The 48,962-nt window shown below is 63.1% G+C and carries 49 protein-coding genes (1 of these 49 running past the window's edge); 13 read left to right on the top strand and 36 right to left on the bottom strand.

What is annotated here, in order from left to right; genetic code table 11:
* Positions 1-468: 468 nt before the first annotated feature.
* The 9 genes from NKH49_RS14770 to infC all read right to left on the bottom strand — a co-directional run bounded on the left by NKH49_RS14770 (position 469) and on the right by infC (position 8,198).
* Positions 469-1,071, bottom strand: a complete 603-nt coding sequence (locus tag NKH49_RS14770) for a nucleotidyltransferase family protein (RefSeq protein WP_352616763.1) — start codon at positions 1,069-1,071, stop codon at positions 469-471.
* A 108-nt stretch (positions 1,072-1,179) separates the two neighbouring features.
* A complete protein-coding gene (locus NKH49_RS14765) occupies positions 1,180-1,482 on the bottom strand; it encodes a hypothetical protein (RefSeq protein WP_352616765.1) in 303 nt (100 codons plus the stop codon).
* Between the two features lie 99 nt (positions 1,483-1,581).
* Complete coding sequence (locus NKH49_RS14760; protein ID WP_352501133.1) at positions 1,582-2,166, bottom strand: prolyl hydroxylase family protein; 585 nt, start codon at positions 2,164-2,166, stop codon at positions 1,582-1,584.
* Positions 2,167-2,178: 12 nt separating this feature from the next.
* Positions 2,179-4,587 carry a phenylalanine--tRNA ligase subunit beta gene (gene pheT / locus NKH49_RS14755; protein WP_352616771.1) on the bottom strand — a complete coding sequence of 803 codons (2,409 nt, stop codon included), beginning with the start codon at positions 4,585-4,587 and terminating at the stop codon, positions 2,179-2,181.
* Between the two features lie 106 nt (positions 4,588-4,693).
* Positions 4,694-5,779 (bottom strand): phenylalanine--tRNA ligase subunit alpha, encoded by a 1,086-nt coding sequence (gene pheS / locus NKH49_RS14750; protein ID WP_352451635.1) that lies wholly within the window; start codon positions 5,777-5,779, stop codon positions 4,694-4,696.
* A gap of 96 nt (positions 5,780-5,875) precedes the next feature.
* Positions 5,876-6,277 (bottom strand): 50S ribosomal protein L20, encoded by a 402-nt coding sequence (gene rplT, locus NKH49_RS14745; protein WP_006201247.1) that lies wholly within the window; start codon positions 6,275-6,277, stop codon positions 5,876-5,878.
* A gap of 147 nt (positions 6,278-6,424) precedes the next feature.
* Positions 6,425-6,628, bottom strand: a complete 204-nt coding sequence (gene rpmI / locus NKH49_RS14740) for a 50S ribosomal protein L35 (protein ID WP_006201248.1) — start codon at positions 6,626-6,628, stop codon at positions 6,425-6,427.
* Positions 6,629-6,819: 191 nt separating this feature from the next.
* Entirely contained in the window at positions 6,820-7,461 is a 642-nt protein-coding gene (locus NKH49_RS14735) for a methyltransferase family protein (protein WP_352451636.1), read from the bottom strand.
* 200 nt (positions 7,462-7,661) lie between these two features.
* On the bottom strand, positions 7,662-8,198 hold the full coding sequence (gene infC, locus NKH49_RS14730; RefSeq protein WP_023677573.1) for a translation initiation factor IF-3: 537 nt from the start codon (positions 8,196-8,198) through the stop codon (positions 7,662-7,664).
* Positions 8,199-8,413: 215 nt separating this feature from the next.
* Here infC and NKH49_RS14725 point away from each other — a divergent pair, with 215 nt between their 5' ends.
* The 4 genes from NKH49_RS14725 (at position 8,414) to NKH49_RS14710 (ending at position 11,790) form a co-directional block, all read left to right on the top strand.
* A complete protein-coding gene (locus tag NKH49_RS14725; RefSeq protein ID WP_352616776.1) occupies positions 8,414-9,181 on the top strand; it encodes an alpha/beta hydrolase in 768 nt (255 codons plus the stop codon).
* A 4-nt stretch (positions 9,182-9,185) separates the two neighbouring features.
* Positions 9,186-10,328: a benzoate/H(+) symporter BenE family transporter gene (locus tag NKH49_RS14720; protein WP_352451638.1), complete on the top strand. Its 1,143-nt coding sequence runs from the start codon at positions 9,186-9,188 to the stop codon at positions 10,326-10,328.
* A 117-nt stretch (positions 10,329-10,445) separates the two neighbouring features.
* Positions 10,446-10,934 carry a DUF2852 domain-containing protein gene (locus NKH49_RS14715; protein ID WP_352616779.1) on the top strand — a complete coding sequence of 163 codons (489 nt, stop codon included), beginning with the start codon at positions 10,446-10,448 and terminating at the stop codon, positions 10,932-10,934.
* A gap of 97 nt (positions 10,935-11,031) precedes the next feature.
* A complete protein-coding gene (locus tag NKH49_RS14710; protein ID WP_352451640.1) occupies positions 11,032-11,790 on the top strand; it encodes a M48 family metallopeptidase in 759 nt (252 codons plus the stop codon).
* A gap of 73 nt (positions 11,791-11,863) precedes the next feature.
* Here NKH49_RS14710 and NKH49_RS14705 read toward each other — a convergent pair whose 3' ends face one another.
* The gene (locus NKH49_RS14705) at positions 11,864-12,082 is read right to left on the bottom strand and encodes a hypothetical protein (RefSeq protein WP_254815955.1); all 219 of its coding nucleotides are present in this window, start codon (positions 12,080-12,082) and stop codon (positions 11,864-11,866) included.
* A 167-nt stretch (positions 12,083-12,249) separates the two neighbouring features.
* Here NKH49_RS14705 and NKH49_RS14700 point away from each other — a divergent pair, with 167 nt between their 5' ends.
* The 6 genes from NKH49_RS14700 to NKH49_RS14675 all read left to right on the top strand — a co-directional run bounded on the left by NKH49_RS14700 (position 12,250) and on the right by NKH49_RS14675 (position 17,919).
* Positions 12,250-12,909, top strand: a complete 660-nt coding sequence (locus tag NKH49_RS14700; RefSeq protein WP_352616834.1) for a phosphoribosylanthranilate isomerase — start codon at positions 12,250-12,252, stop codon at positions 12,907-12,909.
* 33 nt (positions 12,910-12,942) lie between these two features.
* Entirely contained in the window at positions 12,943-14,193 is a 1,251-nt protein-coding gene (trpB, locus tag NKH49_RS14695) for a tryptophan synthase subunit beta (RefSeq protein ID WP_352505958.1), read from the top strand.
* A 2-nt stretch (positions 14,194-14,195) separates the two neighbouring features.
* The gene (trpA, locus tag NKH49_RS14690) at positions 14,196-15,035 is read left to right on the top strand and encodes a tryptophan synthase subunit alpha (protein WP_023677563.1); all 840 of its coding nucleotides are present in this window, start codon (positions 14,196-14,198) and stop codon (positions 15,033-15,035) included.
* Between the two features lie 95 nt (positions 15,036-15,130).
* Complete coding sequence (gene accD / locus NKH49_RS14685; protein ID WP_352616782.1) at positions 15,131-16,057, top strand: acetyl-CoA carboxylase, carboxyltransferase subunit beta; 927 nt, start codon at positions 15,131-15,133, stop codon at positions 16,055-16,057.
* 55 nt (positions 16,058-16,112) lie between these two features.
* The gene (locus NKH49_RS14680; protein WP_352616785.1) at positions 16,113-17,438 is read left to right on the top strand and encodes a bifunctional folylpolyglutamate synthase/dihydrofolate synthase; all 1,326 of its coding nucleotides are present in this window, start codon (positions 16,113-16,115) and stop codon (positions 17,436-17,438) included.
* Between the two features lie 61 nt (positions 17,439-17,499).
* On the top strand, positions 17,500-17,919 hold the full coding sequence (locus NKH49_RS14675; protein WP_352616788.1) for a VOC family protein: 420 nt from the start codon (positions 17,500-17,502) through the stop codon (positions 17,917-17,919).
* Positions 17,920-17,967: 48 nt separating this feature from the next.
* Here the strand turns inward: NKH49_RS14675 and NKH49_RS14670 are convergent, their stop codons facing one another.
* The 14 genes from NKH49_RS14670 to NKH49_RS14605 all read right to left on the bottom strand — a co-directional run bounded on the left by NKH49_RS14670 (position 17,968) and on the right by NKH49_RS14605 (position 36,143).
* Entirely contained in the window at positions 17,968-18,249 is a 282-nt protein-coding gene (locus NKH49_RS14670; protein ID WP_023718287.1) for a cupin domain-containing protein, read from the bottom strand.
* Positions 18,250-18,377: 128 nt separating this feature from the next.
* On the bottom strand, positions 18,378-18,701 hold the full coding sequence (gene trxA, locus NKH49_RS14665; RefSeq protein ID WP_023677558.1) for a thioredoxin: 324 nt from the start codon (positions 18,699-18,701) through the stop codon (positions 18,378-18,380).
* 73 nt (positions 18,702-18,774) lie between these two features.
* A complete protein-coding gene (gene addA, locus NKH49_RS14660; RefSeq protein WP_352926391.1) occupies positions 18,775-22,287 on the bottom strand; it encodes a double-strand break repair helicase AddA in 3,513 nt (1,170 codons plus the stop codon).
* Complete coding sequence (gene addB / locus NKH49_RS14655; RefSeq protein ID WP_352926388.1) at positions 22,284-25,421, bottom strand: double-strand break repair protein AddB; 3,138 nt, start codon at positions 25,419-25,421, stop codon at positions 22,284-22,286. Before addB ends, addA begins: the two co-directional genes overlap by 4 nt.
* The gene (locus NKH49_RS14650) at positions 25,418-26,161 is read right to left on the bottom strand and encodes a nucleotidyltransferase family protein (RefSeq protein WP_352616837.1); all 744 of its coding nucleotides are present in this window, start codon (positions 26,159-26,161) and stop codon (positions 25,418-25,420) included. The genes addB and NKH49_RS14650 overlap by 4 nt, the downstream gene beginning before the upstream one ends.
* A gap of 56 nt (positions 26,162-26,217) precedes the next feature.
* Positions 26,218-27,729, bottom strand: coding sequence for a tRNA (adenosine(37)-N6)-threonylcarbamoyltransferase complex ATPase subunit type 1 TsaE (tsaE, locus tag NKH49_RS14645; RefSeq protein ID WP_352616796.1), 1,512 nt, complete (start codon positions 27,727-27,729; stop codon positions 26,218-26,220).
* A gap of 6 nt (positions 27,730-27,735) precedes the next feature.
* Complete coding sequence (locus NKH49_RS14640; protein ID WP_352616799.1) at positions 27,736-30,297, bottom strand: sensor histidine kinase; 2,562 nt, start codon at positions 30,295-30,297, stop codon at positions 27,736-27,738.
* A gap of 188 nt (positions 30,298-30,485) precedes the next feature.
* On the bottom strand, positions 30,486-31,886 hold the full coding sequence (gene ahcY / locus NKH49_RS14635) for an adenosylhomocysteinase (RefSeq protein WP_023677552.1): 1,401 nt from the start codon (positions 31,884-31,886) through the stop codon (positions 30,486-30,488).
* 122 nt (positions 31,887-32,008) lie between these two features.
* Positions 32,009-32,344 (bottom strand): hypothetical protein, encoded by a 336-nt coding sequence (locus tag NKH49_RS14630; protein ID WP_352616802.1) that lies wholly within the window; start codon positions 32,342-32,344, stop codon positions 32,009-32,011.
* The gene (locus NKH49_RS14625; protein WP_352926383.1) at positions 32,298-32,594 is read right to left on the bottom strand and encodes an HPr family phosphocarrier protein; all 297 of its coding nucleotides are present in this window, start codon (positions 32,592-32,594) and stop codon (positions 32,298-32,300) included. The genes NKH49_RS14630 and NKH49_RS14625 overlap by 47 nt, the downstream gene beginning before the upstream one ends.
* Positions 32,591-32,992, bottom strand: coding sequence for a PTS sugar transporter subunit IIA (locus tag NKH49_RS14620; protein WP_023677550.1), 402 nt, complete (start codon positions 32,990-32,992; stop codon positions 32,591-32,593). The genes NKH49_RS14625 and NKH49_RS14620 overlap by 4 nt, the downstream gene beginning before the upstream one ends.
* A 164-nt stretch (positions 32,993-33,156) precedes the next feature.
* Positions 33,157-33,603, bottom strand: a complete 447-nt coding sequence (locus NKH49_RS14615) for an HPr kinase/phosphorylase (protein WP_352616805.1) — start codon at positions 33,601-33,603, stop codon at positions 33,157-33,159.
* A gap of 31 nt (positions 33,604-33,634) precedes the next feature.
* Positions 33,635-35,419 carry a sensor histidine kinase gene (locus NKH49_RS14610; RefSeq protein ID WP_023677548.1) on the bottom strand — a complete coding sequence of 595 codons (1,785 nt, stop codon included), beginning with the start codon at positions 35,417-35,419 and terminating at the stop codon, positions 33,635-33,637.
* 22 nt (positions 35,420-35,441) lie between these two features.
* The gene (locus NKH49_RS14605) at positions 35,442-36,143 is read right to left on the bottom strand and encodes a response regulator transcription factor (protein WP_352926380.1); all 702 of its coding nucleotides are present in this window, start codon (positions 36,141-36,143) and stop codon (positions 35,442-35,444) included.
* 342 nt (positions 36,144-36,485) lie between these two features.
* Here NKH49_RS14605 and NKH49_RS14600 point away from each other — a divergent pair, with 342 nt between their 5' ends.
* From NKH49_RS14600 to NKH49_RS14590, 3 genes are all read left to right on the top strand, one after another.
* A complete protein-coding gene (locus NKH49_RS14600) occupies positions 36,486-38,096 on the top strand; it encodes a phosphoenolpyruvate carboxykinase (protein WP_352616808.1) in 1,611 nt (536 codons plus the stop codon).
* A gap of 79 nt (positions 38,097-38,175) precedes the next feature.
* Positions 38,176-38,613, top strand: a complete 438-nt coding sequence (gene arfB, locus NKH49_RS14595; protein WP_352616811.1) for an alternative ribosome rescue aminoacyl-tRNA hydrolase ArfB — start codon at positions 38,176-38,178, stop codon at positions 38,611-38,613.
* Between the two features lie 131 nt (positions 38,614-38,744).
* The gene (locus NKH49_RS14590) at positions 38,745-39,362 is read left to right on the top strand and encodes an alpha-ketoglutarate-dependent dioxygenase AlkB family protein (RefSeq protein WP_352454809.1); all 618 of its coding nucleotides are present in this window, start codon (positions 38,745-38,747) and stop codon (positions 39,360-39,362) included.
* Here NKH49_RS14590 and NKH49_RS14585 read toward each other — a convergent pair.
* The 12 genes from NKH49_RS14585 to hisH all read right to left on the bottom strand — a co-directional run.
* Positions 39,325-40,938 (bottom strand): hypothetical protein, encoded by a 1,614-nt coding sequence (locus NKH49_RS14585; protein ID WP_352926375.1) that lies wholly within the window; start codon positions 40,936-40,938, stop codon positions 39,325-39,327. The genes NKH49_RS14590 and NKH49_RS14585 overlap by 38 nt on opposite strands.
* 91 nt (positions 40,939-41,029) lie before the next feature.
* The gene (locus NKH49_RS14580; protein ID WP_352616817.1) at positions 41,030-42,604 is read right to left on the bottom strand and encodes a hypothetical protein; all 1,575 of its coding nucleotides are present in this window, start codon (positions 42,602-42,604) and stop codon (positions 41,030-41,032) included.
* Positions 42,594-42,989 (bottom strand): GtrA family protein, encoded by a 396-nt coding sequence (locus NKH49_RS14575; RefSeq protein ID WP_352616820.1) that lies wholly within the window; start codon positions 42,987-42,989, stop codon positions 42,594-42,596. The genes NKH49_RS14580 and NKH49_RS14575 overlap by 11 nt, the downstream gene beginning before the upstream one ends.
* Positions 42,990-42,996: 7 nt before the next feature.
* A complete protein-coding gene (locus NKH49_RS14570; protein WP_352616823.1) occupies positions 42,997-43,767 on the bottom strand; it encodes a class I SAM-dependent methyltransferase in 771 nt (256 codons plus the stop codon).
* On the bottom strand, positions 43,767-44,774 hold the full coding sequence (locus NKH49_RS14565; RefSeq protein WP_352454814.1) for a glycosyltransferase family 2 protein: 1,008 nt from the start codon (positions 44,772-44,774) through the stop codon (positions 43,767-43,769). The genes NKH49_RS14570 and NKH49_RS14565 overlap by 1 nt, the downstream gene beginning before the upstream one ends.
* A gap of 77 nt (positions 44,775-44,851) precedes the next feature.
* Positions 44,852-45,811, bottom strand: a complete 960-nt coding sequence (gene coaA, locus NKH49_RS14560; protein ID WP_352451662.1) for a type I pantothenate kinase — start codon at positions 45,809-45,811, stop codon at positions 44,852-44,854.
* Between the two features lie 18 nt (positions 45,812-45,829).
* Complete coding sequence (locus NKH49_RS14555) at positions 45,830-46,156, bottom strand: phosphoribosyl-ATP diphosphatase (protein WP_254815934.1); 327 nt, start codon at positions 46,154-46,156, stop codon at positions 45,830-45,832.
* Positions 46,157-46,192: 36 nt separating this feature from the next.
* On the bottom strand, positions 46,193-46,987 hold the full coding sequence (gene hisF / locus NKH49_RS14550) for an imidazole glycerol phosphate synthase subunit HisF (RefSeq protein WP_023677537.1): 795 nt from the start codon (positions 46,985-46,987) through the stop codon (positions 46,193-46,195).
* Positions 46,984-47,820 (bottom strand): arginase family protein, encoded by an 837-nt coding sequence (locus NKH49_RS14545; RefSeq protein ID WP_352472579.1) that lies wholly within the window; start codon positions 47,818-47,820, stop codon positions 46,984-46,986. The genes hisF and NKH49_RS14545 overlap by 4 nt, the downstream gene beginning before the upstream one ends.
* A complete protein-coding gene (gene hisA / locus NKH49_RS14540) occupies positions 47,817-48,566 on the bottom strand; it encodes a 1-(5-phosphoribosyl)-5-[(5-phosphoribosylamino)methylideneamino]imidazole-4-carboxamide isomerase (protein WP_352472580.1) in 750 nt (249 codons plus the stop codon). Before hisA ends, NKH49_RS14545 begins: the two co-directional genes overlap by 4 nt.
* 2 nt (positions 48,567-48,568) lie before the next feature.
* Entirely contained in the window at positions 48,569-48,859 is a 291-nt protein-coding gene (locus NKH49_RS14535) for a DUF1330 domain-containing protein (RefSeq protein ID WP_352472581.1), read from the bottom strand.
* Between the two features lie 3 nt (positions 48,860-48,862).
* Positions 48,863-48,962, bottom strand: partial view of an imidazole glycerol phosphate synthase subunit HisH gene (gene hisH, locus NKH49_RS14530; protein ID WP_023677533.1) — the 3' end only. Its footprint extends 551 nt past the window's final position; the window shows 100 of its 651 coding nt (coding positions 552-651); the start codon falls outside the window, past its right edge — the gene reads right to left on this strand; its stop codon occupies positions 48,863-48,865.

Genomic DNA, 48,962 nt, shown 5'->3' with positions numbered 1-48,962 from the left:
GGTTCGGGCATTGGCGGTGGAGATCCACGAGAACTGGCTCGAGGCGACCCGCTATCTCAACATGGATCATCTGCGCGAGCACAAGAAGGAGAGCCTGAGGGCCCTGGCCGCCTGAGCACCGTCATGTGTCCGCCGCTCCGCTAAACACGGGGGCTGCGCGGCGGACACGCCGACGTCACCGCGATGCCACGCCATTTTGCAGAACTTGACGCACACAACTCGAAACGGGGCGTTTCGGCACCCCTTTTTGACTAGTACGGTGCGATGCAAAGCGTTGTGAGACCTCGGCGCGAGGCATCCCCTCTGTCCTGCCGGACATCTCCCCTCAAGCGGGGAGATTGGCAGTTCCCGCGCCCTGCCCGCCCTTCCGGCGCCGGTGATTGGCGAAAGCCGAGGCGACATCCGATCTCCCCCCTTGAGGGGGAGATGCCCGGCAGGGCAGAGGGGGGTGCCTCGCCCCGACATTTCCTACCAAGGCACGACACTGATCTCCGGCCAGTTCTCCCTGGCACGCGCGCCCTTTGCCTCGTGCGTCTGGCGACTGTCCAGTACCCGGTTCGGCGTGATGCGAAACGAGAAGATGTCATCCAGGCCAAACGGCGCAACGAGATCAAGTCGCCCGTCCGTATCGAAGCGGACACCGACCGCATGGGTCTTCGAGGCGAAGAAGCGAACCGAGTCGCTGGAACTGGAATAACATGGACAGGACCGTCCGAACTTGGACGGATACCATAGATGCACCCGCGCCTGGTTGCGAATCTCGACCGGTAGGGGCAGATCGGCAAAGACCGGCGCGGCGCGGGCGATCACACTGTCCTCGGCTTCATAGGACAGATCGCTCTCATCGAAATAGAACAGGTCGACATCCCGGATGCCGTACCCCGAGGGCTTTCCGGCCAGATGATTCCAGACGCTGTTGTAAAGCGCGCCGGACACGACCAGCCAGTCCGGCAGGCCCAGCACCCGTACCCGCGACAGCGTCTCGGCAATCAGCGGATCGGCCGAGACGATATCGAGAAAGGCTGCACGCTGTTTCTCGAAAGACAGCCCGCAATAGCGCAAATGGTCCATCGCCCTTTGGACGGCGATTCGTCACCTGCCGGCAACCCCTCTAGATCATCAACGCGCCATGCGTTGTGCAATTATCGGAAAGGGCGTCGTGACGCCCATTTCTGCAGGCTAGTTTCCCTCCCGTCCAAGGCTCATTGTTCGGTCGGTCTCGGACCAGAAGACTGGCTCCTCGATTGACGGCCATTCTTCGCCATACACAAAGCCTTCGATCGCATCTAGCTTTCCTTCAATCCCATCGAAGAACAGCACCATGCCGCAAAGAAGCTGGTCAGGTCCAACGCACGCTACCCGAAGCGAACTGAACACTCGACTCTCAAAGCGCAATTCCGGGGGAACCGATGAGGGAGTGACTCTGGTCATGAATCCTACAGGATCGCGGCTGCGTTCTTTGACTTTCAGCGCACGCATCATGTCAGGAGAAACGCCGGCGGAACGGCAGAACTCTCCTTGACGAAAAACACTTCCAGCGGGGTCAGGTGCATTTAGCTCAGCGGCAGAACGGACAGCGTTTCATTGGCGCTTGTACATCACGTCCGTTCGGATGACGTACTTGCGCCCCGACAGCACCTCGTCGCCGCGATGCTCGATCGGATGGTAGAACGCCAGTGCCATTCCTTTCTTCGGCTTCACCAGAAGACTGCTACCGGCATAGCCCGGCATCTCGCCGCGAAACGAGGTTCCTCCCCCTTCAAATCCATCTGAAAGATAAATCATGAACGTGAACTGACTGCGCTCCAAGGCGTGGCGCTCGAAATAGCCGTCATGGTGCCAATCGAACTTCTGGCCCGGCCCATAGCGATAGAAACGGAAACGCTCATTCAGCCCGGTCAAGCGCCAGTCGCCGAGACCACGATAGAGCAGAGGCCGCGCCCGTGCGAAGAGCAAATCCGCAAGGTCCTCGTCATCGAAGACAACCCGGTCGTTATTGCGAAGCTCCTTCAGGACGGTGGCGCCGCCGGAGCTGTTCACCTTGGCCGCCTCGAAACCGCGCCGTTCACTGTCAGCGATCAGATCGGCGCATTCCTGGTCATCCAAGAACCCGTCGATCGTCCCGATATGCGTTGCCAGCCAGTTGATGGAGAGCTTGTGGTCCATCAGAGCATCCCCTTACATCCGCAGCACGCCGCCGGTCTGCTTGCCGACATTATCGACGATGCGCTTGGACAGCGCCTCGAAATCCTCATCGGTCAGCGTCTTTTCGACCGGCTGGATCGACACTTCAATGGCGATCGATTTTTTCGCCGCGCCGAGCGCTGCACCCTCGAAAACATCGAACACCGAGACGCCGGAAATCAGCTTCCGGTCGGCGGCAAGGGCGGCGCGAACGAGTGTGCCGGCTTCGACCGCCTTGTCGACGACGAAGGCGAAATCGCGCTTGACCGCCTGGAAGGCGGACAGATCAAGCCTTGGCTTTGTTCGCGTCGGCTTGGCCTTCGGCTCGGGCACGGTATCGATGAACACTTCGAAGCCGCAAAGCGGGCCGGAGACGTCAAGCCCCTCCAGCGTCTTCGGGTGGAACTCGCCAAACGTGCCAAGGATTACCTTCGGCCCGAGCTTGATCGTGCCGGAGCGGCCGGGGTGATACCAGGCCGGGCCGCTGGCCTCGATCTGCAGCCGCTCGACCGGCGCGCCGCAGGCTTCGAGTGCTGCGATCGCGTCGGCCTTGGCATCGAAGACGCCGACGGCGCCGGCATTGCCGGCCCAATGGCGGCCGGAGCCCTCGAGCTTGGCGGTGCCGCGCCGCACGCCGGCGGCAACACGCCGCTGCTGGTCGGCGCCGTCGCCCTCATAGGTGCCCGACACTTCGAACAGCGCGACATCGCCGATGCCCCTGTCGGCATTGCGTTGCGCTGCCGCGATCAGCCCCGGCAGCAGCGACGGCCGCATGTCCGACATATCGGTGGCGATCGGGTTGGCAAGCTTCAGCGCCTGCTGGCCGCCGCCGAACAATTCGGCGTGTTTTGCCGGAATGAACGACCAGGTGACGGCCTCCATCATGCCGCGCACGGCAAGTGCCCGCTTGGCGGCGCGGGTGCGGATCTGCAGCACAGTCAGGATCCTGGCGTTGACCGCATCGTGCGAACCGAGCGGCTGCGGCGCGATGTTGTCGACGCCGTGGATGCGCATGACCTCCTCGACCAGGTCGGCCTTGCCGTCGACATCCGGCCGCCAGGACGGGACCGCCACATTGACGACATCGCCCGTGCCCTCCGGCCTGAAGCCGAGGCGGGCAAGAATGTCGAGGCTTGTCGAGCGCGGCACTTCGATGCCGGTCAGCCGCTTCACTTCCGACAATGGGAACGAGACGATCTTCGGCTGATGGCCGGCATAGCCGACGACTTCGGTTTGCGCCGGCGTACCGCCGCAGAAATCGAGCACCAGCTTCGTCGCCAGCTCCACACCGGGAATCATCATTTCCGGGTCGACGCCACGCTCGAAGCGGTAGCGTGCGTCGGTGATGATGCCGAGCGTGCGGCCGGTGCGGGCGGTGGTGATCGGGTCCCAAAGCGCCGACTCGATCAGCACGTCGGTGGTGTTGTCGTCGCAGCCGGAATGCTCGCCGCCCATGATGCCGGCAATCGATTCGATGCCGTCCTGGTCGGCGATCACGCACATCTCCGGCGTCAGCGTGTATTCGCGGCCGTCGAGCGACAGCACCTTTTCGCCATCACGCGCCCGGCGCACGGCGAGATTGCCGGTGACCTTCGCAGCGTCGAAGACATGCAGCGGCCGGCCGCGGTCGAAGGTGACGTAATTGGTGATATCGACGAGCGCGCTGATCGGCCTCAAGCCGATGGCGAGAAGCCTTTGCTGCAGCCATTTCGGCGACGATCCGTTCTTGACGCCGCGCACCAGGCGCAGCGCAAAGCCGGGACAGAGCTCCGGCGCTTCGATCGTCACCTTGACCGGCGTCTCGCCCTTGCCGGGGATCGGCTCTATCGGGGCGCTCTTCAGCGTGCCGAGCCCGCTCGCCGCCAGATCGCGGGCGATGCCATGGACACTGGTCGCATCCGGCCGGTTCGGCGTCAGATTGATCTCGATCAGCGGGTCGTCGAGATGGGCATAGGCGGCGAAGCTGGTACCGACCGGCGCATCGGCCGGAAGGTCGATGATGCCGTCATGCTCCTCGGACAATTCGAGCTCGCGCTCGGAGCACATCATGCCGTGGCTTTCAACGCCGCGGATCTTGCCGACGGTCAGCGTCACGTCGATGCCGGGAATATAGGTGCCCGGTGCTGCAAAGGCGCCGATCAGGCCCGCGCGGGCGTTCGGCGCTCCACACACGACCTGCACCGGCGGCTTGCCGTCGCCGGTGTCGACGGTCAGCACGCGAAGCCGGTCGGCGTCGGGATGCTGGACCGCCGTCACCACCTTGGCGATGACGAAGGGAGCCAGGCTCGCCCGGTCGTCGACATGCTCGACCTCGAGGCCGATCGAGGTGAGACGCTCGACGATTTCCGCCAGCGAGGCGTCTGTCTCGAGATGATCCTTGAGCCAGGAGAGGGTGAGTTTCATGACTGTGTTCCGTCTGGTCTGGGCACGTTGCACTTGAAGCTATGCGGCCGCGCGTCGGACATGTGCAGGAAGGCGAGCTGCCCGCGGATTTGCTGCGGCCCGGTCGTCACGCGCTCAAGCCCCCGAACAGCGTCGGCATGTCGAGCGGCCTAAAACCGTAATGCGACAGCCAGCGCACATCGGCGTCGAAGAAGGCGCGCAGATCCGGCATGCCGTATTTCAGCATGGCGATACGGTCGATGCCCATGCCCCAGGCGAAGCCCTGGTATTCGTCGGGATCGAGCCCACCGTAACGGAGCACATTGGGGTGGACCATGCCGCAGCCGAGGATCTCCATCCAGTCCGAGCCCTCGCCGAAGCGCACCTCGCCGGGCCGCGAACGGTCGCACTGGATGTCGACCTCGAGGCTGGGCTCGGTAAACGGGAAGAAAGACGGCCGGAAGCGCATCTTGACGCTCGGCACCTCGAAGAAGGCTTTGCAGAACTCCTCCAGCACCCATTTCATGTTGGCGACGTTGGCTGATTTGTCGATCACCAGCCCCTCGACCTGATGGAACATCGGTGAGTGGGTGGCATCGGAATCCTGCCGGTACGTCTTGCCGGGGATGACGATGCGGATCGGCGGCTTCTGCATCTCCATGGTGCGGATCTGCACCGGCGAGGTGTGGGTGCGCAAAAGCTTGCGCTCGCCCTGCTCGTCCGGCTGGAAGAAGAACGTGTCGTGCATCTCGCGCGCCGGATGGCCTTCCGGGAAGTTCAGCGAGGTAAAATTGTAATAGTCGGTCTCGATGTCCGGACCTTCGGCGATGGCAAAGCCGAGATCGCCGAAAATCGCCGCGATCTCGTCGATAACCTGGCTGATCGGATGGATGCGGCCGCGCTCGGCCGGCGATTGCCTGACCGGCAAGCTGACGTCGACCTTCTCGGCGGCAAGCCGTGCCGTGATCGCCACATCTTTCAGCTCGGCGCGGCGCGCCGAAAGTGCCTCGGTGACGCGGTTCTTGAGGCCGTTGATTGCCGGGCCTTTGACCTGTCGCTCCTCGGCGCTCATCGAGCCGAGCGTCTTCAGCATCTCGGAAACCGAGCCCTTCTTGCCAAGGGCAGAGACACGCACCGCCTCGATCGCCTGCTCGTCGGCGGCCGAGGCGATCTCGGCCATCAGGGAATTTTCGAGAGTTTCCATGTCACTCATGTTCCATATCCGATTGGAAGCAAAGAAAAACCCGCGCCAGCCCTGCCAGCGCGGGTTTCCCAAATCAAGTGTCGAATAGCTTGGAAAGCGCTGGTCTTAAGCGACAGCGCTTTCAAAAGCATTCGGCGTGGTATTCTTCAGGTATTCGAGCGCGACCTTGGCCTTGGCCACGAGTGCGGCGAAGGCCTGCGGCTCGTGGATGGCCATGTCCGACAGGATCTTGCGATCGATCTCGATCCCGGCCTTGTTGAGACCGTCGATGAAACGGCCATAGGTCAGGCCATGCTCATGCGTCGCCGCATTGATGCGCTGGATCCACAGCGCGCGGAACGAACGCTTGCGATTCTTGCGGTCGCGATAGGCGTACTGCAGCGACTTTTCCACCGCCTGCTTGGCGATGCGAATGGTGTTCTTGCGGCGGCCGTAAAAACCCTTGGCGGCTTTCAGGACCTTCTTGTGCTTGGCGTGCGAGGTGACGCCTCTCTTTACGCGTGCCATGTCATGATCTCCTTAAAAGCAATTCCAGGAAAAGTGCCTGGCGGTTTTCCGTTCGGAATTGCGTAAAATAAATGCGTGTCCAGACCGAATGCTCTTATTTTGGCGCATGATGTTTCCAAAAAGTCTGCAACTTTTTGGCATCATGCCCTAGAGGCCGTTCGGCAGAAAATTCTTGATGACCTTCTTGCCATCCGGTTCAGCCAGAACCATCGTGCCGCGGGCATTTCGAATGAACTTGTTGGACCGCTTGATCATGCCGTGACGCTTGCCGGCCGCAGCCGACAGAACTTTACCCGTACCTGTGATCTTGAACCGCTTCTTGGCGGCCGATTTGGTCTTCATCTTGGGCATTTTGCTACTCCGTTTATATGCGCACCAATGCGCTTTTTGTTCGCTTCAGGCCGACCAAAGCCCGAAAAGCAAATGAAACCGCCACGGCATGCCCTGCCGGGCGGTTTTTTGGGAACGGCGGTCCTATACGTCAAAGCGGGGGCGCGCGCAACACCCCGTGCCCAGCAACACTGTACTCAGCAACACCGTACTCAGGGGAAACGGAACAGCACCGGCAATATGCCGGACTGCTGGGCGCCGTCGATCAGTTCGAAAGCCGGCAAGGCAACCAGGAAGACCAGACCGTCGAGCAGCGTGGTTCGCAGCAGGCGCGGCTTGAAGCCGCCGGTGTCGCCTTCCTGATACAGCGACAGTTTCGGGAAGAAGCGCGGCACTTTCAACAGGTAGGCCTGGTATGGCGCGCCAAGAACCTGCCTGAGGAATTTCTCCTCGCGCAGGATAACGATGTAAAATGCACCCGCGCAGAGCGCTCCAAAGCCGATCGTGGCGGTGATGGAGCCGATCTGTGCGCCGACACCGGCGGCAGCTAAAGTAGAGAAGACATAGAGCGGGTTGCGGGTGATCGAATAGGGTCCGCCGGTCACCACTTCGGAGGATTTGCGTCCACCAATATAGAGCGTCGACCACAAGCGTCCGACAACGCCGAGAAAGATCAGCAGGACGCCGACCATTTCGATCGTTTCATGCACAGGCGTATCGGGCGGAAAAACCGACTGCCCGAACAAAAGCATCGCGAAAAGGACGACGACGACGACGGCAAGCACCATCCTGCGCGTGTGCTGGTAGCTGCCCAGCCCATATTTGGCTTCCGAATGCTTGACGTCATTGACCATGTCGGGAATCCGATCGTCGAGGGAACCAGAGCGTCTTTGCTCTCGCCGGCGATCGCAGCGTCTGGCCAAGAAACAGGCGCCCCGCCGATCGCCGGGACGCCTTGCAACATGATTCAGGCGGATTTAATGCACGTCGCCCAAAAGTGCGCTGCGGTTTTGCGACAACGACATGCACAAACAGAACTAAAGCGCAACGCGCTTTAGCGGGGCGCCAGCACCATCATCATCTGGCGGCCTTCGAGCTTCGGTTCGGCTTCGACCTTGGCGATGGGCGCCACTTCCTCGCGAACCTTGTTCAGAAGCTGCATGCCGAGTTCCATATGCGCCATCTCGCGACCGCGGAAGCGCAATGTCAGCTTGACCTTGTCGCCTTCCTCGAAAAAGCGCCGGACGGCCTTCATCTTGGTCTCGTAGTCGTGGCTGTCGATGTTCGGGCGCATCTTGATCTCCTTGATCTCGATGACCTTCTGGTTCTTGCGCGCCTCGGCCGCCTTCTTCTGGTTGGCGTATTTCAGCTTGCCGAGATCGAGGATCTTTACGACGGGCGGCACTGCGTTGGGCGATATCTCGACCAGATCGAGCCCAGCCTCTTCGGCGAGCAGCAATGCGTCGTTGATGGAGACATCGCCGCGGTTCTGGCCTTCGGCGTCGATTAGCTGGACCCGGGGAACCCGGATGTCACGGTTGGAGCGCGGGCCTTCCTTGGTGGGCGCCGCTGCTTTGAAAGGTCTGCGAATGGTCGTGGTCTCCTTGAGCCGTTTCGTTAAGGGGTTCTTCAGTTCAGAATTGCGAACGCGCAATGTGGTGAGCGCGCGGTCGGAGTCAATAGCACAGCATTTTCAGGAAATCACCTGCTCGATGGAATGCTCCTCTGCACCAAGCGAAGAAAGTGGCGGAGCACTTTTCGTTGAATGCCTTGCTGTGCCAAAAGACCGGCGTGAGGGAATACACCATGAGCACCACCCCGATCTTCCTGGACGTCGACGGGACGAGCATCGCCGTCAGGCATGCGGCAGGTGCCGAGCCCGGCATTGTCTGGCTTGGCGGCTACAAATCCGACATGCTGGGCACCAAGGCCGAAACCTTGTCGGAATGGGCGCTCGGGGAAGGCCGCGCCTTCCTGCGCCACGATTATTCCGGCCACGGCGAATCGGGCGGCGCCTTTGCCGACGGCACCATCTCGAAATGGCTGGGCGAGAGCCTGGCGGTTTTCCGCCGTTTCACCCAGGGCAGGCAAATCCTGGTCGGTTCGTCGATGGGCGCCTGGATCGCGCTGCGCATGGTGCAGGAGTTGCGCAAGGCGGGCGAGAACAGCGTCGCCGGCCTTGTGCTGCTGGCGCCGGCGCCCGATTTCACATTCGAACTGGTGGAGCCGGTGCTGACCGGAGCGCAAAAGCGCGACCTCAGGAAAAAGGGCTTTTTCGAGGAGCCGTCGGACTATTCCGCCGAGCCTTACATCTACACGCGCGCGCTGATCGAGGACGGCCGCAACAACCGGGTGATGACCGGGCCGATCGACACGCACTGTTCGGTCCACATCCTGCAAGGCCTTGCCGATCCCGACGTGCCGTCGAGCCATGCGTTGAAGCTGGTCAGCCTGCTGCCGGCCGACGACGTCACGCTGTCGCTCATCCCCGACGGCGACCACCGCCTGTCGCGGCCTCAAGATCTCGACATGCTGGTGCGGGCGGTGGACGCGATGGTGCGGCAGGCGGGATAGAGACATGCGCATTTCCATTCCGGTGTCCGCCTTCGTGGCGGCGATCGTCGGCTTCGGCGGTACGCTGGCCATCGTCATTGCCGCCGCCAAGGCGGTCGGCGCAACGCAGGTCGAGACCGCAAGCTGGGTGACGGCGCTTTGCCTGGCGATGGCGATCGAGAGCCTGTGGCTGTCCTGGCGTACGAAAATGCCGGTCATCACCGCCTGGTCGACGCCAGGCTTGGCGCTGATCGCCGCGTCGACCGGCTTTTCGATGGGTGAGGCGGTTGGTGCCTTCGTCGTCACCGCGGTCCTGCTGATCACCACAGGCCTGTTCGGGCCCTTGACCAAGCTGATCGCCAGAATACCGGCGTCCGTCGCGTCCGGAATGCTGGCCGGCATCGTCGTCACCTTCGCCATCAATGCGGTGAAAACCGTTCCCGTCGACCCCTGGCTGATCCTGCCGCTGGTTGCGGCGTTCTTCGTCATCCGCCTGTTCAACCCGGCCCTGTCGGTGCTGCTGGTGCTGATCGGCGGCGGTCTCGCCGCCTTCCTCACCGGCCGGGTCGGCGGTCTGCCGGCACCGGAACTCTCGAGCTTGACGCTGGTGATGCCGCAGTTCACCGCCACTGCGATCATCGGCCTCGCCTTGCCGCTCTACCTCGTCACCATGGCCTCGCAGAACCTGTCCGGCCTCGCCGTGCTGAGGGCAGCCGGCTATCATCCCGAACCCGGGCCGCTGATCGGCGTCACCGGCCTGTTTTCGCTGCTGACGGCGCCGTTCGGCGCCTCGACCACCAATCTGGCGGCAATCTCGGCGGCGATCTGCACCGGGCCCGACGTGCATGCCGATCCGGCCGAGCGCTGGAAGACCGGGCCGTTCTATGCGTTGGCCTATCTCGTCTTTGCCCTGTTCGGCGCCTCGCTGGTGGCGATCTTCGCCGTATTGCCGCAGAGCCTGATCGCGCTGGTCGCCGGCCTGGCGCTGATGGCGCCGCTCGCCAATGCACTGTCGATCGCCTTGAAAGACGAGGACGAGCGAATGGCCGCCACCGTCACCTTCGCCGTCACCGCATCGGGGCTGACGCTGTTCGGCGTCGGTGCGGCGTTCTGGGGCCTGATCGCCGGATTGGTCGTGCTTTTCCTTGAAATGCTCAAAAAGCGATAATCATTTCAGCCGCTTGTCCGGTTTTGGCGGTTGCTGTCTTGAATCGCCGTTTTCTTCATCCCATTTCGATTCCACGCAGCCGGATTTGGCTGTCTCCAACTGAAGGATTGGGAGAAAATGAACACATCTGCATTGATCCGTCCGGCCTGGACGCCGGCAACCATCGCGTTGATGGTAATCGGGTTCATGGTGTTCTGGCCGCTCGGCTTCGCCATGCTCGCCTACATCATCTGGGGCGATCGGCTCGAGGGCTTCAAGCGCGACGTCAACCGCGCCACCGACGGCATCTTCGCCGGCTGCCGCCGCGGCTCCGACAGGGCCGCGCGCTGGGGCCATGGCTCCGCACGCACCGGCAACGTCGCTTTCGACGACTGGCGCGAAAAGGAACTCGAGCGGCTTGCCGAGGAACGCCGCAAGCTCGACGAGATGCTGAGCGAGTTCGATGAATATGCCCGCGAATTGCGCCGCGCCAAGGACCAGGAAGAGTTCGATCGCTTCATGGCCAACCGCAACAAGTCGACGTCGCCCACGACAGGTGGGTCAACTGGCTCGACGACGAATAACAAACGCGGCGGCAACTCCACGCCAGGCCTGCTCGACGAGTAAGGTCCCGTGCCCAGATAGATAATCCAACGGCGTCGCGTCAGCGGCGCCGTTTCTTTTTTGTTCTAGTCGTTTCCCTCGAATCACGTATCGTCCCGGAATGTCCTTCGGCTTCTTCCGCACCCCGACGAAACCCAAGCCCACGCCCGTCGTGGAGCGCGAGCATTGCGTTGCCGGCCGCACGCTGCCGCTCAAGATCGTCGAGAACGACCGGGCGCGGCGCCTGACGCTGCGCATCGATTCCGGCGGCCGTGGTCTGCGCATCACCGTGCCGCCGGGGCTGCGCCGCGGCGAGGTGGAAAAATTTCTCGACCGCCATCAGGACTGGCTGGAGCAAAGGCTGGCCAAAGTGCCCAACCGGCCGCAGGTGCGGCCCGGCATCAAGGTGCCGGTGCGCGGCGTGCCGCATCGCATCGTCCATGAACCGTCGAAACGCGGCACCGTCACGCTGTCGCGCGACGAGCGCGGGCCGCTGATGATCGTGCATGGCGAACGCGTGCATCTGCCGCGCCGCATCGCCGATTTCCTCAAGCGCGAAGCCAAGCGCGAGATCGAAGCGCTGGTGACCAAGCACAGTGCTGCGGTCGGCAAGCGCGCCAAGGCGATCCGCTTCAAGGATACGTCGAGCCGCTGGGGATCGTGCACGTCGGACGGCAATCTGTCGTTTTCCTGGCGCATCATGATGGCGCCGCGGCCGGTGATAAACTACCTCGTCGCGCATGAGGTGGCGCATCTCAAGGAGATGAACCACGGCCCGAAATTCTGGAAACTATGCGAGCAGCTTTGCCCGGATACCGAGCGCTGCAAGGACTGGCTCAAGCGCAATGGCGGCGCGCTGCAGGCGATCGCGTTCGAGTAGGATGCTTGTAGGGGCACGAAATGGAAACTGTAGCGATCCTTCGCGCCGGCCTCAATAGATTCTGCACTGCCGATCAATCGTCATTCGCCGCGTTCAACTCCTCCGGCCGCAACCCCTCATCGACATGGCGCGGCCAGGGCAAGAAATCCTTCTCGAAGGTCTCGTTGCTGAAATAAGCCAGCGCCCGGTGCGCCTCGGCGCCATTGAAGGCTGCCTTGTCCATCAAATGAGCGATGACCTCATGGGCCTGCGCCAACTTTTGCCTGAGTTCCGCGACGGTCTTTTCCGGCATGATCTTTGTTCTCCCGCCTTTGTGCCTGAGCAAGGTAGCGCGTTGCGCTCTTATATTAGCAAGGTAGCGCGTTCCGCGCTTACATTAGCAAGGTAGCGCGTTCCGCGCTGGCGGCAAACAGGATGCTTTTTCTCGACTCTTTGGCCGTTTCGTGCCAATCCCGCGCCATGGCGCTCGACATCAAGATATGCGGGTTGAAGACCGACAAGGCACTGGCTGCGGCATTGGCCGGCGGCGCCAGCCATGTCGGCTTCATTTTCTTTGCCAAAAGCCCGCGCTATGTCGAGCCGGCGGAAGCCGGCCGCCTGCGCGAAGCAGCGCGCGGCAAGGCCAAGGCGGTTGCCGTGACGGTCGACGCCAGCGATGCGTTCCTGGATGACATCGTCGAAAAGATGCAGCCCGATATGCTGCAGCTTCACGGCGCCGAGCCTCCCGAGCGGGTGGCCGAGGTGAAGGCCCGCTACGGCTTGCCGGTGATGAAGGCGCTGCCGGTCAGCGAGGCCGCCGATCTCGGGCGAGTCAAGCCCTTCATCGGCATTGCCGACCGCTTCCTGTTCGATGCCAAGCCGCCTAAGGGTTCGGAATTGCCGGGCGGCAACGGTCTTGCCTTCGACTGGCGCATTCTGGCTGGCCTTGACGCCGGCGTCGATTACATGCTTTCCGGAGGGCTCAATGCCGGCAATATCGGCGACGCCTTTCGGCTGGCGAACCCGCCCGGAATAGATGTTTCCTCGGGCGTGGAGAGCGCGCCGGGCGTCAAGGAACCGGCGCTGATCGAACAATTTTTCCGCGCCGTCGGGGCAGCACGCGACAACCGCGCCGCCTGACCACGCTTCAAACCACAGACCAGGAGATCGGCGATGGACAAGCCGGCGATACCGAATTCCTTCCGCACCGGCCCCGACGAGCAGGGCATGTTCGGCATTTTTGGCGGTCGTTTCGTTGCCGAAACGCTGATGCCGCTGATCCTTGAGCTGGAGCGGCACTGGAACGAGGTCAAGAACGACCCGGATTTCAAGGCCGAACTGACCGATCTCTCGACGCATTACGCCGGGCGGCCGTCGAAGCTCTATTTCGCCGAAGGCCTGACCAGGCATCTTCGTGAGGTGTCCTCGGCGAAGGGCCTAGGCGGCGGCGCAAAGGTCTATTTCAAGCGCGAGGACCTGAACCACACCGGCTCGCACAAGATCAACAACTGCCTCGGCCAGATCCTGCTCGCCAAGCGCATGGGCAAGACGAGGATCATCGCAGAGACCGGTGCCGGCCAGCATGGCGTCGCTTCCGCTACGGTGGCGGCGCGTTTCGGCCTTCCTTGTATCGTCTATATGGGTGCAACCGACGTCGCCCGGCAAAGCCCCAACGTCTTTCGCATGAAGCTTCTGGGCGCCGAGGTGCGGCCGGTGACGGCCGGCCACGGGACGCTGAAGGACGCCATGAACGAGGCCCTGCGTGACTGGGTGACCAACGTCGAGGATACCTATTACCTGATCGGCACCGCCGCCGGCCCGCACCCCTATCCGGAGCTGGTGCGCGACTTCCAGTCGGTGATCGGCACCGAGGCGCGCGCCCAGATCCTCGAGCAGGAAGGCCGGCTGCCGGACACCATCATCGCTTGTGTCGGCGGCGGTTCCAACGCTATCGGCCTGTTCCATCCCTTCCTCGACGACAGTGAGGTGCGCATCATCGGCGTCGAAGCCGGCGGCCGCGGGCTCGACGGCATCGAGCATTGCGCCTCGATGAGTGCCGGCGCGCCCGGCGTGCTGCATGGCAACCGTACCTACCTCCTGCAGAACGCCGACGGCCAGATCATGGACGGTCACTCGATCTCGGCCGGCCTCGACTATCCGGGCGTCGGTCCCGAGCACTCATGGCTGCGCGATTCCGGCCGCGTCGACTATGTGCCGATCCTCGACAGCGAGGCGCTGGAGGCGTTCCAGTTGACGACACGCGTCGAGGGCATCATTCCGGCGCTTGAATCGGCCCATGCCATCGCACAGGCGGTGAAGATCGTGCCTGACATGGACAAGGACCAGATCGTCATCGTCAACCTGTCCGGCCGCGGCGACAAGGACGTGCATACGGTGGCCAATATGCTGGGCATGGAGATCTGATCATGGCCACCCGTATCGACCGCCGCATGGCAAAGCTGAAGGCCGAGGGGCGACCGGCACTCGTCACCTATTTCATGGGCGGCGATCCGGACTACGACACGTCCCTGTCGATCATGAAGGCGCTGCCCGGCGCCGGCAGCGACATCATCGAGTTAGGCATGCCGTTTTCCGATCCAATGGCCGACGGCCCGGCGATCCAGGCGGCCGGCCTGCGGGCGCTGAAGGGCGGCCAGACTTTGGTCAAGACGCTGAAGATGGCCTCGGAATTCCGCGCCGGCGACAGTGAAACGCCGATCGTCTTGATGGGCTATTACAATCCGATCTACATCTACGGCGTCGAGCGCTTCCTGAGCGACGCGCTGGCCAGCGGCATCGACGGGCTGATCGTCGTCGACCTGCCGCCTGAGATGGACGAGGAGCTTTGCATCCCGGCACTCAAGGCCGGCATCAATTTCATCCGGCTGGCGACGCCGACCACCGACGACAAGCGCCTGCCCAAGGTGCTGCAGAACACGTCAGGTTTCGTCTACTACGTCTCGATGACCGGCATTACCGGTTCGGCGCTGGCCGACACCGGCAAGGTGGCGGCAGCGGTCAAGCGCATCAAGAGCCATACCGACCTGCCGGTCTGCGTCGGCTTCGGCGTCAAGACCGCCGAGCAGGCGCGCACCATCGGCGCGTCGGCCGACGGTGTCGTTGTCGGCACCGCGATTGTCAATGCCGTCGCCAACGTGCTGGGGCCGAAGGGCGAAAAGACCGCCGATCCGGCCGAGGCCGTCGCCACGCTGGTCAGCGGGCTTTCGCAAGGGGTTCGCGCGGCTCGCCTTGCTGCCGCCGAATAATCTTGATCTTCTGGTTGGCCATGATCTCCCGCGAAAACCGATTTCCACTTTTCGGGATCATGGTCTAACTCTTCGTAAGGACAGGAGCCGAAGCGATGAACTGGATCACCAATTACGTCCGCCCGAAGATCAATTCGATGCTCGGCCGCCGCACCGACATGCCGGAAAACCTGTGGATCAAGGATCCCGAGACCGGCGAAATGGTGTTCCATAAGGATCTGGAGCAGAACCAGTTCGTCATCCCGTCCTCCGGTCACCATATGAAGATATCAGCTAAGGAACGGCTGAAATTCTTCCTCGACGACGGCAAATACGAGACGCTGGAAAACCCCAAGGTCGTTCAGGATCCGCTCAAGTTCCGCGACGAGAAGCGCTACGTAGACCGGCTTAGGGATGCCAAGGCCAAGACCGGTATGGAAGACGCCATCATCAATGCGCTGGGCACGGTCGAGGGCGTGCCGGTGGTGGCGACGGTGCAGGATTTTGCCTTCATGGGCGGCTCGCTCGGCATGGCGGCAGGTGACGCCATCGTGCATGGTTTCGAGGTCGCCTTGCAGCGCAAGCGGCCGCTGATCCTGTTTGCGGCCTCCGGCGGCGCCCGTATGCAGGAAGGCATCCTGTCGCTGATGCAGTTGCCACGGACCACGGTCGGCGTCGACAGGCTGAAGGAGGCCGGCCTGCCCTACATCGTCGTCCTGACCAACCCGACGACCGGCGGCGTCACCGCCTCCTATGCCATGCTGGGCGACGTGCATATTGCCGAGCCCGGCGCCCTGATCGGCTTTGCCGGCCCGCGCGTCATCGAGCAGACCATCCGCGAAAAGCTGCCTGACGGCTTCCAGCGCGCCGAATATCTGATGGAACACGGCATGGTCGACATGGTGGTGTCACGGCTGGAGATGCGCCAGACCATTGCACGGCTGCTGAGAATGCTGCTCAAGCTGCCGGAGGAGCAAAAATCTCAGGAACCGGAAATCTTGCCGCCGTCGGTGATTCCGGCCGAAGCCCGGCCGCACGCCTGACGCATTCGCCACGAACTGCGATTGCGCGCCGTCCGCGGCGCGCCTAGGATTCGCCATGACCACGCTTGCCGCCGACCGCGAAATCGAAAGCCTGATGGCGCTTCACCCGAAGGGCTTCGACCTTTCGCTCGACCGCATTTCGCGGCTGCTCGAGCGGCTCGGCAATCCGCAGGACCAGCTGCCGCCGGTCATCCACATCGCCGGCACCAACGGCAAGGGCTCCTGTGCTGCTTTTTCACGGGCGCTGCTCGAAGCCGCCGGCTACCGCGTCCACGTCCACACCTCGCCACATCTGGTGAACTGGCACGAGCGCTACCGGCTGGCCGCAGATGGCGGCGGCAGGCTGGTGGACGACAAGGTCTTCGCCGAAGCCATCGCCTGCGTCGCCAAAGCCAATCAAGGCCAGAAGATCACCGTCTTCGAAATCCTCACCGCGGTCACCTTCCTGCTGTTTTCCGAACATCCGGCCGATGCCGTCATCCTCGAGGTTGGCCTTGGCGGCCGCTTCGACGCCACCAATGTCATCGCCGAGCCGGCCGTGTCGGTGATCATGCCGGTGTCGCTCGACCACGAAGCCTATCTCGGCGACCGCGTCGAGCTGATCGCCGCCGAAAAGGCCGGCATCATCAAGCGCGGATGCCCGGTCGTCATCGGCGCGCAGGAAAGTGAGACGGCCCAGCAGGTGCTCATCGAAACCGCCGAGCGGCTCGACTGCCCCGCCTTCGTCTATGGCCAGGATTTCCTTGCCTATGAGGAAAACGGGCGCATGGTCTATCAGGACGAAGACGGATTGATGGACCTGCCGCCGCCGCGCCTGCCGGGGCGCCATCAATTCGCCAATGCGGCGGCGGCGATCGCGGCGGTCAAGGCGGCGGGCTTCGAGATCAGCCACCGCGCTGCCGAGAAGGCGATGGCGAATGTTGCCTGGCCGGGCCGCATGCAAAAGCTGCCGCAAGGACGGCTGAGCGAACTGGCGCCGAAGGGCGCCGACATCTGGCTCGACGGCGGCCACAATCCCGGCGCTGGCGTGGTCGTCGCCGAGGCGCTGGCCGAGCAGGAGGAAAAGAACCCGCGTCCGCTGTTCCTGATCTCGGGTATGATCAACACCAAGGACCAGAGCGGCTATTTCCGCGCCTTCAAAGGGCTGGTCCGGCATGTCTACACCGTGCCGGTGAGCCTGAGCGACGCGGGCGTGCCGAACGACGAGCTGGCGACCCGCGCCATCGGGGCCGGCCTGTCGGCCGAACCGGTCAGTTCCGTCGCCAATGCGCTGATGCTGCTGCGCGACACGTGGAACGGACCGCCGCCGCGCATCCTGATCGGCGGGTCACTTTACCTGGCCGGCGCGGTGTTGGCCGAAAACGGCACGCCGCCGGTTTGAGGCGTGCTTCAGCCGGGCCACGGTGACGCCAAACTTGTCAGACCACCGCGAGGAGCCAATCATGATCAAGGTAAAGCAGGTCGCACACGTTTGCATTTTCGCGAATGACCTGGAGATGACGCGAAGCTTCTATCGGGACGTCCTCGGCATGGACACCCAGTTCAATTTCCTGCGCGACGGGAAGATTTTCGGCTTCTACCTCAATTGCGGCAGCCGTAGCCATGTCGAGGTGTTCCAGAAAGACGGCGCCAGCTATGGTGACTTGAACCAGATCAACCACTTCTGCCTCGAAGTAGACAATATCGACGCCGCGATCGCCCATCTGAGGTCAAAGGGGGTTGATGTCACTTCCAAGAAACGCGCGTGCGATGACACCTACCAGGCTTGGATCCGCGACCCCAACGGCGTGAGGATAGAACTGTTCGAATACACTGAGAAAAGCGCACAATTCGTCGGCGGCGATCGTATCGCGGATTGGTGATCGCGCCTCGCCGCGACAATTGTAGCGGCGCAGCCGATGGTTGGTGGACTACTTCAGCTCGACCTCGATGAAGGCGAATTCGCCATCGTTTGCGCTGATGACGTCATGTTCGACGCCCTCGTTGCGGAAATACGGCGCGCCCTTCTTCATCTCGGCAAAGGATTCGCCATCCTTGGTCAGGAGCTTCACCTTGCCGTCGGTCAACGGCACGATCACATAGTCGTGGCCATGGCGGTGCCAGCCGGTGTTGTCGCCCGGGGCGAAGCGGTATTCGGTGACGATGACGCGCTCATTGTCGATGAAGACGGTGGCCTTGGCGGATCCGGTCATATCGCTTCTCCTGCTTTAAGCCAGACAAGAGCATGAGACGGCAATTGGCGAGTGCCAGATCTGCGGATCGGTGACGCCACAATAAAGCCCGGCGCGAGGCCGGGCTTTTCTGCAAAATTTTGATCGGATCAGGCGAGACTGCCGTTGATCCAGTGCGACAATGCCGTTTTCGGCGCAGCACCGACCTTCATGTCGGCGACTTCGCCGCCCTTGAAGATCATCAGCGTCGGGATCGAGCGCACGCCGAACTGCGCGGCCAGCTCAGGATTCTCGTCTATGTTGAGCTTGGCGATCTTTATCTTGCTGCCGAGTTCGATGGCGATGTCCTCGAGCGCCGGGGCGATCATCTTGCACGGGCCGCACCATTCCGCCCAGAAATCGACCACGACTGGCTCCTTGGCGTTGAGCACGTCGGCCTGGAAATTGCTCTTGTCGACCTTGACGGTGGCCATGCTGAGATCCTTTCGATTTATTCGTCGCACCAAATGTGGTGGTGATCGCGTCCGTCTTCAAGCAAGTGTTGTGTCACGCTCCCGTGAGTCTAGCAAGCGCGTCGTCCATGACCGCTGCCGGCAACTCGATCAGCCGCGGCGCCTCGGTGAACAGCAGCGCCGCCGAGACCTCGCGTCCCGGATAGAGCGGCTGAAGCAGCGCGCGATAAATTGCGAGCTGCAGAACATAGGCTTGCGGCACTTCGGCGAGCGTAGCTGGCGCTGGCCGATTGGTCTTGTAGTCGACGATCGAAACCTTGTCCGGCGTTACTGCCAACCGGTCGATCTTGCCGGAAATCGAGCGCAGTTTGCCCCTTACCTCCAGGCTGCCCATGATGGCGACTTCGGCGCGCGAGTTTGGCGCAAACAACGGCGCGAAGCGGCTGTCGGCAAGAATTCTGAAAACGCCAGCCAGGGCCTTGTCGCGCTCGTCGTCGGGCCATGCCGCGCCGGCTCTTGCCAGATAGCGTTCGGCGGCATCCCGGCGTGTTCCCTCGGCGATGCCGGGCAGCATCTGCAGCAATTTGTGCAGCGCCAGCCCGCGCACGACGGCCAAGCCGGGTTCGGCGTCGGCATCCAGTACCGGCGAACGCGTGTCGGCCACCGCTTGCCGCGCCTCGTCGATCAGCACCGAGGCGCCGGACGGCGAGAGCGGCCGCGGCAATTCCTCGAAGGGCGGCAGAGACTGGAACAGGGTTTCAGGCAGTGGTGCAAAGCGTTCCGCCTGTCGTGCCTCATTCACTGCCGCCAGTGGCATGGGCGGCAGTTTCGTCACCTGGAAACGATGCACGGTCTCGCCAGTGGCGGGATGCCGGCGTTCTTCGCTCTCCGCGGCACCGACCAGTGCGCGGCTGACGATCGAATGCCAGGTACCGGTATTCGGCGCCCGTTTGCCATGGTAGCCGCAGACGATCAGCCGATCCTCGGCGCGGGTCATGCCGACATAGAGCAGCCGGCGGTATTCGTCGTCGGCGAGCTCGCGGGCGCGGGCCGATGCGGCGCGTGAAAACCCATTGGCGACATCGCTGGCCGAACGCCAGAGATAGCCCTTGCCCTCCCAGCAGTCGCCCGAGCCTTCGAACGGCATCAATCTCGGCAGATGCTGGTCGCTGAACGGCGCGGAGCCACCATCGACAAGGAATACCACCGGCGCTTCCAGGCCTTTGGCGGCATGCACGGTCATGACGCGAACCTCGTCGCGGGTCTGGTCCATTTCGCGCTTGATCTCGGGCCCGGCGTTTTCCAACGTCGACAGGAAGGATTCCAGTCCCGGCAGGCCGGTCCGCTCCTCGGCCAGGCAGAAATTCAGGAATTCGTCGAGGACGTCGCCGGCCTCCGGCCCGAGCCGCGCGATCATCTTCTTGCGCAGGCCGTCGCGGGCGAGAGCTGCAGCATAGAATTCGAACACCGGCTTGAATGCGGCCTCGTTCGACCATGTGCCGAGCCGGCTGACGACGGCGGCCAACGCCTCGCTTTCGCCGGCATGCCGGCGCAGCGAGGCGATCAGCGAGACGCTCGACGGCCTCTCCGCAGCAAGCGCGAAAAGCTGCTCTTCCGAGACATCGAAGATCGGGCTGCGCAGCACGGCGGCCAGCGACAGATCGTCCTCGGGCTGGATGAGAAAGTGACCGAGTGCGATCAGGTCCTTCACCGCGATATGGCCAGGCAGGCTGAGCCGGTCGGCGCCGGCCACCGGGATGTCGCGGCGCTTCAACGCCCGTGTCAGCGCATGGACGAAGCGGTCGCGCTTGCGCACCAGCACCAGCACGTCGCCGGGCCGGAGTTTCTTGCCACGCCCTTCGATGACCTCGCCGCCGCCGATCCAGCCGGCAATGGTCGCTGCAACGTTTTCGGCAACGCGCACCGCCGGTGCGTGGGCGTGATCCACCGCTTGCGTCCAGTCGTCCGGTTCGTCGACGATGTCGGCGCCGAGCGAGGGCCAGACGTCGACATAGCCCGGCGCATCGTTGCGGATCGCCTTGTGGTCGAGCGGATCGGGATCGTGGCTGATGCCGCGCCGCACGTTCGGGTCAGCAAAGACACGATCCACCGCCGCAAGCACGTCGTCGGTCGAGCGAAACGACCAGGTTAGCTTGAGATCGGCGAAGGCGGCGGCGGCGGATCTGACTTTGCCGGCAAACAAAAGCCGGCTGTCGGCAAAGGAGTCCGGGGCGGCGCCCTGGAAGGAATAGATCGACTGCTTTTCGTCGCCGACAGCAAAGATGGTGCGGTGGACGGCGTCGCGTGCGCCGAGCCCGGCAAAGAACTCCTCCGCCAGCCGCTTGACTACCTCCCACTGGTCGGGACTGGTGTCCTGCGCCTCGTCGAGGAGGATGTGGTCGATGCCCTGGTCGAGCTTGTACTGCACCCATGGGCCGGCGTCGGGCCGCGCCAGTAGATGGACCGTGCGGGTGATCAGGTCGTTGAAGTCGAGGAAGCCGCGCGCGCGCTTCAATTGCTCGTAGCGGGCGATCAGCCAGTCGGCGATGGTCAGCGCCGCACGCGTGCCTTCCAGCATCCTGAACAAGGCCAGCCGGTCGGAGATTTCAAGAATGGCGTCGACCGCCGCCAGATATCGTTCAGCAAGATCGGGCAACCGGTCCAGCAATGCCCTCTTAAACGTCTTTGCCGGATCGTAAGGCCCGCCGTCGGCCCTCAGGAAAGCCTTGGAGAGCAAATTCAGGCGACGTACCGGATCCTCCTCGGCAAAGGCAAGGCGGGCGTATGGCAGCAGATTGTTCAGCACGATGCGCGCATCGGCGGCCTCGGCTGCCCGTGAAAAGGTGACGAGATAATCCGGCAGGAAGCCGGGCAGCGGCCAGACCGAGGCGGCTATACCTTCGGCCGTCTGGCCGGCGCGGAAATGGAACTCGTCGAACAGCGCCTGAAAACCATCGCCGCCGGCCGCGGCGATGAACGCACGCAAACCATCGCGCTTGCGCACGATCTCGGCCAGCAGTGCGTCGAGCCCATGCTCGCCGCCGCGCTCCAGCACGGTGGCGAAGGCCTCGGACAATGCCGCATCGCCTGCAACGCCGCCCGAAATCATGTCGCGGCGGGCGGCGGCAAACAGCGAAGCCTCCATTTGCGGATCGAGCATTTCGAAATGCGCAGGGATATTGGCTTCCAGCGGGAACTGATGCAGCACCGATTCGCAGAAGGCGTGGATGGTCTGGATCTTCAGCCCGCCCGGTGTTTCCAGCGCCCCGGCAAACAACCGCCGCGCCCGGCGCATGGTTTCGCGGTCGGGCTGGCGGCCGTCCAGCGCCTCTATCCGTGTCGAGAGCTCGGCATCGCCCAGGGCCGTCCATTGCGACAGCGTCGAAAACACCCGGTTCGACATGTTGGCGGCGGCGGCACGCGTATAGGTCAGGCACAGGATCTTGGACGGATCGGTGCCGCGCAGCAACAGCCGGATAACGCGCTGGGCGAGTACATGGGTCTTGCCCGATCCGGCATTGGCCGACACCCAGGCGGAATTGCGCGGGTCGGACGCGCTTGCCTGGCTCGCGGCAGTGTCGCTTGGAATGGGGTAGGCCTTTTTCATGCCTCCCCTCCCTCGTCATCGGCGTCGCCGCCGGCGGACCATTCGAGCACGCGGGCGAGATGGTCGTAGTCGCCGTCGGTCTCGCCCTCGCGGAACGGCAGCGCCCGCGACAGATAGCCGGTCGCCGGGTCGGCGTAGTGGATCAGCAGTTTTTCCAGCCGCGCCCACGCTTCTTCGGCGAGATCGGCGGCGGTTCGCGGCTTGCGGTTGTATTCGAGGATGGATTCCTCGAACACTTCGCCATTCGGCCTCAGCCGCACGAAGGCCAGTTGCGACGGCTCGCATGCGCCAAGCTCCTTGAAAGCGCCGCGCCTGAGCAGCGCGCCCTCGAGTGCCAGTTGCGGCGCGAGCAGCGTGTGCGCCTGTGCTTTGGATGGCGAGGAGCCGGTCTTGTAATCGAGGATGTCGGCCATGCCGCCGGCCAGCAGATCGATGCGATCGGCATAGCCGGACAGCGTCACACCGGATCGGCCCACACCGGTCTTTTCGGCGCGTTCCTCGGCGTGCCGCCGTGCCACGGCTGCGGCCCGGCCGCGCTCCCATTCGATGATGCCGGCGGCAAGCTTTTCGAAGCGTGGCCACCACACCGCCTCGACATCGGCCGGCAGCGCCGCCTCGGCAAAGCAGGAGCGGCCTGCGGCGATGAGCCCGTCCAGCGCCTCGCGCGCGCGGGGGTCGGCCACCCTCGCCGAGAAGAGGTGCAGAATGGCGTGAAACAGCGTGCCACGCTCGGCAGCGCCCGGATCGCGAATGACCGGATCGAGCGGCATCAGGCCGAGTATCCTTCTGGCATAGACCGCATAGGGATCGCGGCGCAGCGTTTCGATCTCGGTGACCGAGAAGTGGTGCGGCCGCGCGGCGAGCGGCGGTTTCGGCTGCGGCCGCGGCGCAAAGTCCTGCTTTTCGCCGGCATCGAGCACACGCGCCCAGGCAAGCAGTTCGTCGCCGCGCCGGCGAAGTGCAGCAGCGTGGTCCTCGCCGACGAATGTAAGGATGCGCTGCAGCCAGCGCGAAGGTACCGACGGTGCATCGCCGGAGCGGCCGGAGCGAGCCAGCACCACTTTTTTGGCGCCCATGGCCATCTGGAAATCATGGGCGGCAAGGCCGATGCGCCGCTCGGGCGGTTCAAGATCGATGCCGGTCTTCATCAGCCGCGACATGAAGCGGTCGCTCTCCGGCTTGCGCGGCCACACGCCTTCGTTGAGCCCGCCGACGACCAGCGTGTCGACATCCTGAAGCCGCGCTTCCAGCACACCCCAGATGGCGATGTTCCTGTCGGTGCCCTGCGCCGGCTTGACCGTCTCGGGCGCGATCAGCGCCTCCATCACGTCAGGCCATTCGTCAGCGGCGAAGGAGAACGACACCGAGGCCGCGACCAGCTCGCGCAAGAGCTCGGCGAGCTTTTCGCCGGCATCGCCCGCATAGAGTTCGCTCGGGCTGCCGTCAGCGGCGCGGCCGAGACTTTCGAGCGCAACGACGCTGGCGCGCACAAGGGTGGCAAGATCGGCATTCTCGTCGCCGCGAAAAGCAACCAGCGGCGCCAGCGCGGCCGTTAGCCGGATCAGCAGGTCGCGCGCCTGTTCGATGCGCCTGACCGAAAGCCGCGGCCACCAGAAGGGTGGGCGGCGATTGCCGCTGCCGTCGAATTCGAGGAGCCGGGTGTCGAAGAGCTGCGGCAGCGACGCCACGTCCGGACGCCCTGTGCCACCGCGCAGCGCCACAAGTTCGACGATTTCGGCCGCATGGCGCACGCTTGCCCGCTCCAGGCCGAGGCCAAGCAGGGGATGCTTGAGCAGCGACAGCAGGGCGACGGGGTCGCCCGGGCGGAAGGCTGCCTGAAGCGCCAACCTGAGCAGGCTGGCGGCTGGTGTGTTGATCAGCGGCGTGCCGCCGGAATCGTCGGCGGCAACGCCGCAGCGCAGCAGCTCGACTGAGACGCGCCGCCCCAGAGCGCGGTCGCCGGTGCCGAGTGCGGCGCGCTGGCCGGGCCGTTCGACAGCCTGTTTGAGCGCGACGGCGATCGCCACGGCTTCGTCGCGTTCGCTGGCGGCTTCGAGAAGCGTCACCTCGGCGAAGGCCTCGGCAATATCGCCGGCCCTAAAGCGGGCGCGCGTCTCGGCCCAGAGCTCGGTGGTCTCCGCCGGGCGCAGCGCTTCGCCGACAAGTGCGGCGCGCAGCGCAAGCGGTCGCGGCGCAACAGCAATCTCCTCGACATCGGCGCGCGGCACGCCGATCTTGCCGATCAACTTTGCCAGGCCGTATTGCGGGTGGCCAAGCACGGCTGGCCGCGCGCCCGGTGTGGTGATCGCGGCAAAGGATGGCTCGTCCAATGCCCGGTCGAGCCCGGGCAGCACAACGGCGCCATTGGGCAGACCGGCGATCACGGCAAGCAGCTCGGCCGTGGCGGGAATGGAGCCGGTGGAACCGGCGGCGATCACCGGTCCGGCTGGCGGATTACGCTTCAGCCGCGCCGCCTCCAGCCTTATCAGGGCATTACGATGCGCGGCCGGATTGGAACGATGGTGTTCCTCGAGCAGGTTCGGCCAGTTCTCCGTCACGATGGTCAGGAAGTCGAGTGTCACCTGCCACCAGCCTGCAAGATTGCCGGTTACAAGGTCGGCGAGCCTTGCCCAATCCGTGCCTTCGGTGTCGATCTCATCCATCAGGCGTGCAAGGTCGCGCGCCAGCCAGATGGCGTCGGCGGCGGAGGCCGGTATGACGATCTCCTCGTCGAACAATGCCGCGACATGTGCCGGCAGGCGGCGTTTCCACGCCCGCACCAGCGGCGCAAGCAGCAGAAGACGCTCGACCGCGGCGATCGGCGGCGCAAGGTCGATGGCGGCCGAACCTCCTGCCTCGAAGGCGGCTTCATCCTCATCGAACTCACCAAGCGGGCGGATGACCGGCAGGATCGCCGAGCGGCTTCCCGAGCGCGAGAGAGCATCGACGAAGACGCCGCGAAGCGCCCGCGCCGCACGGCGCGTCGGCACATAGATGGTGAGATCGGCCAGCGCCAGCGGATCGCCGTCATAGGCGAAGCCGGGAACCAAGCGCCCCGCAAGCAGCGCCTCGGCCAGCGTCGGCAGGAACGGCGCTCCGGGCGGGATCGAGAAAACGCGGCGGGAGCCGCTCATTTCGACTCGGTAAGAGCGCCGGGTGCCTCACCGACAGCATTGGGCGTGCCGGCAAGCGCGGCGGCGACCGCTGCTTCCGCCCGCGGGATCGCGTCAGGTGTGCCGACAGTAATCCAGTGACCCTGCATTTTCATGCCGAACAGGCGGCCGGCGGCGATTGCCGCATCGAAATAGGCGTTGAGCGACAGCGGGCCGGCTGGCGCATCCTTGAAGATGCGCGGATGGACGATTGCGGCGCCGGCATAGATCAGGCCAGCCGGATCGTTGTTCGCACGCCGCAAGGCGCCGTCCGGCGCCATCAGGAAATCGGTGCCGCCGCTATGTCCGGTTGCCGACTGGAGATCCGCAAGCATCAGCAGAATGTCCATTGTCGCGCCCTCCCATGCAAGGGCAAGTCGCCTGAGATTGGAAACGCCGCTGTCGATCCAGAAGGTGTCGGCGTTGAGCACATAGAAGGGCGCCCCTAACCTGGGCAATGCCTTGAGGATACCACCGGCGGAGTCAAGCAAGCCCCTACTCTCATCCGAGATGACGATTCTCGGCGCACTGCGGCGGGCTACATGGTCCACGATCTGTTGCGGGAGGTAATGGACGTTGACGACGGCCTTGGCGACGCCGGCTCCGGCTAGGCAGTCCAGCCCCCAGTCGAGCAATGTCTTGCCGGCGACCTTGACCAGCGGCTTCGGCATGGTGTCGGTGATCGGCCGCATGCGCTTGCCGAGCCCGGCGGCGAGCACCATGGCGGTCGTCGGCATCGGCTGCTCATCCGCCGCCTTCAGGCCCAAATCCTTAGCCGTCAAATCGAGCGTTCCTCCAGGAAGCCGTGGGCGATGTAGAAATCCTGCAGCCCGGCCAGCGCCGGATGCGCCAGTGCCCGGCGAAGATAGTCGCGGATGCGCGGCAGATGCTTCAGATAATAAGGCTTGCCGTCGCGTTTTTCGAGCCGCATGAAGATGCCGAGGATCTTGGAATTGCGCTGTGCGGCCATAATTGCATAGGTTTCGCGGAATTCGCTCTCATCGAAGGCACCGGCAGCACGTCGCGCGGCGATGTAGGCGGCGAGCGTGTGCTTTTCGATTTCAGGTGAGATGGTGACGCGCGCGTCCATGGCGAGCGAGGCGACGTCGTAGGCTGACGGACCGATCAGCGCATCCTGGACATCGACGACGCCGAGACGGTCGTGACCGAAACGGTCAGCGCGCCAGATCAGGTTGGGCGAATGAAAGTCGCGCAGCATCAGCGTGTATTCGCGCCCCTCGAGCCGATCGAGCACCGCACTCCATTCGCTGCGATAACCGGCGCGCAACGCCTCGCTTGGCGAAGCGCCTGATATCGCCGGGACATACCAGTCGACCAGCAATTCGGCCTCGATCATCATGGCGTCGCGGTCGAAAGGCGGCACCTCGTGGAAGACGCCGGGGCCGGCCTGCATGCGGGCCGGCCATGTTTTGCCGTGCATCATGGCAAGCAGTTCGGCCGCCGCCGCATAACGCGCGGCCACCGGCTGGCCGTGCTTGTCGAGGAAGCCTTGGGAACCGAGATGCTCCAGCAGAAGAAAACCCTGGTCGAGATCCTGGGCATGAATTTCCGGGACGCTGACGCCGCCGGCCCGCAAGGCCCGGTCGATGGCGACGAACGCCGAAACGGATTGCGCGGTGTGAGCGATCTCGGCATAGGGTTTGCCGTCGCGGACTGGCGGTCCGAGCACCAGCCTTGGCGAGTTCATCAGCACGCGCGGCGGAAATCCGGCGAGCGTGACGATCTCGTAGGAGCGAGCCGAGGCATCACCGATGAAATATCGTCGCTGCGCTTCGCCCCAGCCGGCCTGCCCGAGAAAATCGCGCATTGCCAGCGATCGCGCCGCGCGCTCGAAGGCGGCGCCCTCTCCCGATAGTCTCGCCAGTCGGCCGTCGCCCTGCTGGAGAAGTTCGACCAGCACCGAGGTTTTCGGCAGATATGCCTCTGCCCGCTCCGGCCATTCGACCAGCGCGGCGCCTTGCGTCAGCGCCTCGTCGAAGCCCAGTTCGTCCAGCTCGGATGCCGTGCCCAAGCGGTAGAGATCGAAATGATGGACCGGCACATGCGTGTCGTAGCTCTGGACCAGCGTGAAGGTCGGGCTCGGCACGTCGAGCCCGGCATCGTCGGCCAGTGCCCTGATCAGCGCCCGTGCCAAGGTCGATTTGCCGGCGCCGAGATCGCCCTTGAGGGCGAGCACGTCGCCAATGCGCAACGACATGGCGAGATCCTCGCCGAACCTTGCCGTCGCAGCCTCGTCTGCGAGAAAACGCTCCAGCACCAATACCGCCATCGAACGCTACTCGGCCGCCGCGCGGATGCCGGACGGCGTGTCGGGAAAGGCGCAAACAACCGTGGTGCCCTTATCCCTGCCGGTCTCGATGCGGACGCTGCCGCCATGCAGTTCGACAAAGCTCTTGACGATCGACAGGCCAAGCCCGGCGCCACGGCGGCGGCCACCATTGGTGCGCGGCTCGAAGCGCCGGAACACTGAGTCAAGCAGGTCCGGCGGCATGCCGGGGCCGTCATCGTGAACGGAAAATTCCACGCCGTCGGCAAGTTGGCGGCAGGCGAGCGTTATGGTGCTCGCCTCCGGTGCGTAATTGGCGGCATTGCTGAGCAGATTGTAGAGGATCTGGCGGACGCGGGTCTCGTCGCCGTGGAAGGTTTTCGGCGCGGCCGCCGCGTCGATCCTGAGCTTGATCGCATGTTCCTCCAGCCGGTCGGCGACCAGTTCGGCGGCAGCCGTAATGGTTCGATCGATGTGAACTTCGGAAATGTCGAGTTCCATGATGCCGGCATCCACCGTCGCCAGGTCGAGGATGTCGTTGACGATGGTGAGCAGGACCGAGGAGGACGAGCCGACATGCCCGATATATTCGCGTTGCTTCTGGTTCAGCGGACCAGTCGACGGCAGTGAAAGAAGCTCGGTAAAGCCGATGATGTTGGTGAGTGGCGAGCGAAGCTCATAGGAGACGTGCTGCACGAATTCGTTCTTGATCTGGTCGGACTTTTGCAGCGCCTCATTCTTGTCCTTCAGCGCCCGCTCGACATTGACGCTGTCAGTAACGTCGACGAAGGTCATCATCACCTGGCCGTTGGGCAAAGGGATGACGGCGTAGCGCAAAACGGTGCCGTTGTTCAATTCGGTTTGGCCGTGGCGGTCGCGGCGCTCGTCGTCGAAGCCGGTGATGGCGGCAACGAACCCGCCCCACGGACTGTCGACGGCACGGCGGTCGCAAAGGTCGCGGATCGTCGAGACATGGACGTTGGGTTTTGAGGCATCGGCATCCAGCCCCCACAATGCCGCGAACGCCGGGTTCGACAGTCTCAGCCTGCCGTCGGGGCCGAACACAGCGACGCCTTCGGCGAGGTTGTCGAGCGTCTCGCCCTGGACCCGGACGGCGGTCTGGTAGCGGCTTTCAAGGTCCATCTTCTCGGTCAGGTTCTCGAACACCCAGGTGACGCCGCCCTTGGGCTGCGGATTGGCGACGACGCGAATGGTCTTGCCGTCCGGCAGATGCCACCAATGCTCCTGCGATTCAACCGCGCGGTAAGCGCCGAGCAGGCTCTCTTTCCAGCGCCGCCATTCGGGCTGCTCGGCGATCTTGCCTTCGCTGCGCAGGCGGTCGAGCAGCAAGGCGTTGTCCGGCGCGCTGTGCAGGAAGCCGCTGTCGAGGCCCCATAGTTTCTGGAACGCCTGATTGAAAAACCGCAATTTCTCGTCGGTGTCGAAAATCGCCACGGCGGTGTTGAGCTGATCGAGCGTGTCGGCGTGGCTCTGCATGGTCCGCTCATATTCGGCGCGAATGGCCTCGATAGCGCTGATGTCGCAGGCAAGACCAGCCGAACCATCCGCTCCGGCAAAATCGGTCACGGCAAACATACGGCGGTCGCCCTCGATGACCGTGGAGAGCGTCTGTTCAAAGACCGCGCGCGACTTGTGCTGCGCAGCGATCGTGTCGCGCGCCTGGCCGCCGAGGAATTCCTTGCCATCGCGGACCGCCGCTTCGGCATTCTCGGCCTCGACCGCTTCGGCATAGGCGCGGTTGACCCATTTCAGCCGCCCGTCGACAGTACGCAGCCATGACGGCATCTTGAGCGCATCCAGAAGACCGATCAGCGTCTCATGGTCGGCGGTTAAGCGCTGGTTCTCGATCTTCAGCCTGGCCTGGCTTCGCTGTGTCTCCGAAAGCGAGACGAAGCGAACCAGCACATGCGCCGCACTCTTGCGACCGTGAACCTCGAGCGGCTGGCCGGCCTGCGATTCGATGACCAGATCGAACGGCTTTGCCTTGTCCCGCAGTGCCGCGACGGCATGTTCGAGTGCAGCCGCCGAACGCGGCATCAGCCAGCGGCCGAAAGCCAGGAAGGCCGCCCGGTCCTCCGGCGCGCCGCTCTCGATCGGCAATGTCCCGACAAGCTCGGGCTTCTTGTTCTCGGCCGCCCATACCACCACGCGCTGATCGCGGGAATGGAGCAGCGCCTCCGAGCGCTGCAGCGCGGCATTGACGTCGGCGATACGGGTCCTGAGCTCGGCATTTTCCGCCGCGGTGCGCGCCCGTTCGCGGATCAGAAAGATGGCCGACAGCAATGCCGCCCCCATGACGCCGACGAACATGGCGAGTTGCATGACCTCGACCGTGCTGACCGACAGCCCGGCCTTTTGCGCCACGCGGGTTTGGGCATGTGCAGTAAAGCCAAGCAGCGGACCAACCAGCGCGGAAGAAGCAAGCAGCACCCCGACACGGCTGCCGGCGCGCCATAGAAGGCTGCCGCCTCTGGCAGCGGAGCCCGTGATCGAATCGTTATGGCCGCCGGAAACGGCCTGTCCCGCGCAAGGCGGGTTATCCCCCGGCATGTCTTGGTCCTCTTCGCCGCCTGAATGCAAGACCGCCCTGATGCGTGCGCCCGGGCCTCGTCCCCGGACCGCGAATCAGCACCATAGCGCTTGCGCGAATCGGCGTGAAGAATCAATCAGCGCAAAAATAAAGCCGGGCGAAAAGTCAATCGCCCGGCTTCAATATCTAGTGGCAAGTTTCGCCGTGGTTAATAGCGGTAGTGTTCCGGCTTGAACGGTCCCTGCGGAGTGACGCCGATATAGGCGGCCTGTTCGCCGGACAGTTCGGTCAGGCGGGCACCGAGCTTGTCGAGATGCAGGCGCGCGACCTTTTCGTCGAGATGCTTCGGCAGGACATAAACTTGGTTCTCGTACTGGCCGGGCTTGGTGTACAGCTCGATCTGGGCCAACACCTGATTGGTGAAGGACGCCGACATGACGAAGCTCGGGTGGCCGGTAGCGTTGCCGAGGTTGAGCAGGCGGCCTTCCGACAAAAGGATCATCCGCTTGCCGTCCGGGAAGGTGATCATATCCACCTGAGGCTTGATGTTGGTCCATTTCAGGTTGCGCAGCGAGGCCACCTGGATCTCGTTGTCGAAGTGACCGATGTTGCCGACGATCACCATGTCCTTCATCAGGCGCATGTGGTCGAGGGTAACGACGTCCTTGTTGCCGGTGGTGGTGATGACGATGTCGGCCGTCGGCGCCGCGTCTTCGAGCGTGACCACCTCGAAACCGTCCATCGCCGCCTGCAGCGCGCAGATCGGATCGACCTCGGTGACCTTGACGCGGGCGCCGGCGCCCTTGAGCGAAGCCGACGAGCCCTTGCCGACGTCGCCATAGCCGCAGACAACCGCGACCTTGCCAGCCATCATCGTGTCGGTGCCGCGGCGAATGCCGTCGACAAGCGATTCCTTGCAGCCATATTTGTTGTCGAATTTCGACTTGGTGACGGAATCATTGACGTTGATCGCCGGGAACGGCAGCAAGCCTTTTTTCTGCAACTGATAGAGCCGGTTGACGCCGGTCGTCGTCTCTTCGGTGACGCCGCGGATCGCTTCCTTCTGCTTGGTGAAGAAGCCGGGCGATGCCTGCATGCGCTTCTTGATCTGGGCAAACAGGATCTCTTCCTCTTCGCTGCCCGGATTGGACAGCACATCCTCGCCGGCCTCGGCGCGGGCGCCGATCAGGATGTACATGGTGGCATCGCCACCGTCGTCGAGGATCATGTTGGAGGTGCCGCCATCGGCCCACTGGAAGATCTTGTCGGTGTAGACCCAATAGTCCTCCAGCGTCTCGCCCTTGACGGCAAACACCGGAATTCCGGCCTCGGCAATGGCCGCCGCAGCGTGGTCCTGGGTCGAGAAGATGTTGCAGGAAGCCCAGCGGATGTCGGCGCCGAGCGCTTTCAGCGTTTCGATCAGCACCGCCGTCTGGATGGTCATGTGCAGCGAACCGGTGATGCGCGCGCCCTTGAGCGGCTTCTTGTCGCCGAATTCCTCGCGGCAGGCCATCAGGCCGGGCATTTCGGTTTCGGCGATCTCGATCTCCTTGCGGCCCCAGCCGGCAAGCGCGATGTCAGCGACCACATAGTCCTTGCTACCCGTCATGGCAGTGCTCCGATGCGAATTGATTGCGGGACGCGCCCGCCCCGAAGGCATTTCGGAGGGCGCGAGTTGCCGGCCTGACTAGCAGATCGGGAGTGGGACGACAATGGGATATAAAGAAATCTTTATCCGTGCATGTCTTCAGCGGCGGCGGCCATGAGAGCGCGCAGAAGGGGTGCTGTCCAAGGTGGCCGTCCCTCAGACCTCAGATCGGCAACACTTTCAAAGCCGGAAACAAAAACCCGCCTCGGCGGGCGGGTCTTCGGGGCCAATTGGCACCATAGCGAAATTAATAGCATAGCTGCCGGCACAAAGCAAGAACAAAATACGCGACGGTCGCGCAAAAATGCGATTTCCTTCACCGCCGCAAGGTTGCGCCCGAACATGCCGTAGCAGGTGCCGTCGGCGAAGCCGTCAGCACTCCTCGCCGAAACGGGAAGCAACCAGTTGCTCCAGCGCATCGATGACCTCTTCGGCCTCCGGGCCGGTGGCGGTGACGCGTATCGAATAGCCGGGGCTCGCCGCCAGCATCATCAGGCCCATGATCGAGGTGCCGCCGACCTTGACGCCGTCCTTCTCGACCTGGACCGTGGCGTTGAAGCCGCTGGCGATTTGAACGAACTTGGCCGAGGCGCGCGCATGCAGGCCGCGCTGGTTGACGATTGGAAAGTCGCGAACGATCTTGTCCTTTTCCAGCAACAGCGCGCTCATTTGCTGCTCAGGAGTTGACTGGCGACATTGATGTATTTGCGGCCGGCAGCCTGCGCCTCATCCAGCGCGGCCGTCATGTTGTCGCCCTTGCGAACGCTGGACAGCTTGATCAGCATCGGCAGGTTCATGCCGGCAATGACCTCGATACGCCCGGATTCCATCACGGAAATGGCGAGGTTAGAGGGCGTGCCGCCGAACATGTCGGTCAAAACGATGACGCCTGATCCCGTATCGACGCGGCCGACTGCCTCGATAATGTCGCGGCGGCGCTGTTCCATATCGTCGTCGGCACCGATCGCCACGGTCTCGAAATTGTCTTGTGGCCCAACGACATGTTCCACGGCATTGCGGAACTCGGCGGCCAGTTGACCGTGCGTTACAAGCACGAGTCCGATCATTCTTTGGTGGCTCCCGTCATCGCCGCTTCACAGGCGCATTTTATGCTCGCCGACCGTTCCAGGTGGCGGGAGCGCTATCTTGTCGACGCAAGGCCCGTTGACAAGCCCAAAATTGCGCCGGCCCAAGCCAATTTGACGCATTGCAGCAAAAAATCGAAATCGGATCACAGGAAAGGCGCAATCGACAGGCGCGACATCACTGCCGGCAAGGCCGCCGCTACATTGCGCCCGGCAAGATCGATGCACGGCACTGGTACGCCGACAACGAGTTCGCAGCAGTCTTCCTGGAAGCGGGCCATTTTGCCGGCTGGCACCAGCCGGATAATGAGGTCGATCACGCAGCTTGGCTCGAACCGTATCGGTTTGGGGCCGAATCCCGGCACCTCGACGAGGCCGGCTATGCTGGCTGGTGCGCGGCAGACCAGCCGCCCGTCGCAATCTGCAGCATAGAGCTGGTCATCGCCGATCAGCCGGGAAAACAGCCCACGCTGGCTGCAATGATCGATCAAGGCGAGCGCCAGCGTCGTCTTGCCCAAGCCGGACGGTCCGGTAATGAGAATGCCGCGATCCCCTATCAGGATCGCGGTGCCGTGAATGTTTTCAGGCTGCACAATAGGACCAGGCGTGATTGGAATTCATCCGTCAGCCTTCCGCCGGCAGCGTCACCACGAAGCGCGCGCCCTTGATCTCGCCAGGCTTGGTGCCCGGGATGTTCTCGGCGCTCAGCGTGCCGCCATGGGCTTCAACGATCTGCCTGGATATCGACAGGCCAAGGCCCGAGTTCTGACCGAACGCCTCGCCGGCCGGCCGATCGGTATAGAACCGCTCGAAAATGCGGTCGATGTTATCGGCACGGATACCGGGTCCATTGTCGTCGATGGTGACGATGTTGAACTTGCCGGCGCGCGCCAGCGATATGGTGATGTGGCCACGTTCCTCGGGAACGAACGAGCGGGCATTCTCGATCAGGTTGGTGATCACCTGGCCGATCCTCAGATCATGACCGACGACGAAGTAGCCTTTCACGCCCTGCGGCAGTTTGGCGACCTTGAATTCGATCTCGACCGCCTTCTTGTTGCGCGTGGCCTCGCGCGAGACGGCGACCAGATCGGTGATGAACTTCTTGAGGTCGACGGTTCCTGCATCTTCCCGCGCCAGTTCGGCATCGAGACGGGAGGCATCGGAAATATCGGTGATGAGACGGTCAAGCCGCCTCACATCGTGCTGGATGATATCCATCAGCCGGCTGCGCGAATTGTCGTTCCTGGCCAGCGGCAATGTCTCCACCGCGCTGCGCAGCGAGGTAAGCGGGTTCTTCAACTCGTGCGAGACATCCGCGGCAAAACTTTCGATCGCCTCGATGCGGGCGTAGAGCGCATTGGTCATGTCGCGCACGGCGATCGACAGATTGCCGATCTCGTCCTGGCGGTCGGAGAAGTCGGGGATTTCCTCGCGGTTCTTGACGCCGCGGCGAACCCTGACCGCCGCCGCGGAAAGCCGGCGCAGCGGGTTGGCGATGGTGGAGGCCAGCAGCATCGACAGGATGGCGGTAACCAGGGCGGCAATGCCGAATACGCGCAGGATCGCCTTGCGCTCGGCCGCGACGATCTTGTCGATGTCGCCGCCTTCGGTCGACAGCATCAACACGCCGAGAACGGCACGGAAGCGCTGGATCGGTACCGCCACTGAAACGATCTGCTCGCCCTGCTCCGAGATCCGCACGATCGTCGACGGACTGCCGGTAAGCGCCTTGACCACTTCCGGAAACGCGGCGCCGTTGCCACCTGGCTGCTCGCGATAGACAGGCAGCTGCTTGTTGCGAAAGAAATCAAAGACGAATTTCTGGATGCGCTCCAGAAGGTCCGGCTGCTCCTCTTCGACCGGCGGCAGGTCGTAGCGAAGGATCTGGCCGCGCGAATAGAGATGGCGGGAATCGAGCAGCAGGTTGGCGTCGCGGTCGTAAATGCGGGCGCGTGTGCGCGTCGGCGAGATCAACCGCCTGAGCACCGGCGCCACGCGCTCCGGATTGATCGGGAAATCGAGGTTGTCGAGCTGATCGGAGCCCGGGCCGAGGCTTTCGCCGGCCTGCAACTCGAGCAGCTTCTCCGGATCGATGCTGATCGAATCGGTCTCGACCGTCGCCGAGGCGGCGATCGCGCCGGCGATGATCTCGCCTTGAGTCATCAGGCTCTCGACACGGGCGTCGATCAGCCCGTCGCGAAAGGTATTGAGATAGAGAATGCCGGTGACCAGGACGGCAAGGCCGGCAAGGTTGAGAAAGAGGATACGCCGCGTCAGGCTGGAAAAGATGTGATGGCCGAGAAACCGGCGCATCGGCACCGTAATTTTCGACACGAAGGCGGGCAGAATCCGCGGCGGGCGCCTGGCGGCGCCCGACCGTCTCACTCGCTCTACTTGCACTGCCATCGAATAGCAGCTCCCGCTCGACTCAAGCTTCGCGGAACCGATATCCGACTCCGTAAAGGGTTTCGATCATTTCGAAGTCATCATCAACGGCCTTGAACTTTTTGCGCAGCCGCTTGATGTGACTGTCGATGGTGCGGTCATCGACATAGACCTGCTCATCATAAGCCGAATCCATCAGCGCATCACGGCTTTTTACGACCCCCGGACGCTGTGCCAGCGAATGCAGGATGAGGAACTCGGTGACGGTAAGCGTCACCGGCTCGCCCTTCCAGGTGCAGGTGTGGCGCTCCTGGTCCATGACAAGCTGGCCGCGCTCAAGCGACCGGGCCTGCTGGTTGGGCGCCTTGGCCGCCGCCTCCCGGGTGCTGGCGCGGCGCAGCACGGCGCGGACGCGCTCCACCAGAAGACGCTGCGAGAAGGGTTTGCGGATGAAGTCGTCGGCGCCCATCTTGAGGCCGAACAGTTCATCGATCTCATCGTCCTTGGAGGTCAGGAAGATCACCGGCAGGTCGGATTTCTGACGCATCCGGCGCAGCAACTCCATGCCGTCCATGCGCGGCATCTTGATGTCGAGGATGGCGAGGTTCGGCGGGCGCGCCGCCAGTCCCTCCAGCGCCGATGTCCCATCCGTGTAGGTTTCGACCCGATAACCCTCGGATTCGAGGGCGATCGAAACCGAAGTGAGAATGTTGCGATCGTCGTCGACAAGCGCGATTGTTGCCATTTCAAGCGGCTCCCTCATGAGCTGTCCCTTCTTTCGTCGAGAAGGGGCTTTTGCAGGACAAATTAGGTACAAAATGTGGCACAGGCTGTATCCGCTGTCACGCGCGGCATGTCGACGGCTACAATTGTACCTCGATATGGATTGGACGAATGAACATCGCCAATCCTTTGGGCAACCATCAGTGTTTTTGCACATATAAACGATTTAAACAACTTTCAAAATATTTAAATCGATTAATGATTTGATATCATTCGCCTTTTCTGGTTTTGACGTTTTTAGCTCCTGCAATGGGGGTTCCGGAATTCGCCGGTAAAGACGCGGTAAATCGAAGAAGGGACACCCATGTCGGAAGCCGGCAAACGCAATCCTGCATGTGCAATCGATCGCATCGGCCTGAGAACCACGGGCGTGGTGCGCTATAATTTCGGCGCGGCCGCGCTCTACGAGGAGGCAATCCGCCGTGGCGAGGCCCGACTCACCGCGCATGGCGCGCTTGCCGCCGAGACCGGGCAGCACACCGGCCGCTCGCCCAGGGACAAATTCGTGGTGCGCGACGAAAGCACCGCGCCGCATATATGGTGGGACAACAACAAAGCGATTTCGCCGATCCAGTTCGATACGCTGCTTGCCGATTTTCGCGCCCACGCGGCTGGAAAGGACCTTTATGTGCAGGACCTGGTCGGCGGCGCCGACGAGGAACTGAAGCTGCCGACCAGGGTGATCACGGAGCTTGCCTGGCACTCCTTGTTCATCCGCAATCTGCTCATCCGACCGGCCGCCGCCGAACTCGAGCATTTCATGCCCGATTTGACGATCATCGACCTGCCGTCGTTCCGCGCCGATCCCGCCCGCCACGGCACGCGCGGCGAAACGGTGATTGCCGTCGATCTTTCGCACATGATCGTGTTGATCGGCGGTACCTCGTATGCCGGCGAGATGAAGAAGTCGGTGTTCACCGTGCTCAACTATCTGCTGCCGGCAAAAGGTGTGATGCCGATGCACTGCTCGGCCAATGAAGGGCCCGTCGGCGACGCGGCCGTTTTCTTCGGCCTTTCCGGGACCGGCAAGACGACGTTGTCGGCCGACCCGTCGCGCACGCTGGTCGGCGACGACGAGCATGGCTGGGGACCGCACGGCATCTTCAATTTCGAGGGCGGCTGCTATGCCAAGACGATCAAGCTTTCGGCCGAAGCCGAGCCGGAGATCTTCGCCACCACCCAGCGCTTCGGCACGGTGCTGGAGAATGTGGCGCTCGACGCAGGCCGCGTGCCGGATTTCGACGACGGCGGGCTGACCGAAAACACACGCTGCGCCTACCCGCTCCACTTCATCCCCAACGCCAGCAAGACGGGGCGCGCCAGCCACCCGAAGAACATCATCATGCTGACCGCCGACGCATTCGGTGTGATGCCGCCGATCGCGCGGCTGACCCCGGCGCAGGCCATGTACCATTTCCTCTCCGGCTATACCGCCAAGGTGGCGGGGACCGAGAAGGGTGTTACGGAACCCGAAGCGACATTTTCGACATGCTTCGGCGCACCGTTCATGCCGCGGCATCCGTCGGTATACGGCAATCTGTTGCGCGAGCTCATCGCCCGCCACGGCGTCGATTGCTGGCTGGTCAACACCGGCTGGACCGGCGGCGCCTACGGCACCGGCAAGCGAATGCCGATCAAAGCAACACGGGCGCTGCTTGCGGCGGCGCTCGACGGCTCGCTAAAAGCGGCCGACTTCCGCACCGACGCCAATTTCGGTTTCGACGTACCGGTGACGGTTGCCGGCGTCGACCGCGCCATTCTCGACCCTAGATCGACCTGGATCGACAAGCCCGCCTACGACCGGCAGGCGGCAAGGCTGGTCGGCATGTTCGTCGACAATTTCGAGAAATTCGAAGCCCATGTCGACGCCACGGTGCTCGGCGCCGCACCACGCATGCAGGTAGCGGCTGAATAGCCGTCGCCCCTGGTGATGCTTCAAGGCCCGGCTTCGATCGGGCCTTTTCTTTTTTCGCCTGCCGCGCCATGAGTGCGGCATGAACGCCGACGACAAGATCATCATTACCGACGATGCGGTGATTAATCCGGGCGACCTGCACGAGGACTTCATCCGTTCGTCCGGCCCGGGCGGCCAGAACGTCAACAAGGTGGCGACGGCAGTGCAATTGCGCTTCGATGCCGCCAATGCGGCTGGCCTGTCGGAGCGGGTGCGCGAACGGACCATCAAGCTTGCCGGCCAGCGCGCCACCAAGGACGGCGTCATCGTCATTGAAGCCGGACGCTTCCGCACCCAGGAGCAGAACCGGGCGAACGCCCGGGCGCGGCTGACGGCACTGGTCGCCAAGGCCGCCGAACCACCACCACCGCCGCGCAAGAAGACCAGGCCGTCCAAAGGCGCGGTCGAAAGACGGCTCAAGAGCAAGGCCGGGCGCGGCTCGATCAAGAAACTGCGCGGCCGGGTCGGGGATGAGTGACAGCCGAAGCGGCTTCGGATCTCAGATCGCCGGTTAAAGCGCGCAGCCACCGTCGGAGGCGGCTTTCGGGTCGCCGTTTTCATTTGACGGTGGCATTCTGATTTCTCCAGACCAACGGATTAAGCGACGCGATGCTCGTACTGCCCAAAGGCGTCCGCCATATGCCCGGCTACCTGTCGCGCGCCATGCAGGAAGTGCTGGTGGAAGATATCAGGCAGGTCGTGCAGAACGCGCCGCTGTTCGTGCCGGCGATGCCGCGTACCGGCAAGGAGATGAGCGTGCGCATGACCAATTGCGGTCCGCTGGGCTGGGTCACCGACAAGGAGCACGGCTATCGCTACCAGCCGACCCACCCGGTGACCGGAAGGCCTTGGCCGCCGATCCCGGAGATGCTGCTCGAACTGTGGCGGGATGTATCTGCCTATGCGCACCCGCCGGAAGCCTGCCTGGTCAATTTCTATTCGCAGGATGCCAAGATGGGTCTTCACCAGGACCGCGACGAGAGCGATTTCTCCGCGCCCGTCGTCTCGGTGTCGCTCGGCGACGATTGCCTGTTCCGGGTCGGCCAGACGACGCGCGACGGCGCCACCAAATCGTTCAGGCTGAGGAGCGGCGACGTCGTCGTGCTTGGCGGCGAAGGGCGGCTCTGCTTTCACGGCGTCGACCGTATCTACCCGTCGACCTCGGCATTGCTCAGGAGTGGCGGCCGCATCAATCTGACGCTGCGACGGGTGACGATGCCGAAATAGGCTGTTCGGGTGGCCGGGGGCCCGGGCGGACATAATCGTCGCGCAGATAGATGCGCTCGGTCTCGTCCTCGATAAGAATGCGGTAGTGCGCCAGGATGGCGTCAAAGCCAAAATGCCCCATCAGTTGGCTTGTCCACATCGTGTTGTTTTTCTTGAAGACGACGATATCCGGGCGCAGACGCACGAACTCTTCGCGTTTGCTTTCGACGTAGCGCGCCATGATGGCTTGGTAACGCATGGCTTCGGCGGTGTCACCCGAGAGAGCTGCCTGCCGGGACAGGGAAAGTGCGAACGCTCCAAGCCAATCGCTGACGTGGGTCGAAACGAACTGCCCATCGATCATACGGTTCAACGGATGTCCCGAGGAAATATCCGAACTGACCAACGCTACGGTCGGCCGATCGGTGGCGGCGCGAATTGCGGCAACCAGCGTCGGCCCTGGTTTCTGGGTGCTCCAATACGGCAAGAAAGCGATTGCCACCGCCGCCAATGCCCAAGCTCGCGAAGGAGCCGTCACGAACGTCAACAGCTTCGACGGCTGCTGCACGATCCTGGGCAGTGCCAGCAGGCAGAAAATGGCTGCCACAGCGCAAAAGATCGCGGGATAGGCATGATAAGACCAGCCTTTGGCTTGGTAGAACAGGGGAAACATGCCAGCGATCGATGCCGCCAACGCAACCGCCGCCAGCTCTGGAAACCGTCTGGCAGGCCACAGCCACCAGATCAGGAAGACAAGGAAACACCACGAGAAACCGTAGCCGATCACAATCGGCCAAAAGATGCCGATCTTTGCATAAACGTCCGCCAAGAGGGGATAGATGTCGCGCACGAATTCCGGATGGATCAGCGTGACCGTGCTGAGATAGACAACGCAGATGCCACCAATGACCCAGTGTTCCAGGGCGAAGATCGATTTCAGACTGCGCCGGCGCACTGCAACGACCAGCGCCGGCGCCAACACCATGATCGCATAGTAGGGCTTGACCAGCAGCAGAATGCTGCCCGACAGGCCGGCGAGTACGGCGAGCCTGGGGTCTGGTTGGGCAGCTGCATCTCTGCGCGCGCGCCAGGCATGAAGCGCAAGCAGCGGCATAAAAAGTGCCATGCCGATATGCTCCCGCTCGCTGAAGGCATTTCCGGGGAAGACCACCAACATTGCGCAAAACGCTGGCCCCAGTGCAAACAATGATGCAGTTTCGGTGAAACCCGCACGCTTGACGATCACGCCCGAGAGCGAAAGTCCGATAAGCACGGCAAGGTATGTCCAGGCCTCAACCAGGATTTCCGGGGCGGTGCCCAGCAATCTGGCCGCAGCCACTGGCGGCAGATAGAGCCAGACGCTGAATGGGGGATTGGTCTCGTAGATTTGCGAGTAAAGCCGCTCACCGGACAGCATACGCTCGCAGACCGTGATCAGCCAGCTAGTGTCGGGAACAGTCCCCCAACGTCGCTGCCAGAAGATCGAGAAGACGGTGACTGCGGCAATGGCCAGGACATTGCGGCTAGGAAGCAGCGACGCCGCAATATCCCTGTCGCGCCAGCGGCTCAAGCCGCCAATGTCGTTCGAGACGCTCATGCTGTTGCACCGAGGCTCTCGAGATCGAGCCATATGTCGTCCAGCGGAGCGATTGGATCCAGCCGTGTCATGGGTTTCCGGGGGCTCCAGCTCAATCGGTTTGGAGCGGCGCAGGCGCCGTGTAACGCAGATAGACAGTGATTTCCGGCTCGGCGTGCAGCAGACAATAGTCGGCCAAGGCGACCTGGATCCGCTTGTCCTGCAGCATCAGGGCAGTCCACGCGGGCGAGCCTGACAGCACGATATCGGGCTTCTTCGCTGATATCTCGGCGGCGTTTTCGCCGATCACCCGATCGCGGATGCTTTCAAGTTCCGGTCTCCGTTCGAGATCGCCCGTGACGCGGGCGAGCGTGTCCGCGTTGGAGACCGCCCAGGCGCTCGGATGGCGTGATATGAACCTGCCGCCGACCAGCCTGGCGAGGGGATGGGCAACCTGCATCTGGTCGGCAATCGACATGATGGTCGGGGTTTCGACCGTTGCGCGGATCGCGGCGACAGACCGGGCGATCGGGCCGTTATCCGTCGTCAGCGCCGCGTACTGTGCCCTGACCGCTATTTGCAGCACCAGCACGCAGCCGAAGATCAGGGCGCCCTTGCGAACGAAGCCTGCACTGCCGAATGTGCCGAACCGCACAAGCTGGATGCCAAATGCAAGTGTCGCAACAACGACCATCGGCAGCGCGTGATTGGGCCAACCCTTGCCCATGACAATGAAGGCCGGAATGAACCCCAAGGCGGTCAGGAGCGGAATCCTGACGTCCCAGTTCGTCTTTCTCAGGCCGCCGGCCGCAAGCACGGTGGCGGCGGCCAGAAGCAGCACCACTTTCGGCCAGTTTGCCAGCATATCGGCGGCAGAGGCCCTCAACGGAAGATAGACCTCCCTGACCAAGGGCAGGACGCCGCTGACGTAAGCGCGGTCGAAGAGCGCGATGGACGCTATATAGGCGGCCACGATCGCAGCGCCCACCAGGTTCTCTGCGACGAAGAGCGGTCTCAGCGACCGCCTTTCAAGCGCAAGACAGAGCGACGGCAACATGAAGGCCAGCACAAAATAGGGCGGCTTGACCATGACCACGACCGCCGCGCCGAAACCCGCGACCATGTGCTCCAGGCGCGAGCCCGCGCTGAAATCCAGGTTCCGCTGACGTGTGCATTGCAACGCCACCCAAGGCAGAATGGCAATCAATGCGAAGTGCTCGCGTTGGCCGAATTGATCCGGCATGAAACACAGGATCAAAAACAGGGCCGCCGCTGCCGCCCACAGCGCATGGGGCTGCCGGTAGACCGGTTCATCGCGCGCGAGAATACGGACGGAACCGAAAAGACTGGCCAGGCTCAGGCAAACGACGCCAAGCGTCAGCCAGAATTCCGCACGTATGCCGGTGAGCTTTTCCAGGAGCATGAATGGCATGTAGAGCCAGATCGAGAAAGGTGGGTTCGTCTCCACGATGTCGGTGTTGAGCCGCTCTCCGCCAAGCAGGCGGTCGCAGACGACCAGAAGCCATGACACGTCGACATTGGTCGGGATTGCAACGGTGGATAGCCAGACGGCGTATGTGACGACCAGGCAGGCCAGCAGCAACGGAGCACCCGCTACGCCCGCAAAGGGCGAGAAGCGGTTGGCGCCGGGCAGCAGTTCATTGAGGGGTCGCGCGCTAGAGACCACGAAACACCCAGCGCCCGAGGACGACATAGTTGATGACCGGCACGGCAATGCAGGTAAGCAGGATCGGGACTGCGGCGGGGATGCCGAGCATCTGGGTCAAAAGCGCCGGCAGGGCGATCGCGACGGCGAGGCCGGAAGCGGTGAGCAGGAGGAAGCGGGGCAGTTCAATCGCGTGGCTGCCGCCCGAGGTGAAGGTGAAATATTTATGGCCGGTGTAGGAGAACAGCGCGGCGACGGCGTAGGCCGCAAACGATGTGAGCGCCGCCGGCAGGGCCGCCGTCGCCTGTCCACGCGACAGCAGGAAAGCGCAAACGGCGTAGATCAGCGTCGACGCAATGCCAATCAGCGCAAAGCGCGATAGTCGACGATACGAGCCGGTGCCCATAACGCGGTCAAGCTGCCAATTTCTCGTCGAGGCGAGCGGTTTCGACGGCGCTGTCCCTGCGGAACACCGCCAGCAGCGAAACGCCGAAGGGCAGGTTTGCATTTGGTATGATGCGGCCTTCCGCCGAAAACACTGCCTTCATCGCCGCATTCAGTGGTTTCGGCGGCGTGGCATGACCGGCTGGCAAGGCCGGCCTGCGCAACCTGTCCACCAGTCGTGCCAGCGCCGCTACCGGGAAGAGCGCGGCATTTGTGTAGCTCAGCCGGTCGATCGCGAAACCAGCCTTTTCAATTCGTTCACGCAGCAGATTGCGTGAATAGCGCCGCATGTGATGCAGCCCAACATCATGCGTGCTCCACAACCATTGGTGTGCTGGCACCGTGAGGACGACGCCGCCGCCCGGCTTCAGCATCTGGCGGATCGCGGCAAGCGACGCCTCGTCTTCGGCGACATGTTCCAGCACGTCGAACAGGCAGACGAGGTCGCAGCTTTGCGGCGCGACAGGAATGTTGTCCGGCAGATGTCCGGCGAGGAAGTCGCGGCCGGTCTTTTCCCAGGCAATCCTGCGCGCGAGATCGCTCATCTCGACTGCCGTCACTGCGCCGAACTGCTCCAGCATCCGGATGTTGCCGCCGGTGCCGGCGCCGATCTCGACGATGCGCGCGTTTTCAGGCAGGCCGATGCTGCGAATGACCGCCTCGGCGATGGCGCGACGCCCGCAGAACCACCAATGCTCGTCTTCGGTGGCGGCCATCTGTCGGTAGGCGTCGATCTCCATCAGCTCATTCCCTCATATTTGCGGCGCACGATGTAGATCGGACGCTGCTTGATCTCGGCGTAGACCCTGCCGAGGTATTGTCCGATGATGCCGATGCCGAGTAACTGGATGCCGCCAAGGAAAAGAACACTGACGAGCAGGGAGGCGTAGCCGGGCACATCAACGCCAAAGATCATTGTCTTGGCGACGATCAGCAGGCCGTAGAGGAACGACAGCGCGGAAATCGTCGCGCCGACATAGGTCCAGATTTCAAGCGGAGCGGTGGAGAAGCTGGTGATGCCTTCGAGCGCGAAGTTCCACAGCTTCCAGCCGGAGAATTTCGACTGGCCGGCGATGCGCTGATCGCGGACATATTCGACGCTTGCGGTACGGAACCCGACCCAGGCGAACAGGCCCTTCATGAAACGACGGCGTTCGGGCAAAGACCGCAGCGCCTGGATGACCTGGCGGTCGATCAAACGGAAGTCGCCGACATCGTGCGGGATCTTCTGCTGCGCGATCCAGTTGTGAACGCGGTAGAACATCGAGGCGGAGCGCTGCTTGAGAAAGCTGTCGCTCGACCGATTGGCTCGCTTGGCCAGAACAACCTCAAAACCCTCGCGCCACTTTTCCACAAGCAGCGGAATGACATGCGGCGGATCCTGCATATCGACATCCATCGGGATCGCTGCATCGGCATCGCAGCTGTCGAGCCCCGCGGTCATCGCGGCTTCCTTGCCGAAATTGCGTGAAAGGTCGATTACGTGGATGCGTGGATCGGTTTGTTGGGCTTCGATCAGCTTTTCGAGCGTCGTATCGCTGCTGCCGTCGTTGACGAAGATGAACTCGAGGGCAACGCCTTTGTCCTTCAGCGGCGCGGTGCTTTCGCATACCGCCTTCAGGAATGGAGCAATTGCGCCTTCCTCATTGTGGACAGGCACGATCAGGGCAATCGTTGCGCCGCCGCTGCCCGGACGTGCGATGCGGTCAGCTGCCGGCCGATCGATGTTTAGGAATGGCGCATTCATTTGTTTGCCGAGCCCGCAGATCAGGCCCGACAATAGAAAGACTGGGTTAAGATGACTTTAAGGAATGTCCTGGGATTTCACAGTTTCCTGAGCGCCACTTCCTCGACCAGATGGTTGGCGCCCTTGCGCAGGATGAGATCGGCTCGGGCGCGGGTCGGCAATATATTCTCGCGCAGATTCTTCAGGTTGATGTTGGTCCACAGGCCCTCGGCGATGGCGCGGGCCGCATCCTCGGAAAGTTGCGAATAGCGGTGAAAGAAGGAGGCCGGGTCGCGGAAGGCGGTTTCGCGCAACCGCATGAAGCGGGCGATATACCAGTGATGGATCAGCGCCTCCTCGGCATCGATGTAGATGGCAAAGTCGAAGAAATCCGACAGGAAAGGCACGATCTTGCCATCCTTCGGCAGCTTGCCCGGCTGCAGGACGTTGATGCCCTCGAAGATCAGGATGTCCGGCCGGTCGATGGTCTGGAACTCGCCCGGGATGACGTCATAGGTCAGGTGCGAATAGACCGGCGCGCGGACGTTGCGCTGCGCCGATTTGATGCCGGACAGGAAGCGCAGCAGCGCGCCGACGTCGTAGCTGTCCGGAAAGCCCTTGCGCTCCATCAGATTGTTGCGGCGCAGGACTTCGTTCGGCAGCAGGAAACCATCGGTGGTGACCAGGTCGACCTTGGGACTCGACGGCCAGCGCGCCAGCAGCTCCTTCAGCACGCGCGCCGTGGTCGATTTGCCGACCGCGACGGAACCGGCAATGCCGATGATGAACGGTGTCTTGGCCGCGTCCAGCGCGTTGAAGAAGGCCTGGCGCTGCCTGAACAGGAGTTGACTGGCTTCGACATGAGCCGACAACAGCCGCGACATCGAAAGATAGATGCGCTCGACCTCGTGGAGATCGACCGGATCGTTCAGCGACCGCAGACGACGGACCTCGTCCTCGGTGAGCGTCATCGGCGTATCGGCGCGGAACCGCGACCATTGCTCGGCCGAGAAGAAACGATAGGGTGAATACTTCTCGGTAGGAGCGAGCTGGTCCATCGAGTTCCTCCGCAGCGATCAGCCCCGGTCCAGCCGAGACGCCTTTTCGGCGATGCCCGAACGACCGGTGCGGCGTTCAAGCTCGTTGAGCACATCGCTCAGCGGAATGTCCGCTATGCCGAGAACGACAAGCCAATGATAGATGAGATCGGCGCTTTCCGAAACAAGCGCGTCCCGGTCGGCGCTGACGGCTGCGATCACCGTTTCGACTGCCTCTTCGCCGAGTTTCTGCGCTGCCTTGCTCATGCCACGCTGAAAGAGCTTGGCCGTCCACGAATCCGGATCGCCGGAACGTGCGCGTTCGCCAATAATCTTCTCCAGATCGGAGAGCGAGAACTCGGTCATGACGGCGTTTACAGCCTCTTCTTAGCCGGAAAGGCTCTAGGACCGATTACCCGGCGAGTCCAGCCGCATCGGCAGTCCGGCCTGAGCCATGTGCAGCTTGGCTTCGGCGATGCTGTAGGTGCCGAAATGGAAGATCGACGCCGCCAGCACCGCGCCGGCATGGCCGTCGCGAATGCCTTCGACAAGGTGGTCGAGCGTGCCGACGCCACCGGAAGCGATGACCGGCACGCGTACGGCATCCGCGACCGCGCGGGTAAGGGCTATATCGTAGCCGGCCTTGGTGCCGTCGCGGTCCATCGATGTCAGCAGGATCTCGCCGGCGCCGAGGTCGACCACTCGCCGAGCGAACTCGACGGCGTCGATGCCGGTCTTCTCGCGGCCGCCATGGGTGAATATCTCCCAGCGATCAGCCTCGCTCGCAGCGGACACTTTCTTGGCATCGATGGCGACGACGATGCACTGGTTGCCGAATTTGTCGGCAGCCTCGGCGACAAAATTTGGGGTCTTCACCGCCGCCGTGTTGATCGACACCTTGTCGGCGCCGGCCAGTAGCAGCTTCCTGATGTCGGCGACCTGACGGACGCCACCGCCAACGGTCAGCGGCATGAAACATTGTTCGGCGGTGCGGGCGATGACATCGAAAATGGTCTCGCGGTTTTCCGACGAGGCGGTGATGTCGAGAAAGCAGAGCTCGTCGGCGCCGGCCGCGTCATAGGCTTTTGCCGCTTCGACGGGATCGCCGGCATCGACCAGGTCGACGAAATTGACGCCCTTGACGACACGGCCGTTCTTGACGTCGAGACAGGGGATGACGCGGGCTTTCAGCATCAGATCCTCTCGATCGCCGCAAGAAAGTCGACAAGCAGCTGGCCGACGACGGGCGGAACTTCGGACTGGGAATCAAAGGCCGGGTCGTAGGCCGAGAGCGTCACACCGACAATCGGGATTGACCTGGCCAGTCCGCAGGCAAGCTGCCGCAGCTGTTCCGGACTCGGGCCGCCCGGGTGCGCGTAGCGGTTCACCTGCAGCACATCCGGATCGAGGACATCCAGGTCGAGATGCAGATGCGCCCGCACAGTCCCTGTCGCCGTGAGCTTTCCGATCATATCGAGTGCACCGGCACATTCGGTGCGCACGATCGGCAAAGTTTCCAGCAGTCGCTTTTCGTCGGGATCGAGGTCGCGGGCATCGACCAGCATGCAGCGCGCCGGGTCTATCGGCCAGAACCCCGGAATTGCTGCCGCCATCGGATGCCAGCAGAGCCCGAGCGTCGCCGCCAGCGCCATGCCGTCGAGAAAGCCGTAGGCCGACGTCTCCGGCGTGTTGAGATCGCCATGCTGGTCGATCCAGATGATCGAATCCGCCGCTTCGCCGGCAACCGCACCGGCGGCGGTCAGGCAATTTCCAGCAAGGATAATGGGGAAGCGTCCTCCATCGCGGGCGAGGTTAACCTTGGTCGCGACGGCGTTGCAGACGGCGAAGCCGGTTGCAATTTCGCGCCCCTGCTCGTCTCCGACCTTGCCGATATCTTCGACGGCGACGTCATGGCCAGCCACGGTCAGGGCTTCGACCAGCCCACCGCCGACGATGGCGTCCGGCCCCTGGCCGCACCCTTCGTGATAGTGCCCGCTGTCGTAGGGAGCAACGATAATCGAGACCTTCACGTTTCACACCCTGCCATCGGTTTGCCACGCAGGATCGCCAATGCCTCGGCCGGGTCGATGCGGCCGTCGTAGAGGGCGCGGCCGGAGATCGCGCCTTCGAGCTTGCGGGCATCGGGCATGGTCATGCGCACGATGTCGGCGATCGAGGCGAGCCCGCCCGAGGCGATAACCGGGATCGACACCGCGTCGGCGAGATCGATGGTGGCGTCCCAGTTGATGCCAGTCAGCACACCGTCGCGGTCGATATCGGTGTAGATGATGGCGGCGACGCCGGCACCTTCGAATTTCCTCGCCAGTTCAATGACGCCGAGGCTCGAGGCCTCAGCCCAGCCTTCGACCGCGACCTTACCGCCCTTGGCGTCGATGCCGACAGCGATCTTGCCCGGGAATGCCTTGCAGGCCTGCCTGACCAGATCCGGATCGCGGACCGCCACGGTGCCAAGAATGACGCGGGCCAGCCCACGGTCGAGCCAGTCCTCGATCTGCGCCAGCGTGCGGATGCCGCCGCCGAGCTGCACCGGATTGCTCGTCGCCTTCAGGATGGCGCCGACCGCGGCACTGTTGACGCTCTGGCCCTTGAAGGCGCCGTTGAGGTCGACGACGTGCAACCATTCGAAGCCCTGCTCTTCGAAGACGCGCGCCTGAGCGGCGGGATCGTCATTGTAGATGGTGGCGGTCGCCATGTCGCCATGCCTGAGGCGCACGCATTTGCCGTCCTTGAGGTCTATCGCCGGAAACAGAAACACCTTCAGGCGCCTTCGACGATGACAAAGTGGCCGGTCGAGCCGGCGAGCCTGTACTTCAACGCCTCCTGGTATTCAGGCGAGCCGTAGCATTCCAGCGCCTTTTCATAGGATTCGAATTCCACCAGCACGTGGCGATTGCCTGCCGGTCCTTCCGGGCTGGTGTACCGCCCGGCGCGCACCGGGAACTTCGCGCCGTATTTCGCGAAAGCCGCGGCATTGGCCTCGATATATCGCTTGTAGATCTCGGGATCGCGGACATCGACCATTGCCATCCAATAGCCCTTCTTGCTCATGGTTCAGGGCCTCCAGCCTAGGAAATTGGTGATCAGCGCCAGGCCCAGCGCCTGGCTCTTCTCGGGGTGGAATTGCGTTCCGGCGAGGTTGTCGCGAGCGACA

The sequence above is a fragment of the Mesorhizobium sp. M1088 genome (assembly GCF_040318575.1).
In the GTDB taxonomy this organism is placed as follows: domain Bacteria; phylum Pseudomonadota; class Alphaproteobacteria; order Rhizobiales; family Rhizobiaceae; genus Mesorhizobium.
The sequence above is the reverse complement of the archived record's forward strand: the minus strand, read 5'-3'. Positions and strand labels throughout refer to the sequence as shown.

Excerpts from the sequence above, each read along its gene's own strand:
- NKH49_RS14770 (WP_352616763.1), bottom strand. The coding sequence starts at position 1,071 with ATGGACCATTTGCGCTATTGCGGGCTGTCTTTCGAGAAACAGCGTGCA.
- NKH49_RS14765 (WP_352616765.1), bottom strand. The coding sequence starts at position 1,482 with ATGATGCGTGCGCTGAAAGTCAAAGAACGCAGCCGCGATCCTGTAGGA.
- NKH49_RS14760 (WP_352501133.1), bottom strand. The coding sequence starts at position 2,166 with ATGGACCACAAGCTCTCCATCAACTGGCTGGCAACGCATATCGGGACG.
- pheT (WP_352616771.1), bottom strand. The coding sequence starts at position 4,587 with ATGAAACTCACCCTCTCCTGGCTCAAGGATCATCTCGAGACAGACGCC.
- pheS (WP_352451635.1), bottom strand. The coding sequence starts at position 5,779 with ATGAGTGACATGGAAACTCTCGAAAATTCCCTGATGGCCGAGATCGCC.
- rplT (WP_006201247.1), bottom strand. The coding sequence starts at position 6,277 with ATGGCACGCGTAAAGAGAGGCGTCACCTCGCACGCCAAGCACAAGAAG.
- rpmI (WP_006201248.1), bottom strand. The coding sequence starts at position 6,628 with ATGCCCAAGATGAAGACCAAATCGGCCGCCAAGAAGCGGTTCAAGATC.
- NKH49_RS14735 (WP_352451636.1), bottom strand. The coding sequence starts at position 7,461 with ATGGTCAATGACGTCAAGCATTCGGAAGCCAAATATGGGCTGGGCAGC.
- NKH49_RS14725 (WP_352616776.1), top strand. The coding sequence starts at position 8,414 with ATGAGCACCACCCCGATCTTCCTGGACGTCGACGGGACGAGCATCGCC.
- NKH49_RS14720 (WP_352451638.1), top strand. The coding sequence starts at position 9,186 with ATGCGCATTTCCATTCCGGTGTCCGCCTTCGTGGCGGCGATCGTCGGC.
- NKH49_RS14715 (WP_352616779.1), top strand. The coding sequence starts at position 10,446 with ATGAACACATCTGCATTGATCCGTCCGGCCTGGACGCCGGCAACCATC.
- NKH49_RS14710 (WP_352451640.1), top strand. The coding sequence starts at position 11,032 with ATGTCCTTCGGCTTCTTCCGCACCCCGACGAAACCCAAGCCCACGCCC.
- NKH49_RS14705 (WP_254815955.1), bottom strand. The coding sequence starts at position 12,082 with ATGCCGGAAAAGACCGTCGCGGAACTCAGGCAAAAGTTGGCGCAGGCC.
- NKH49_RS14700 (WP_352616834.1), top strand. The coding sequence starts at position 12,250 with ATGGCGCTCGACATCAAGATATGCGGGTTGAAGACCGACAAGGCACTG.
- trpB (WP_352505958.1), top strand. The coding sequence starts at position 12,943 with ATGGACAAGCCGGCGATACCGAATTCCTTCCGCACCGGCCCCGACGAG.
- trpA (WP_023677563.1), top strand. The coding sequence starts at position 14,196 with ATGGCCACCCGTATCGACCGCCGCATGGCAAAGCTGAAGGCCGAGGGG.
- accD (WP_352616782.1), top strand. The coding sequence starts at position 15,131 with ATGAACTGGATCACCAATTACGTCCGCCCGAAGATCAATTCGATGCTC.
- NKH49_RS14680 (WP_352616785.1), top strand. The coding sequence starts at position 16,113 with ATGACCACGCTTGCCGCCGACCGCGAAATCGAAAGCCTGATGGCGCTT.
- NKH49_RS14675 (WP_352616788.1), top strand. The coding sequence starts at position 17,500 with ATGATCAAGGTAAAGCAGGTCGCACACGTTTGCATTTTCGCGAATGAC.
- NKH49_RS14670 (WP_023718287.1), bottom strand. The coding sequence starts at position 18,249 with ATGACCGGATCCGCCAAGGCCACCGTCTTCATCGACAATGAGCGCGTC.
- trxA (WP_023677558.1), bottom strand. The coding sequence starts at position 18,701 with ATGGCCACCGTCAAGGTCGACAAGAGCAATTTCCAGGCCGACGTGCTC.
- addA (WP_352926391.1), bottom strand. The coding sequence starts at position 22,287 with ATGAAAAAGGCCTACCCCATTCCAAGCGACACTGCCGCGAGCCAGGCA.
- addB (WP_352926388.1), bottom strand. The coding sequence starts at position 25,421 with ATGAGCGGCTCCCGCCGCGTTTTCTCGATCCCGCCCGGAGCGCCGTTC.
- NKH49_RS14650 (WP_352616837.1), bottom strand. The coding sequence starts at position 26,161 with ATGGTGCTCGCCGCCGGGCTCGGCAAGCGCATGCGGCCGATCACCGAC.
- tsaE (WP_352616796.1), bottom strand. The coding sequence starts at position 27,729 with ATGGCGGTATTGGTGCTGGAGCGTTTTCTCGCAGACGAGGCTGCGACG.
- NKH49_RS14640 (WP_352616799.1), bottom strand. The coding sequence starts at position 30,297 with ATGCCGGGGGATAACCCGCCTTGCGCGGGACAGGCCGTTTCCGGCGGC.
- ahcY (WP_023677552.1), bottom strand. The coding sequence starts at position 31,886 with ATGACGGGTAGCAAGGACTATGTGGTCGCTGACATCGCGCTTGCCGGC.
- NKH49_RS14630 (WP_352616802.1), bottom strand. The coding sequence starts at position 32,344 with ATGCGCTGGAGCAACTGGTTGCTTCCCGTTTCGGCGAGGAGTGCTGAC.
- NKH49_RS14625 (WP_352926383.1), bottom strand. The coding sequence starts at position 32,594 with ATGAGCGCGCTGTTGCTGGAAAAGGACAAGATCGTTCGCGACTTTCCA.
- NKH49_RS14620 (WP_023677550.1), bottom strand. The coding sequence starts at position 32,992 with ATGATCGGACTCGTGCTTGTAACGCACGGTCAACTGGCCGCCGAGTTC.
- NKH49_RS14610 (WP_023677548.1), bottom strand. The coding sequence starts at position 35,419 with ATGGCAGTGCAAGTAGAGCGAGTGAGACGGTCGGGCGCCGCCAGGCGC.
- NKH49_RS14605 (WP_352926380.1), bottom strand. The coding sequence starts at position 36,143 with ATGGCAACAATCGCGCTTGTCGACGACGATCGCAACATTCTCACTTCG.
- NKH49_RS14600 (WP_352616808.1), top strand. The coding sequence starts at position 36,486 with ATGTCGGAAGCCGGCAAACGCAATCCTGCATGTGCAATCGATCGCATC.
- arfB (WP_352616811.1), top strand. The coding sequence starts at position 38,176 with ATGAACGCCGACGACAAGATCATCATTACCGACGATGCGGTGATTAAT.
- NKH49_RS14590 (WP_352454809.1), top strand. The coding sequence starts at position 38,745 with ATGCTCGTACTGCCCAAAGGCGTCCGCCATATGCCCGGCTACCTGTCG.
- NKH49_RS14585 (WP_352926375.1), bottom strand. The coding sequence starts at position 40,938 with ATGAGCGTCTCGAACGACATTGGCGGCTTGAGCCGCTGGCGCGACAGG.
- NKH49_RS14575 (WP_352616820.1), bottom strand. The coding sequence starts at position 42,989 with ATGGGCACCGGCTCGTATCGTCGACTATCGCGCTTTGCGCTGATTGGC.
- NKH49_RS14570 (WP_352616823.1), bottom strand. The coding sequence starts at position 43,767 with ATGGAGATCGACGCCTACCGACAGATGGCCGCCACCGAAGACGAGCAT.
- NKH49_RS14565 (WP_352454814.1), bottom strand. The coding sequence starts at position 44,774 with ATGAATGCGCCATTCCTAAACATCGATCGGCCGGCAGCTGACCGCATC.
- coaA (WP_352451662.1), bottom strand. The coding sequence starts at position 45,811 with ATGGACCAGCTCGCTCCTACCGAGAAGTATTCACCCTATCGTTTCTTC.
- NKH49_RS14555 (WP_254815934.1), bottom strand. The coding sequence starts at position 46,156 with ATGACCGAGTTCTCGCTCTCCGATCTGGAGAAGATTATTGGCGAACGC.
- NKH49_RS14535 (WP_352472581.1), bottom strand. The coding sequence starts at position 48,859 with ATGAGCAAGAAGGGCTATTGGATGGCAATGGTCGATGTCCGCGATCCC.